The 57,671-nt window shown below is 38.9% G+C and carries 51 protein-coding genes, 1 tRNA gene and 1 other RNA gene (1 of these 53 running past the window's edge); 24 read left to right on the forward strand and 29 right to left on the reverse strand.

Going from position 1 to position 57,671, the window contains the following annotated elements; genetic code table 11:
• Window positions 1–99 precede the first annotated feature (99 nt).
• A complete protein-coding gene (locus EDC17_RS04485) occupies window positions 100–1,491 on the reverse strand; it encodes a type III PLP-dependent enzyme domain-containing protein (RefSeq protein WP_132776953.1) in 1,392 nt (463 codons plus the stop codon).
• Between the two features lie 108 nt (window positions 1,492–1,599).
• Between EDC17_RS04485 and argS the strand changes: the two genes are divergently transcribed.
• The 8 genes from argS (at window position 1,600) to EDC17_RS04525 (ending at window position 12,405) form a co-directional block, all read left to right on the forward strand.
• Window positions 1,600–3,384: an arginine--tRNA ligase gene (argS, locus tag EDC17_RS04490; protein ID WP_132776954.1), complete on the forward strand. Its 1,785-nt coding sequence runs from the start codon at window positions 1,600–1,602 to the stop codon at window positions 3,382–3,384.
• Window positions 3,385–3,498: 114 nt separating this feature from the next.
• Window positions 3,499–4,581, forward strand: coding sequence for a Gfo/Idh/MocA family oxidoreductase (locus tag EDC17_RS04495; RefSeq protein WP_132776955.1), 1,083 nt, complete (start codon window positions 3,499–3,501; stop codon window positions 4,579–4,581).
• A 144-nt stretch (window positions 4,582–4,725) separates the two neighbouring features.
• Window positions 4,726–5,874, forward strand: coding sequence for a BaiN/RdsA family NAD(P)/FAD-dependent oxidoreductase (locus tag EDC17_RS04500; protein ID WP_243646049.1), 1,149 nt, complete (start codon window positions 4,726–4,728; stop codon window positions 5,872–5,874).
• Between the two features lie 872 nt (window positions 5,875–6,746).
• Window positions 6,747–7,154 carry a response regulator gene (locus EDC17_RS04505; protein WP_132776957.1) on the forward strand — a complete coding sequence of 136 codons (408 nt, stop codon included), beginning with the start codon at window positions 6,747–6,749 and terminating at the stop codon, window positions 7,152–7,154.
• Between the two features lie 68 nt (window positions 7,155–7,222).
• On the forward strand, window positions 7,223–8,029 hold the full coding sequence (locus EDC17_RS04510; protein ID WP_132776958.1) for a hypothetical protein: 807 nt from the start codon (window positions 7,223–7,225) through the stop codon (window positions 8,027–8,029).
• 31 nt (window positions 8,030–8,060) lie between these two features.
• On the forward strand, window positions 8,061–9,143 hold the full coding sequence (locus tag EDC17_RS04515; RefSeq protein ID WP_132776959.1) for a ThiF family adenylyltransferase: 1,083 nt from the start codon (window positions 8,061–8,063) through the stop codon (window positions 9,141–9,143).
• A gap of 15 nt (window positions 9,144–9,158) precedes the next feature.
• A complete protein-coding gene (locus EDC17_RS04520) occupies window positions 9,159–11,309 on the forward strand; it encodes a sensor histidine kinase (protein ID WP_165894362.1) in 2,151 nt (716 codons plus the stop codon).
• 13 nt (window positions 11,310–11,322) lie between these two features.
• Window positions 11,323–12,405 carry a hybrid sensor histidine kinase/response regulator gene (locus tag EDC17_RS04525; RefSeq protein ID WP_243646046.1) on the forward strand — a complete coding sequence of 361 codons (1,083 nt, stop codon included), beginning with the start codon at window positions 11,323–11,325 and terminating at the stop codon, window positions 12,403–12,405.
• 3 nt (window positions 12,406–12,408) lie between these two features.
• Here EDC17_RS04525 and EDC17_RS04530 read toward each other — a convergent pair whose 3' ends face one another.
• From EDC17_RS04530 to EDC17_RS04555, 6 genes are all read right to left on the reverse strand, one after another.
• Window positions 12,409–12,867, reverse strand: coding sequence for a response regulator (locus EDC17_RS04530; RefSeq protein WP_132776962.1), 459 nt, complete (start codon window positions 12,865–12,867; stop codon window positions 12,409–12,411).
• 89 nt (window positions 12,868–12,956) lie between these two features.
• Window positions 12,957–13,586 carry an MCP four helix bundle domain-containing protein gene (locus tag EDC17_RS04535; protein WP_132776963.1) on the reverse strand — a complete coding sequence of 210 codons (630 nt, stop codon included), beginning with the start codon at window positions 13,584–13,586 and terminating at the stop codon, window positions 12,957–12,959.
• 105 nt (window positions 13,587–13,691) lie between these two features.
• On the reverse strand, window positions 13,692–14,246 hold the full coding sequence (locus tag EDC17_RS04540) for a DUF4256 domain-containing protein (RefSeq protein WP_132776964.1): 555 nt from the start codon (window positions 14,244–14,246) through the stop codon (window positions 13,692–13,694).
• A gap of 49 nt (window positions 14,247–14,295) precedes the next feature.
• Window positions 14,296–14,679: a DUF423 domain-containing protein gene (locus EDC17_RS04545; protein WP_132776965.1), complete on the reverse strand. Its 384-nt coding sequence runs from the start codon at window positions 14,677–14,679 to the stop codon at window positions 14,296–14,298.
• 1 nt (window position 14,680) lies between these two features.
• Window positions 14,681–15,361 carry a thioredoxin domain-containing protein gene (locus tag EDC17_RS04550; RefSeq protein ID WP_132776966.1) on the reverse strand — a complete coding sequence of 227 codons (681 nt, stop codon included), beginning with the start codon at window positions 15,359–15,361 and terminating at the stop codon, window positions 14,681–14,683.
• Window positions 15,362–15,417: 56 nt separating this feature from the next.
• Entirely contained in the window at window positions 15,418–17,580 is a 2,163-nt protein-coding gene (locus EDC17_RS04555; RefSeq protein WP_132776967.1) for a S46 family peptidase, read from the reverse strand.
• A gap of 129 nt (window positions 17,581–17,709) precedes the next feature.
• Between EDC17_RS04555 and EDC17_RS04560 the strand changes: the two genes are divergently transcribed.
• Together EDC17_RS04560 and EDC17_RS04565 are read left to right on the forward strand one after the other, a co-directional pair.
• Window positions 17,710–18,651 carry a hydrogen peroxide-inducible genes activator gene (locus EDC17_RS04560; protein ID WP_132776968.1) on the forward strand — a complete coding sequence of 314 codons (942 nt, stop codon included), beginning with the start codon at window positions 17,710–17,712 and terminating at the stop codon, window positions 18,649–18,651.
• Between the two features lie 8 nt (window positions 18,652–18,659).
• The gene (locus EDC17_RS04565; RefSeq protein ID WP_132776969.1) at window positions 18,660–20,447 is read left to right on the forward strand and encodes a chloride channel protein; all 1,788 of its coding nucleotides are present in this window, start codon (window positions 18,660–18,662) and stop codon (window positions 20,445–20,447) included.
• A gap of 12 nt (window positions 20,448–20,459) precedes the next feature.
• Here EDC17_RS04565 and EDC17_RS04570 read toward each other — a convergent pair whose 3' ends face one another.
• The 11 genes from EDC17_RS04570 to EDC17_RS04620 form a co-directional block, all read right to left on the reverse strand.
• Complete coding sequence (locus tag EDC17_RS04570; RefSeq protein ID WP_132776970.1) at window positions 20,460–21,050, reverse strand: riboflavin synthase; 591 nt, start codon at window positions 21,048–21,050, stop codon at window positions 20,460–20,462.
• Between the two features lie 693 nt (window positions 21,051–21,743).
• A tRNA-Arg gene (locus tag EDC17_RS04575) sits at window positions 21,744–21,815 on the reverse strand.
• Window positions 21,816–21,866: 51 nt separating this feature from the next.
• Window positions 21,867–22,463 (reverse strand): hypothetical protein, encoded by a 597-nt coding sequence (locus EDC17_RS04580; RefSeq protein WP_132776971.1) that lies wholly within the window; start codon window positions 22,461–22,463, stop codon window positions 21,867–21,869.
• A gap of 14 nt (window positions 22,464–22,477) precedes the next feature.
• Window positions 22,478–24,778 carry a TonB-dependent receptor gene (locus EDC17_RS04585; RefSeq protein ID WP_132776972.1) on the reverse strand — a complete coding sequence of 767 codons (2,301 nt, stop codon included), beginning with the start codon at window positions 24,776–24,778 and terminating at the stop codon, window positions 22,478–22,480.
• 187 nt (window positions 24,779–24,965) lie between these two features.
• Entirely contained in the window at window positions 24,966–26,615 is a 1,650-nt protein-coding gene (locus tag EDC17_RS04590; protein WP_132776973.1) for an ABC1 kinase family protein, read from the reverse strand.
• A gap of 327 nt (window positions 26,616–26,942) precedes the next feature.
• Entirely contained in the window at window positions 26,943–27,953 is a 1,011-nt protein-coding gene (locus EDC17_RS04595; RefSeq protein WP_132776974.1) for a hypothetical protein, read from the reverse strand.
• Window positions 27,954–28,009: 56 nt separating this feature from the next.
• A complete protein-coding gene (gene crcB, locus EDC17_RS04600; RefSeq protein ID WP_165894363.1) occupies window positions 28,010–28,387 on the reverse strand; it encodes a fluoride efflux transporter CrcB in 378 nt (125 codons plus the stop codon).
• Window positions 28,388–28,501: 114 nt separating this feature from the next.
• On the reverse strand, window positions 28,502–29,185 hold the full coding sequence (locus EDC17_RS04605; protein ID WP_132776975.1) for an ATP-binding cassette domain-containing protein: 684 nt from the start codon (window positions 29,183–29,185) through the stop codon (window positions 28,502–28,504).
• Window positions 29,170–29,442 (reverse strand): hypothetical protein, encoded by a 273-nt coding sequence (locus tag EDC17_RS04610; RefSeq protein WP_132776976.1) that lies wholly within the window; start codon window positions 29,440–29,442, stop codon window positions 29,170–29,172. Before EDC17_RS04610 ends, EDC17_RS04605 begins: the two co-directional genes overlap by 16 nt.
• A gap of 115 nt (window positions 29,443–29,557) precedes the next feature.
• On the reverse strand, window positions 29,558–31,396 hold the full coding sequence (locus EDC17_RS04615; protein WP_132776977.1) for a UbiD family decarboxylase: 1,839 nt from the start codon (window positions 31,394–31,396) through the stop codon (window positions 29,558–29,560).
• 63 nt (window positions 31,397–31,459) lie between these two features.
• Entirely contained in the window at window positions 31,460–32,320 is an 861-nt protein-coding gene (locus tag EDC17_RS04620) for a Rossmann-fold NAD(P)-binding domain-containing protein (RefSeq protein ID WP_132776978.1), read from the reverse strand.
• 182 nt (window positions 32,321–32,502) lie between these two features.
• On the opposite strand from EDC17_RS04620, the gene EDC17_RS04625 reads away from it, so the two are divergent.
• The 4 genes from EDC17_RS04625 to EDC17_RS04640 all read left to right on the forward strand — a co-directional run bounded on the left by EDC17_RS04625 (window position 32,503) and on the right by EDC17_RS04640 (window position 38,463).
• On the forward strand, window positions 32,503–33,684 hold the full coding sequence (locus EDC17_RS04625) for a deoxyribodipyrimidine photo-lyase (protein WP_132776979.1): 1,182 nt from the start codon (window positions 32,503–32,505) through the stop codon (window positions 33,682–33,684).
• Between the two features lie 138 nt (window positions 33,685–33,822).
• Window positions 33,823–36,561 (forward strand): 2-oxoglutarate dehydrogenase E1 component, encoded by a 2,739-nt coding sequence (locus tag EDC17_RS04630; RefSeq protein ID WP_132776980.1) that lies wholly within the window; start codon window positions 33,823–33,825, stop codon window positions 36,559–36,561.
• A 64-nt stretch (window positions 36,562–36,625) separates the two neighbouring features.
• Complete coding sequence (odhB, locus tag EDC17_RS04635; protein ID WP_132776981.1) at window positions 36,626–37,864, forward strand: 2-oxoglutarate dehydrogenase complex dihydrolipoyllysine-residue succinyltransferase; 1,239 nt, start codon at window positions 36,626–36,628, stop codon at window positions 37,862–37,864.
• A gap of 227 nt (window positions 37,865–38,091) precedes the next feature.
• Entirely contained in the window at window positions 38,092–38,463 is a 372-nt protein-coding gene (locus EDC17_RS04640; RefSeq protein WP_132776982.1) for a hypothetical protein, read from the forward strand.
• Window positions 38,464–38,504: 41 nt separating this feature from the next.
• Here EDC17_RS04640 and EDC17_RS04645 read toward each other — a convergent pair whose 3' ends face one another.
• A complete protein-coding gene (locus EDC17_RS04645; RefSeq protein ID WP_132776983.1) occupies window positions 38,505–39,029 on the reverse strand; it encodes a GNAT family N-acetyltransferase in 525 nt (174 codons plus the stop codon).
• A 170-nt stretch (window positions 39,030–39,199) separates the two neighbouring features.
• Between EDC17_RS04645 and EDC17_RS04650 the strand changes: the two genes are divergently transcribed.
• A complete protein-coding gene (locus tag EDC17_RS04650; protein WP_132776984.1) occupies window positions 39,200–39,403 on the forward strand; it encodes a hypothetical protein in 204 nt (67 codons plus the stop codon).
• A gap of 67 nt (window positions 39,404–39,470) precedes the next feature.
• On the opposite strand, the gene EDC17_RS04655 is transcribed toward EDC17_RS04650, so the two are convergent.
• From EDC17_RS04655 to ygiD, 5 genes are all read right to left on the reverse strand, one after another.
• Window positions 39,471–40,424: a glycoside hydrolase family 43 protein gene (locus tag EDC17_RS04655; RefSeq protein ID WP_132776985.1), complete on the reverse strand. Its 954-nt coding sequence runs from the start codon at window positions 40,422–40,424 to the stop codon at window positions 39,471–39,473.
• A 107-nt stretch (window positions 40,425–40,531) separates the two neighbouring features.
• Window positions 40,532–40,873, reverse strand: a complete 342-nt coding sequence (locus EDC17_RS04660) for a Rieske (2Fe-2S) protein (RefSeq protein WP_132776986.1) — start codon at window positions 40,871–40,873, stop codon at window positions 40,532–40,534.
• A gap of 722 nt (window positions 40,874–41,595) precedes the next feature.
• Window positions 41,596–41,963: a transfer-messenger RNA gene (ssrA, locus tag EDC17_RS04665) on the reverse strand.
• A 57-nt stretch (window positions 41,964–42,020) separates the two neighbouring features.
• Window positions 42,021–42,734 carry a class I SAM-dependent methyltransferase gene (locus EDC17_RS04670; RefSeq protein WP_132776987.1) on the reverse strand — a complete coding sequence of 238 codons (714 nt, stop codon included), beginning with the start codon at window positions 42,732–42,734 and terminating at the stop codon, window positions 42,021–42,023.
• A gap of 141 nt (window positions 42,735–42,875) precedes the next feature.
• Window positions 42,876–43,769: a 4,5-DOPA-extradiol-dioxygenase gene (gene ygiD / locus EDC17_RS04675; protein ID WP_132776988.1), complete on the reverse strand. Its 894-nt coding sequence runs from the start codon at window positions 43,767–43,769 to the stop codon at window positions 42,876–42,878.
• A 378-nt stretch (window positions 43,770–44,147) separates the two neighbouring features.
• On the opposite strand from ygiD, the gene EDC17_RS04680 reads away from it, so the two are divergent.
• Window positions 44,148–45,467 carry an ammonium transporter gene (locus EDC17_RS04680; protein ID WP_132776989.1) on the forward strand — a complete coding sequence of 440 codons (1,320 nt, stop codon included), beginning with the start codon at window positions 44,148–44,150 and terminating at the stop codon, window positions 45,465–45,467.
• A 148-nt stretch (window positions 45,468–45,615) separates the two neighbouring features.
• Window positions 45,616–47,526, forward strand: coding sequence for an amidophosphoribosyltransferase (locus EDC17_RS04685; protein ID WP_132776990.1), 1,911 nt, complete (start codon window positions 45,616–45,618; stop codon window positions 47,524–47,526).
• Between the two features lie 284 nt (window positions 47,527–47,810).
• Here the strand turns inward: EDC17_RS04685 and EDC17_RS04690 are convergent, their stop codons facing one another.
• Window positions 47,811–48,197, reverse strand: a complete 387-nt coding sequence (locus tag EDC17_RS04690; protein ID WP_132776991.1) for a YchJ family protein — start codon at window positions 48,195–48,197, stop codon at window positions 47,811–47,813.
• 128 nt (window positions 48,198–48,325) lie between these two features.
• Between EDC17_RS04690 and EDC17_RS04695 the strand changes: the two genes are divergently transcribed.
• Window positions 48,326–48,820 (forward strand): lipocalin-like domain-containing protein, encoded by a 495-nt coding sequence (locus tag EDC17_RS04695; RefSeq protein ID WP_132776992.1) that lies wholly within the window; start codon window positions 48,326–48,328, stop codon window positions 48,818–48,820.
• 37 nt (window positions 48,821–48,857) lie between these two features.
• On the opposite strand, the gene lysS is transcribed toward EDC17_RS04695, so the two are convergent.
• Window positions 48,858–50,564: a lysine--tRNA ligase gene (gene lysS, locus EDC17_RS04700; RefSeq protein ID WP_207895676.1), complete on the reverse strand. Its 1,707-nt coding sequence runs from the start codon at window positions 50,562–50,564 to the stop codon at window positions 48,858–48,860.
• Between the two features lie 225 nt (window positions 50,565–50,789).
• Between lysS and EDC17_RS04705 the strand changes: the two genes are divergently transcribed.
• From EDC17_RS04705 to EDC17_RS04730, 6 genes are all read left to right on the forward strand, one after another.
• Window positions 50,790–51,038, forward strand: coding sequence for a type B 50S ribosomal protein L31 (locus EDC17_RS04705; RefSeq protein WP_132776993.1), 249 nt, complete (start codon window positions 50,790–50,792; stop codon window positions 51,036–51,038).
• Window positions 51,039–51,108: 70 nt separating this feature from the next.
• Window positions 51,109–52,311, forward strand: coding sequence for a putative sugar nucleotidyl transferase (locus EDC17_RS04710; RefSeq protein WP_132776994.1), 1,203 nt, complete (start codon window positions 51,109–51,111; stop codon window positions 52,309–52,311).
• A gap of 23 nt (window positions 52,312–52,334) precedes the next feature.
• Window positions 52,335–53,102, forward strand: coding sequence for a triose-phosphate isomerase (gene tpiA, locus EDC17_RS04715; RefSeq protein WP_132776995.1), 768 nt, complete (start codon window positions 52,335–52,337; stop codon window positions 53,100–53,102).
• Window position 53,103: 1 nt separating this feature from the next.
• Window positions 53,104–53,943 carry a 50S ribosomal protein L11 methyltransferase gene (gene prmA, locus EDC17_RS04720; protein ID WP_132776996.1) on the forward strand — a complete coding sequence of 280 codons (840 nt, stop codon included), beginning with the start codon at window positions 53,104–53,106 and terminating at the stop codon, window positions 53,941–53,943.
• Between the two features lie 3 nt (window positions 53,944–53,946).
• A complete protein-coding gene (locus tag EDC17_RS04725) occupies window positions 53,947–55,329 on the forward strand; it encodes a Mur ligase family protein (RefSeq protein ID WP_132776997.1) in 1,383 nt (460 codons plus the stop codon).
• A 66-nt stretch (window positions 55,330–55,395) separates the two neighbouring features.
• Window positions 55,396–55,725 (forward strand): helix-turn-helix domain-containing protein, encoded by a 330-nt coding sequence (locus tag EDC17_RS04730; protein WP_132776998.1) that lies wholly within the window; start codon window positions 55,396–55,398, stop codon window positions 55,723–55,725.
• A gap of 74 nt (window positions 55,726–55,799) precedes the next feature.
• On the opposite strand, the gene EDC17_RS04735 is transcribed toward EDC17_RS04730, so the two are convergent.
• The 3 genes from EDC17_RS04735 to mqnC all read right to left on the reverse strand — a co-directional run.
• Window positions 55,800–55,961 carry a hypothetical protein gene (locus tag EDC17_RS04735; protein WP_207895678.1) on the reverse strand — a complete coding sequence of 54 codons (162 nt, stop codon included), beginning with the start codon at window positions 55,959–55,961 and terminating at the stop codon, window positions 55,800–55,802.
• 133 nt (window positions 55,962–56,094) lie between these two features.
• Window positions 56,095–56,655 carry an SMC-Scp complex subunit ScpB gene (gene scpB, locus EDC17_RS04740; protein WP_132777000.1) on the reverse strand — a complete coding sequence of 187 codons (561 nt, stop codon included), beginning with the start codon at window positions 56,653–56,655 and terminating at the stop codon, window positions 56,095–56,097.
• Window positions 56,656–57,671, reverse strand: partial view of a cyclic dehypoxanthinyl futalosine synthase gene (mqnC, locus tag EDC17_RS04745; RefSeq protein WP_132777001.1) — the 3' portion only. 109 nt of this gene lie beyond the right edge of the window; the window shows 1,016 of its 1,125 coding nt (coding positions 110–1,125); the start codon falls outside the window, past its right edge; its stop codon occupies window positions 56,656–56,658.

Genomic DNA, 57,671 nt, shown 5'->3' on the forward strand with positions numbered 1-57,671 from the left:
ATTATATCAAATTCAGGAAATACTCAGGAAAGAAGCTGACGATTAAAAAATAAAAAGCCGTATCTAACTTTTGATGTTTTGATACGGCCCCTTTTTGTTTTATTGATAACCTAATAGTTTCATTACTTGTTTGGAATTTTGCTCCTCACCAAATACTTCATAATTGAAAGTTTCATCTCGATTGCGACGTATCAATACGTGCTTTGGAGAAGGCAACAAACAGTGGTGAATACCACCGTAACCAGACAATACATCTTGGTATGCTCCCGTGTGGAAGAATCCTAAATATTGAACTTTACGTGTTTTAGGCATGAATACCGAGTTCATATGAGCTTCCTGATTGTAATAATCCTGACCATCACATGTGATACCCCCTAAATTGACACGCTCATATTCCGAATCCCAATTGTTGATCGGTAATAAGATATATTTTTGGTTCAATGCCCAAACATCTGGTAAGTTGGTGATGAATGAACCATCAATCATAAACCATTTTTCACGGTCATTTTGTTGCTTACGACCCAATACTTTGTACAAAATTCCTGAAGCCTCCGCCACGGTGTATTTACCAAATTCTGTAATAATATCCGGTTCCATTACTTCGTGGTGCGCACAGATTTGTTTGATGCGGTTTACGATCTCGTTGACCATGTATTCATAATCGAAATCATGAACCAATGAATCTTTGAAAGGCATACCACCACCAATATCTAATGTATCTAAATCTGGGTTGATTTTCTTGAATTTGCAATAAAGCGTTACATATTTCTCCAACTCATTCCAGTAATAAGGGGTGTCCGAAATACCAGAATTGATAAAGAAGTGCAACAATTTTACCTTGAAGTTCGGGTTGTCTGCAATCTTATTGTTATAGAAATCAATAACATCTTCTTGACGAATACCTAAACGAGAGGTGTAGAACTGCGAATCAGGTTGCTCTTCTGAAGCAATACGAATCCCCAACGCACATGGCTCGTCCAATTCAATTTCGTCATCATACAAGTTGAATTCTTCTTTATTATCCAATACAGGAATGATATTCGTATATCCATCATGAATCATATCGATGATATACTGTTTGTATTGGTAGGTTTTGAAACCATTACAAATTACCGTAATGTCTTTATTAACCGTGCCCTGACGCTCCAATGAATCAATCATCGGCATATCAAATGCAGATGAAGTCTCCAAGTGGATATCATTTTTCAACGCTTCTTCCACGATGTGTTTGAAGTGCGATGACTTGGTACAATAACAATACTTATACGACCCACGGTAATTGTGTTTCAATATTGCGGTTTGAAACAAAATCTTCGCCTGTTGTATTTTTTTACTGACAATAGGTAGGTAGGTAAAACGCAATGGCGTGCCATACGTTTCAATCATTTCCATCAAGTTCAAATCGTGGAAATACAATTCGTCGTCGATGATTTCGAATCCGTCTTGGGGAAAACCAACACTTAAGTCAAGAAATTCCTGATAGCTCTGCATTTTTTATTATTTTTGCAAAGATATACTTTCGTGATGAATACCTAAATACCTTAGGTGTTATTTTTTGACTTCATTATCAGAGAGATAGAATTATTACGCAATATTTACATGGCTAATTCGATACAACACACGCTAGTTGAACAAACTGTTGCTGCTGTCAAGGCACTTTATGGTGCTGATATTCCAGAGACACAAATAGCTCTACAAGAGACTAGAAAAGAATTTGAAGGACAAATTACTATCGTAACATTTCCTGTTACGCGCTTTTCTAAAAAATCACCCGAACAAACCGGTACAGAAATCGGTGGGTACTTACAACAAAACATCGATGCGATTTCGGCATTCAATGTAATCAAAGGATTTTTAAATATTTCGTTGTCGGATTCTTATTGGATCTCCTTGCTTAACGAAACTATTGTGGCTGCTGATTTTGGAAAATTCCCTTCCAATGGTAAGAAGTTGATGGTCGAATATTCTTCGCCCAATACCAATAAGCCACTGCACTTAGGTCATATCCGCAATAATTTATTAGGTTATTCGGTGGCGGAAATATTGAAAGCTTACGGTTACGATATTATCAAAGCTAATTTGGTAAATGACCGTGGTATCCACATCTGCAAGTCGATGTTGGCTTGGCAGAAATTCGGTAATGGCGAGACACCAGAATCTTCCGGATTGAAAGGTGACCATTTGGTAGGAAAATACTACGTTGTATTTGACAAAGAATACAAAAAAGAAATAGAAGCGCTAAAAGCCGAAGGGCAAAGCGAAGATGATGCAAAGAAAAATGCACCTTTGATGAAAGAAGCGCAAGAAATGCTACGTCAATGGGAAGCTGGTGATGAAGCAGTTATTTCTTTGTGGAAAACCATGAATGAATGGGTTTACGCTGGATTTGCAAAGACATACAAGCAATTAGGTGTTGATTTTGATAAATATTATTACGAATCCAATACCTATTTGTTGGGTAAAGATATTATTCAAGAAGGTCTAGACAGTGGTGTGTTCTTCAAAAAAGAAGACAATTCCGTTTGGATAGATTTGACGGATGAGGGCTTAGATCAAAAATTGGTTTTGCGTGGCGATGGTACTTCTGTGTACATCACGCAAGATTTGGGTACAGCACAATTGAAATTCGATGAATTCGGAATGAACGAATCGATATATGTAGTAGGTAACGAACAGGATTACCACTTCAAAGTATTGTTTTCGATCTTAAAGAAATTAGGTAAATCTTGGGCTGAAGGCTTATTCCACCTTTCTTACGGAATGGTTGATTTGCCTTCGGGTAAGATGAAATCTCGCGAGGGAACAGTAGTCGATGCGGATGATTTGATGGCTGAAATGATTGATACCGCACAATCGCGTACGGAAGAATTAGGTAAAACAGATGGTTTCTCGGAAGAGGAAAAATCAGAGCTTTACAATACCATTGGTATGGGAGCTTTGAAATATTTCTTGCTAAAAGTAGATCCGAAAAAACGTTTGTTGTTTGATCCAAGCGAATCGGTAGATTTCCAGGGACATACAGGTCCGTTTATTCAATATACCCACGCACGTATCAAGTCGGTATTGCGTAAAGCGGATTTCAATACTTCTGCCACAGTCGCTATCCCTGCAAGTATTTCTTCTTACGAACGTGATCTGATCCAGACTTTGGGTGAGTTTCCAAATGTGATCGCTGCTTCAGCAAAAGAATTTAGTCCAGCGCAATTGGCTAATTATGTGTATGAAATAGCAAAATTATACAACAAATTTTACCATGAGGAGACCATATTGAAAGCCGAAGATGCCGATGTGAAAACATTCCGTTTACATTTGTCAGCTTCAGCTGCAAAAGTAATTGCCGAATCTATGCGTTTATTAGGTATTCAGGTTCCAGAAAGAATGTAATTTTCAAAAAACCATTTAATATTTGAATAATCTAACCAAGAAATTGGTTAGATTATTTTTTTTTGAGCCGTGTGCTAAGTATATTTAGCCTCTTATAAGCCCTAATAATTGAGTATGAAAAGATACAAAGTAGGATTGATTGGGTTTTCAATAGGAGGACATGTATTTCATGCTCCTTTTATCGCAAGCAATCCAAATTTAGAATTATATAAAGTGACTGCGCGTAAAGCGGATCAGCAAAAAATGTTGGCGGAACGTTATCCTGCTGCAGTCGGTGTATTATCTGCTGATGATATTATCAATGACCCGGAAGTAGATATTGTTGTTGTGGCCACTTCGAATGATGTGCACTATAGTTTGACAAAACAAGCGTTGGAAGCGGGAAAGCATGTGGTGGTAGAAAAGCCATTTACCAATACTACCGCCGAAGCTGACGAGTTAATTGCATTAGCCAAATCAAAAGGTTTACTTTTGTCCGTTCATCACAATGCGAGATTCCATTCGGATTATAAAACTGTAAAACGTGTATTGGCAGAGGGTAGATTGGGACGTGTGGTGAGTTATGAAGCCCGATTCGATCGCTTCCGTAATTTCTTGAGAGAAGGAGCTTGGCGTGAACAGAATTTGCCGGGTTCAGGAATACATTACGATCTGGGAGCGCACTTAATTGATCAAGCTTTGCAGTTATTTGGTCATCCGGACTATGTTTTTGCAGATTTAAGGGCACAGCGTGATGGAGCCTCTGCTGTAGATGATTTCGAGTACATCTTGTCTTATCCACGATTAAAGGTAACCTTGAAAGGACAAATGCTGGCCAAAGAACCGACACCACGCTTTGCGATCTATGGGATGAATGGTTCTTTTGTGAAGAGCGGCGTGGATCCTCAGGAAAACTTGTTGCGTGCGGGCATACGACCAGAAGCCAAGCCCGATTGGGGTGTAGAGTCTGCGGATATTCAAGGGTCGCTTTCTCTGTTAGAAAATGGGGACGATGTGCACGAATATGTTTTGAGTGAGATTGGGACAGGTCAGGATTTTTATAAAAATATAGTCGCTACTTTGCGTGGTGAGGAATCCTTATTCATCAAGCCTGAAGAAGCACGCGATGTGATTCGCATTCTTGAATTGGGAGATATATCGTGGCGGGAGCGGAGAACAGTTCCCGTAGCCGGCGAATTAATTTCAACAAAATATTAATAAAAATCCCGAAGCTGCAAGGTTTCGGGATTTTCATTTATTTAATTTGTCCTATTTAGGAAGAGGACCTATCTTTGGTGATTAATTCAGAAAACATTGGTAAAATACGACGCAATAATTATTGGGGCAGGAGCATGTGGATTGATGTGCGCAGCACAGGCGGGCTTGTTAGGGAAAAAGACATTACTGCTTGAACGCAATGACAAACCTGGCGCTAAGATTCTGATATCAGGAGGAGGCCGTTGTAATTATACCAATATGGGTACGAGCTTAGAGAATTTTGTGTCTGAAAATCCTAAATTTCTGAATGCGGTATTTGCGCAATGGTCAGTAACAGATACCATTGACTTTTTCCAAAATTTTGGAGGAATAAAACCACAAGAAAAAACACTCGGCCAACTTTTTCCCACATCGAATAAAGCTAAAGATATCGTCGCTACCTTCACCAAATTGCTGTTCGACACGGGTCAGGACTTGTGGTTGAATACTTTGGTCAAAGCGGTGCAAAAGATAGATGATGGCTACGAGCTTTCGGTAGAAAGAAATGGGAGAGAAGAAAAATTAAATGCTCCAAAAATCGTATTTGCTTCGGGAGGTCTCCCAGTACACAAATTGGGTGCTTCGGATTTTGCGATTCGGGCAGCTTGCCAATTTGATATGGAAATAATGCAAACCGCACCGGCTTTGGTACCTCTAACTATCACGGGTAAAGATGCGGAATGGTATGCTTCCTTGTCCGGTAATTCTGTTTTTGCGCGCGTGTACAACGATCGTATATCTTTTGAAGAGAACATCCTTTTTACGCATTGGGGATTAAGCGGTCCAGCTATTTTGCAAATCTCATCTTATTGGCGCGCTGGTGAAATATTCACTATGGATTTGCTGCCAAAATTTAGCCTCGAAGATATCATCAAGCACGAGCGAAACAGTGGGGGCAAGCGCTTGGTGGGACAAATTCTCAATGATTATTTTACCAAAAAAATGGTCGATGCCTTGGGCAAATATCTTCCTCTCGATATTAAAATCGCCTCATTGAGCAAAGCTGATGCAAAATTAATAATTGATACCATCCACAAGTTTAAAGTAAAAGCTGCAGGCGATAAAGGCTACGACAAAGCGGAAGTGATGCGCGGAGGTATAGCTACACATGAACTCAATCCCAAAACATTAGAGTCTAAGAAAAATCCTGGCCTATACTTCGGTGGAGAGGCTGTAGACATCACAGGCTGGCTAGGCGGGTACAATTTTCAATGGGCATGGGCAGCAGGATACGCTATCGCGCAAGATTTGTAAGGAAGTTGCTTCTATTCTTTACAACGCTAGCGTACCCTCAAATTTTTCCTTACATCAAGTATTGTTTGGTTAATTATAAATTAATTTCTATTTTTATCGCATAACCATTGGTAAACCAGCCTAATCGAAGAATGTCGTATAATTAGTGATTTAAATATTCAGCAATTATATAAGTTTATATATTTACGGTTACGTTAACGGTTAACCGAATTGCGTAATCTGGGTTAAAGCAAAATTTCCAGTTACATTACTTTTATTCAGAAACCGAAAACGGCATCAAAACACAGATTTGGTGTACCTTGATCGCCCAATTACTATTGCAGGTCTTAAGAGTGAGATCGTAAAGCAAAAAGGCATTCTCCACCATGGCTGCTCTTATTCGAATCCACCTTATCAGCTATCTAGAGCTATTTTGGATGGTGGAAAATTGCAGGAGAACCTATGTCAAAATCCACAAAAAGAAAAAACCTCCCGCTATACAAACCGAATTATTCTAAAATAGGGGGAGGTAGGTTTTTGTAAATTCAAAAATACATACTGATAAACAGTGTGTTATAGATTTTTATTGACTAAAAAAATTTTTACCCGTTTGGTAGTGTTTAAAAATATATTAAAGTGTTTGCCAAACCAAAAGTTTTTGTAAATTGCGAAGGACTAGAAGCCTGTAGCTATGGGTTTGGTCCGACTATTTATGAAAAACATATTTAGATTTTTTTTGATCTAATCTCAAAATCTACAGTCTTTTAAATAGGAGAGATTATATGTAATGCATTATTCCTTTTGCTTTAATTTCTAAAAGGGAGTGATTCGTTTTACAACATAATATAATGCCTCTTAAAGATGGAATGTAGGTTGTAAATCTATCAAATTTTATGCGTGTTGCGCTGGTAGAAGATAATGCAATCTTCTGTTTTTTATTTAAAAGATTTCTAGAGGAGTATCCGGCTAGAAAAATTGAGGTTCAGCTTTTTTCGGATGGCAAGAAGGCATTGGATTATTTTGTTTCAACCAAAGATGAACCAAGTTTTCATCCTAATCTGATTTTTATTGATATAAATATGCCCATTATGAATGGTTGGGAGCTAATTGATAATTTAATGAATTATAAATTTGAATTTATCCATAATAGCCATGTTTACATAGTGAGCTCTTCAAAAAGTCCATTGGATAGATCAAATTATAGAGAGTATAATTTTATAAAGGATTATATAACCAAACCAATAGATAGAGAGGGTATTTATAAGATTTTGGATGAATATATCAGTGATGAGTCCCAATAATCCATTTTAAACCGAATACCTTTGCAAAACGAACATAAATATTTTTTTACATTTAATTGCTTTATAAAGTGGCTTTAGTATTTAAAGATGGTCGACCTGTAGTTCGATTAAGAGCTTTCAGAGCGATAGATGACCCAAAAACGTGTGAAAAATTTATAGAAGGGCACGCTCATGTGCTGACATCTATAGGCGTTAAAAAGGTGACCTCATCCAAAGATGAGTGGATGTACAATCCTGCTGCCTTCGTTTTGATTGTAGAATCTCTCGATGGAGAGTCCGTATATGGAGGTGCTCGGGTGCACGTAGCTGGAGGGTCACAATTATTGCCTATCGAAGAGGCTACGGGCAAAATGGACCCTAAGATTTTTGATCTGGTATGGCAGCATTCGCAAACGGGTACAGGTGAGGTATGTGGCTTATGGAATTCCCGAGAAATCGCTGGATATGGAGTGGGAAGTATCTTTTTGACCCGTGCCGCAGTAGCTATCTCGACACAAATTGGCCTAAATTCCTTGTTTGCGCTGTGTGCGCCGTACACCGTAAAAATGGCTGAATCTGTAGGTTATAGGCTAGAAAATAGCGTGGGCAACAATGGTACATTTTATTATCCCAAATTAGATTTATTAGCGACTTCGATGATTTTAGAAGATGTGAAGAATCTGCCTATTGCTGATCCCGAAGAGCGCGATTCCATATTTAAAATTCGAAATAATCTGGATGTCACTAAAGTCGAAATTCTCCGGAAAAGAGAAATTGAGATCGAGTATAAAGCAGAAATTGAGCATCTGGACAAATGGGATATCAATAAAGTCATTCAAAGCCTGCGGAAACCAACCATCCATAGTGTGTCTCAGGAGGATCTCAGTTTCTTATAGTCTTTCTGCACTGTAATTATAATCTAAATTAATGGAAAATTCTTTTAAAGCTGAAATCCTGCAAATTGGTCAGCCGGAAGATCAAAGGAAAATTGATGTTCTTTTAAACGATAAATCTATTCAGAAGTTTGATACGATATATACCCAACTGGAAGAGTTAATAAAAATTAAATTTCCAGCTGTCAATTTTTCAATAGCGGAAATGAATGAAGCTATTCGAACTCATCTGCAGGGAAGGAATATGGAGGAGTATGGCTTATGGGTTTATTATCCATGGAGCAAGCGTTTGGTACATACACTCTATGAAGAAGAATTTGTGTCGGTAAGGACGAACAGAAATCAGCTAAAGATTACAAAAGAGGAGCAGGACATTCTACGGACTAAGACTGTAGGAATTATTGGGCTGTCCGTGGGGCAATCCATTGCATTAACGATGGCGATGGAACGTATTTGCGGTACCATCAAACTGGCAGATTTTGATACAGCGGAATTAAGTAATTTGAACCGTATACGAACAGGTATACACAATCTTAATATAAATAAAACCGTCATTGCGGCACGAGAAATCGCCGAAATTGATCCTTTTATAGATGTGAAAATTTATCAAGAAGGGTTGACAGATCAAAATATGGAGGACTTTATGTTAGGCACCTCCAAATTGGATGTACTCGTGGAAGTGTGTGACGGTCTAGATATAAAAATAAATAGCCGAATAGCGGCTAAAAAGTTCCGTATTCCTGTAATTATGGAAACGAATGACAAATGTATGTTGGATGTCGAGCGTTATGATATAAATGAAAACTATCCAATCCTTCATGGGTTAATATATGAAGCAGAGGTGCATTCATTAGACAATCTATCAGGAGAAGATCGCATGAATCTGGTAAAGCAAATCGTGAATGTGGAGAATCTATCCGCGAGGATGCTGGATTCTTTTGGGGCTATGGGTAAATCTATACGTTCTTGGCCTCAATTAGCTTCTTCGGTGACCATGGGGGGAGCGGTTACTACTGATGTGACCCGCAAAATATTATTGGGTGAAGATGTAGTTTCGGGTAGATGCTATTTTGATATAGATGAAGTGTTGAGAAACAATTCGATGTATAATAACTAGATTATGCGTTTAAAAATGCGATTTATAGTAAGTTTGATATTTTTTCTTTCCATCACCGCTTTACATGCTACCCAGCCTGTATTAAGGATTGGGAGTATGAGTGGCGATAGGTATGTGGGTTCGTATCTTCATGTTTTTCAAGATTCTTCTAATAATTTAACTTTTGAAGATATTCTTCAAAGTGATTCACTGTTCAAGCAAAGTACAAGTGATGTTCCTAATTTAGGAGTTAATAATTTCAATAATTGGGTGAAATTTCAGTTTGTGAATGAGATACCCCATGATCATTTAATATTAAACATTTCTAATCCATCCATTGACCGGGTTAAGTTATACAAGGTTGTAAACGGGCAGATAGACAGTGTAGAATTTGATATTAACGGTGATCTTAAAGAAAGAGCGGTGGAGCATCAATTTTATACGTTTGATTTGTTTGTTCCACACAAAGATACCGTGACCTGCTATATCAAAGTGAATAGTGTGAAACAATTATTGCTTCCGGTCTCGATTTGTGCAGAAAAACCGATTGTAAGCCAGATACTCACTTATGATTTGAGTTCCGGTTTTTTTATTGGTATCATGTTGATGGTGTTGTTGTACAACCTATTTATCTTTTTAGGTGTAAGGGATAATCACTACCTGGCCTTTGTGCACTACATCTTTTGGGTTGCCGTAGTTCAAGTTGCCATTCTAGGATTTTTTCCACGTCTCATAGGTTCTCCTATATTATCAAATGTCAAATTCGTTGCTTTTGCGGGGGCGATGTCGGGAATTGCTTCTATACTGTTTATTAAATCATTTTTAAATACAAAGAGCCTTCACCGACGCGTGAATTGGTCATTGAATACTATACTCCTCGGCGATCTCATTGCTATAGTACTTTTGATTGCTGGCTTTCCGGGATTGAGCTACGAGATTATAAATTTTGTGGCAGGTTTAGGTTCTATCGTAGTATTGATAATCGGGTTTATTGCGCTCAAAAATGGAAACAAGTCTGCAAAATTATTTTTAATCGCTTGGGGAATATTTTTGGGGAGTGTAATCGTATATGTGTTGAAAGATTACGGCATCTTATCCTATAATAAATTCACATTTCATTCTGTCCAAATAGGGGTATCTATCGAGGCATTATTGTTGTCATTTGCGTTGGCCGACAAAATCAATATCTACCGCAAAGAGAAAGAAGAGTCACAAGCCAAAGCAATGCAAATCTTAATGGAGAATGAACATTTGATACGCATGCAGAATATCGAATTGGAGCGTAATGTGCAGGAGCGAACCAAAGATCTGACGACGGCCAATGATTCCTTAACGGCAGCATTACAACATCTGAAGGACACACAAAGTCAGCTGGTAGAAGCTGAAAAAATGGCTTCTTTAGGACAATTGACAGCCGGGGTAGCTCATGAAATCAATAATCCTATTAATTTCGTGACTGCCAATGTCGCTCCATTGAGAAGAGATATTGACATGATCTGGGAAGCTATTGCCGAATTCGAAAAACTGGCTCTCAATACCGAACTTACTACTGAAGAAAAGATGAAGTGGATCGCTGACTATAAAGGTGATATGGACATTGATTATGTCAAGACGGAAGTGGAATTTTTACTGAAAGGTATGCATGAGGGAGCTAGCCGTACCGCTGAAATTGTAAAAAGTTTACGTGTATTTTCACGAGTGGATGAAGATACCCTAAAATTTGCTGATATCAATGAAGGGGTCGATTCTACAATGGTGATTTTAAATAGCTTGGTTAAAGATAAAATTGATGTACACAAACAGTATGGAGACATCCCTTTAATTGAGTGCTATGCCGGAAAATTAAATCAAGTCTTCTTAAATATACTTTCAAATGCGATTTACGCGATAGATAAAAAATTTGGGGAAAGTATTGGGGGACATTTAGTCATCGAAACAGGTATATTTGAGACGGATTCTTCTATATTTATTAAAATAACCGATAATGGTATTGGAATTCCAGAGCATGTGAAAGACAAAATCTTTGAACCTTTCTTTACGACCAAAGATGTGGGCGAAGGCACGGGATTGGGTATGTCAATAGCATATAAAACTGTAGAAAAACATAATGGCAGGATTTTGGTGGAATCAGAAGTAGGAGTGGGCACTACCTTTAATATCATTATACCTATGAGGCACACTGAATAGAAATTGGATGGATATGGATAAAGTAGAGATTTTGTATGTAGATGATGAATTAAATAATCTTTTGGGATTCAAGGCTAATTTCAGGTTAGATTATACAATTCATACGGCTTCGGATACCATCGAAGCAGAGAAGATATTGGCAGAGAATCCTAATATCAGAATTATTTTTTGTGATCATCGCATGCCCCATGAGCTGGGTGTCGATTTTCTGTCAAGAATTAAGAAGCTATATCCACGTCCTATTCGTATACTTCTGACCGCTTATGCGGATATGAATGTAGTCGTCAATGCCATCAATAAGGGTAACATATTTAAGTTTGTGCGCAAACCGTGGTTGAATGAGGATATTATTTCTTCGATAGAGGAAGCAAATAAATTTTATATAGCCACATCCTTGTTAGATATAAAAAATGAAGAGCTACAGAAAGCCTACGATGAATTGGATAAGTTCGCCTATAGCATCAGTCATGATATGCGTGATCCACTGGCAGGAGTGCTCTCAGCCATTAGCTATGCATTGGGTTACGATCAAGTTAAGCCTATTCATGAACTTCTACTGCTGATGCAGGGATCTGTATTGAAATTGGATCAATACATTGACAGCCTCAAAGATTATTATCTGCTGCGCAGAGGAGAATTACTGTTGAAAGAAATAGACTTCCATGAGGTCGCTGACTCGATTAATGAATTCTATAAAATTTCTATTGAAGAGAATAAGGTGAATCTTAGCATAACGGTAGAACAGAATTCTTTGTTCAAAAGTGATTTATCCTTACTCGAACTTATATTGCACAATTTGCTGAGCAATGCATTTAAATATCAAAAGCTTGACGCAAAAGACAAATACATCAAAGCACAATTCAAAGTAGCCAAGGGTATGGCTACGATCATCGTGGAAGACAATGGGATAGGTATCGCCAATGAATCTGTCGAGGATATTTTTAAATTATTCTACAGGGCCAGCCACCAGGCTCAAGGCATGGGCTTTGGCCTGTATAATGTAAATAGTGCGTTGATAAAAATTAATGGAAAAGTAGAAGTGGAATCCGAATTAGGAAAAGGCACAAAATTTACATTGTACATTCCTAGTAAATAGCATTTACGATAATAATTTCTGTCTTAATAGAAATTCCAATTGCTCATTAGAATCTTCTAAACTTGAAAATTTGTCTAGTGTTGATTTCCTGTCAGCATATATTTCGTAAGCTTTCTGAATGGTCTCATCCAATTCATTTGCATTCCAAGGCTTCGTTAAGTAGTGGAATATTTTCCCTTTATTAACAGCGTCTATGACAGCCGTCATATCGGTATATCCTGTCAATAAAATGCGCATTGGCTCAGGATTAATCTCAATCACTTTTTCTAAAAACTCTACGCCAGTCATCTCGGGCATTCTTTGGTCTGTGATGATGATTTCAATAGGCGTTTTCTTAATAATTTCAATAGCTTCATTTCCACTAATAGCCGTATGAATATTGTATTTCATCCGAAAATTAGCCTTGAAGGAAACTAAATTATTCTCTTCGTCATCTACATATAAAATAGATATTTTACTCATGGTGTTTTTCAATTATGGCAAATGTATGTTGCTAAGATACAAATATGCAGTAATTAATAAAATTATACTAATCCGTTATGTATTAATGCTTAATTCAAATGATGGCTATCTTTGGTTTTTGGGATGACGAGCGGCTTTGTGGAAAGTATTATTTTTTGTATCAATATCGATATAACAATAATAGTCACAATCTCTAGGTAGGAGAGGAAACTTCTCGTATTGGTAATACTCAAGACTTCTTCAAGTTTATTTTTCCCTTCATCAACTTGAATGGAAGATAAAATTTTCAGTATTTTTTGTGCTTCCAAGCTTGTCGCTAATGCTGTTTCGGGCTTGGATTGTTGAATGTCTTTCTTAATGTCTTGACATAGCTCTTTGAATTTTTGAAAATTTATCTGCTCAGTTTCGGTGAGGTAGGTCTTGTCGTACAATGTGGTGAGGGAATCTATTTCCGCAAGTGCTGCTTTGGTAATCTGGGCTTTATTGGGCGCATTCGATTGGAGAACATGAATCACTTCTTCCATATCGTTTGAAAGTGTCAATATGTAATTTCCCACCACTACTCTGTCTTCATAAATAGAAGTGACTGCATTGTTCAGTCGTTTTATGGTCGAGCGCTCTTGGAGATTGGTAAGGAGCATCAAAACAAGAACAGAGAATAATAAAGTCGCAATTTTTATTTTACTAAGAGCCGTTAGGCCCATTTTTTTAAATATCATTATAGGTTCGTTTTTTAGATGTTATGTCAATTTACTGATTCCATTTGAAATACAGTAGTTTTAATACTAACAATCTAAATCCAATAGTGTGGGGATTAATCGTCATTAAATCTTCAAAATCCCTCTAAAACCCCGAACACCGTAATAGGATTCGGCCCCATTGTGGTAGGTAAATACGCGTCCAAAACGACGATCTCCAAATAATGCACCGCCTTTGGCCCGGATAGCAACGGGCGTCTTAATCCAACTGGAAGTTTTTAAATCAAACTCCCCGAGTTGCTGGAACGCATGATACTGTTCTTCATCCATCAATTCAATGCCTATTTCTTCGGCCATATGCACTGCTGAATTTTCGGGTTTGTACTGCTTTCTGGATTCCAATGCCTCGTGGTCATAGCACACACTTCTGCGTCCTTTGGGACTTTCGGCCACGCAATCAGCAAAAATAATTTCTTGCGTAACCTCATCTTTACCAATAACATCAGGTTCACCTCCTGTTTCCTCCATTTTGTAAATCGTGAGTAATTTGGAAGGGTTATTTTGAAGTTTCTCTTTTACGCTTTCCCAATCTATATTTGGATGGCGAGTTGTGAATTTTAAAAATCTCTTTTCCAGTGTATTAATTAATTCTTGAGCTGTTTCTTTAGATAACTGGTTCATAATGATTAGCGAATCGTCTACCTAAAGTTAAGTATTTCATGCTAAAAAATTAAGATGCGTTGAAGAAAGATGTCATAAACGAAGCCCAACCAATAATCATCAGCAATCCGCCTAGGGGAGTGATAGGGCCGATAAACTTCAAATTCTTTTTCCAATAATCGGCAAAAGATAGGAAATAAATGCTGCAGGAGAAAAGTAGAGTGCCTAGTGTGATTGCGTAAATCGCAAGGCGCTCGCTGTAGAGGTCAAAATCCAACTGAAAACCTAAAATGAGTAACGTCAGCGCGGAATACATCTGATAACGAACACCCACTTCAAAAGAAGCTAATTTATCGGCTGAAATTTTCTTTTTGAACAAATGCGCGCCAAATGCACCTAATATTATCGCGGTGATACCAAATATGGAGGCTATGATTAGGGTATACGTATTCATATTAATTGATAGCTTTTTGTAGAGTTTCTAGATCAGTTAGTCCGGTTGTAGTCCACGTTTCTTTTCCAAATTTATAGATCGAAATTTGCGGTATGCCCGAAATGCCCATTTGTTTGACCAGTGTCTTATTCAGATCGGTATTTATTTTAAGGACTTTCACGGTGTCTTTATGTTGTGAAGCCACATCAGCAATGATAGGGGCCATCTCTTTGCAAGGCACACACCAGTCGGCATAAAAATCTACCAGTACTTTTGGGTGGTATTTAATGAAAGCTTTAAATTCTTTGAGAGTCAGATTTGTTAATTCTTCTTCTGTAGTGACCAAAGGCAGATTGGATTTTTGCCAGTCGATGACTCCACCTTGGATGTCGAATACTCGAAATCCTTGTTCGGTAAGATATTTTGCAGCTTTTGCAGAGCGATTGCCGGATTTGCAGTACAAATAAACTGGCTTCTTTTTATTGAGCTTATTGCTGATTTCGGCAAACTGATCCTGCTTGTTCCAATTGATATTTATCGCATTGGGAATATGATTCAGATCGTACTCATTTTCCGTACGAACATCCAGCAGTTGTACGCCTGTTTTCTTGATTTTTTTTAAGGCTTGATCATTTGAAATCTTCGTCTGTGCGAAGGTGGTACATGCTATAAATATGCTGATCGCTGTAAGTAAATGCCTCATGTGTAATTAAGTTTTTTTGTAATATGATAAGAGGTGCGTTGAGCACCTCTTTAATTTTAAATTCCCATTTCTTTGATGATAAACTGTGCGTTGTCGATCTTGTCAGCGATCCACAGTACATAGCGAATATCCACACCTATTGAACGGCTGTAACTTTCGTTCCAAGCGAAGTCATTGATGGTGGCATCATACGAGCGGTCGAAATTCACACCAATCAATTCTCCATAAGCGTTCATAATCGGTGATCCCGAATTACCGCCTGTTGTATCCATATTATAAAGAATGTTTACTGGTACATCATCCGTTCCTTTGCGGGTATAAGGACCAAAGTTTTTGGCTAGCCAAGCTTCCTGAATAGGTTGAGGATATTTAAATTCAGGATCTCCAGAATTACCCTTTTCTAGCAAACCTTTCACGGTAGTGAAAGGAGCCATATACGTAGCATCTGCCGGACTGTATCCTTTGATATTACCATATGTCAGACGCAATGTAGAATTGGCATCAGGAATAAAGTTTTTCGCTTGGAAAACTTCTTTCACTGCTACATAATCACCCATCAGGCGATTAAGGACGCCTTCACGACGCTTTAACTCTTCGCGGTATGTTGTATATTCTTCGTTAAGCTGTAGTTGGATTTTTAATGCTTCATCCGAATAATTCAATAGAGATTTTGCATCTTTCAATACTGAAGCATATAGCCCATCTGCAGAATTTAACTTCGACTCGTTGATCGTTTGCTCAATATAAGAAACCGCTTGTGTAGCATCTGCAAAATTCTTTTTCTGTATCGTTTGGATGCGGTGATGACCTGTCAGTGCCATCGCGTCAGCAAACATACGTGCAGCAATAGCTTTGTCTGCAGTGACATTATAGCTTTCGTAGACAGCGTCCAGCTGTTTTTTGACATTGGCTATATTCAAGTCGAAAAACTGTTGTCTTTCGCTATCGCTTTTATGATTGGCTACAGCTTTTTTGAACGAGTTAATTAGACTGGCTACATGCATAGTACGTATGCCGGTATACAGGTTGTTGAACCAAAGTTCACGCAGAGCATCAGAGAAAACCAATTGATAATGTGCGTCAATATCCTGCATCAAATTGCCATATTTTGATTTGAGCTCTGGCTTGCTAGTGATGAAGTTAGCCAATTCCTGATCTTCTTTTTTCTTCGTGGTAATCAGATCAATATTTCGTAAGCCTTTAAGTTTTCCACGGTAATTTTTCATTACGTTCGCATTTCTTTTGATGCGTGTGGCTAAGGCCAATTCTGTGGCTTTATCGTTCTTTCCGGCTAGAGCCATTTGTTGATTCTGAAAATCATAAAGTTCAGAAACATAAGGTAGCAAAAATTGCTGTTGGTATGCGATGAATTGAGCCGGTCTGTGTCTAAATGTGCGACCCGGATACCCTAGAATAAAAACAAAGTCATTTTCCTCGACACCCTTTGGATTTACTTTTAAATGTTTTTTGGGTTGATAAGGAATATTGTCTTTTGAATATTTGGCAGGTTTGCCGTCCGGCGCTACATAGGCACGTAAGAAGGAGAAGTCACCTGTATGGCGTGGCCATACCCAGTTGTCCGTCTCTCCACCAAATTCGCCAATATCTTGACGAGGGATATATACTAAACGTACATCTTCGATAGTTTTATAGCGGAAAAGAACATAGGACTTACCGATAAACATTTCCGATACTTCTGCTTTTATGCTGGGGTCTTTAGCTTCCGCTTCGCGGGCTATGTCCTGACGCAATTTTGTGATGGTATTAATGCGTTCGATGGGATCTGAAATATTAGCTACTGCATTTAATATGCGCGTGGAAACATCTTCGTATGAATCTGTGATACGAATGGTGAGACCTTTGGCTTCGATTTCTTTTTCTTGCGAACTTGCCACAAAGCCATTTTCTAAATAATTATTAGCAGGCGTAGAAGCCAGTTGCACCGCGCTGAAAGCACAGTGATGGTTGGTAATGATTAGGCCATTGGGCGATACAAAAGAACCCGAACATCCTGATACTTGCACCAAGGCGTCAACTAACCCGATCTGACCTGGATTATAAATGTCTTTTTCATTAATTTTTAGACCCGCTTTCTTCAAGCCTGCACGACTCAATTCGCTCAATGGAAACATACCTTCATCGGGTATGGAGGCCGTGAATACCGAGGCTGAACCCATAAGAAGGGCAATCAAAACTGCTGATTTAAGATTTAATTTCATACTCAATTCGATTTTCTCAAAAATACTAATTCTTTCTAAGCTTTAGGGAGTTTTTGTGTGACATTAATACCCATTCGAGTCCGGTTTTGCTTATATCTTTTCTATCTTTGTATAATAAAAATTTATACGATGACTTTAGTTCAATTGGAATATATTGTCGCAGTGGATACTTATAGAAGTTTTGTTGCTGCTGCGGAGAAGTGTTTTGTAACTCAGCCCACTTTGAGTATGCAGATCCAAAAATTGGAGGAATCTCTAGGGGTTAAAATATTTGATCGAAGTCGTCAACCGGTGGTGCCTACAGAAGTAGGACTTAAAATCATTGAGCAAGCTCGTACGGTATTAATAGAAAGCCAAAAGATCAACGAAATTTTACAAGTAAAAAAAGGAGAGCTAGAGGGAGAACTTCGAGTAGGTGTCATTCCGACGGTCGCACCATATCTGCTGCCGGATGTGATAACGGTGTTTTTAAAAAAATACCCAAAGGTAAAGCTGCAGATTTGGGAATACACAACCGAACGTATCGTGCATGAGTTGAAACAGGGGTCCCTGGACTGTGGGATACTGTCGACGCCTTTGAGCGAATCCAGTATCGTGGAAACTCCGATTTTCTACGAAACCTTTGTGGCTTATGTTTCTGAAAAAAGCGCCCTGTACCAAAAGAAATCTTTGAGCACGGAGGATATTGGTGAAGAAAAATTGTGGCTGCTCAATGAAGGACACTGTATGCGTGGACAGGTATTGAACATCTGCAATTATAAACATAATTATGGTTTAGAAGGCACTTTTGAATACAATACCGGATCAGTGGAAACGCTCAAACGTATGGTCGATATCAATTCTGGTGTGACCATATTGCCCGAGATGAGTATCCGAAATTACAATGAGGACGAAATTGCACATGTTCGTTATTTCAAATCGCCAGAGCCGGTACGTGAAATATCGGTGGTGACCACACAAAATTTCGTGAAAAAACAAGCCGTACATACACTCATAAAAGAAATTTTAGATATCATACCCGAACGTTTCAAGTCTAAGAAAAAGAAGGAAGTAATGGGATTTGATTTATAGGAGATACGATGAAAAGATTTTCAGTTAAGTTACAGCAGTTGAATAAGTGGAGAATGCAGAAAGTTTCGAATCGAAATTTTATCATTATTCTGGCTTTTGTGGTGGGTATCGTAGGTGGCATCGCGGCTTCCTTGCTGAAAGGGCTTACCCATTGGATTGCTTCCTTTTTACAAGACGATATTGATTGGCATTATAAGTATTCGTTGTATTTGATATTTCCCTTGATAGGGATATTGCTTTCAGTGATATATTTAAGAAAAGTATTACGAGGAAAGAAATTTGAGCATGGAATAACACCGATCATCTATGCTATATCGCGTAAATCAAGCCGTATCGAGCCGCATAATGTGTACTCCCAAATTGTGACTTCCGCGCTGACAGTAGGATTTGGTGGTTCCTCCGGACTGGAAGCACCTATAGCGCATAGTGGTGCGGCAATAGGCTCCAACATTGGTCGTTTTTTCGGATTGAGCTATAAAGAAGTAACTATGTTGCTCGCTTGTGGTGCGTCTGCTGGTATATCAGGGGCATTTAATAGCCCAATTGCCGGAATGATCTTTTCCATAGAAATCCTGCTTACTGAGTTTTCTATCCCAGTATTGATTCCATTATTGATATCATCTGCGTTGGCCGCTGTAGTTTCCAAAATATTATACAGCGAGCCACTGTTCTATACGAGTGTCACAGGTTGGGAGGTAAACGCACTCTTATTCTATATTTTATTGGCGGTAATCGTAGGTCTGTACACCATTTATTTTTCGAAATTCAGTCAGTATATCAAGAAATTATATAGCAATATCCATAGCCCTTATATGCGGGTATGGGTGAGTGGCTTATCCTTGGGTGTATTGATATTTATATTTCCAGCACTGTATGGTGAAGGGTATTTGACTATTCAGCAACTGTTAGATGGACAGTTCAATGCGATTGTGAAAAATAGTTTATTTGCGGACTACCGTGATATTGGTTGGGTGATTGTTGCTTATACGGTTCTTACATTATTTGCCAAATCGCTGGCAGCTTTGGTTACCGTGAATAGTGGCGGTAATGGTGGTGTATTTGGTCCAAGTTTGGTGATGGGGGGCTTGCTGGGCTTTGCCTTTGCCTATGGTATTAACATGACAGGATTGATGCAACTTAATGTGCCTAATTTTGTGATGGCTGGTATGGCTGCGGCGTTGAGTGGTATTATGCATGCGCCTTTGACGGGGGTGTTTTTGATTGCTGAGGTAACGGGAAGTTATGCCTTGATGGTGCCGCTGATGATAGTTACTTCTATCTCATACCTGATCAATCGCAATGGTATGCATCATTCTATTTACACCAAGGTACTGGCCGAATCAGGTGATTTAATTTCTTATGAAGATAAGGATCGCTCTGTCTTGAGTATGATGAAGCTGCGCTATGTGATTGAGACCAATTTTATTAAACTTAGCCCGCAAGAAACACCGACAGAGCGTAAAAAAGATATTATACATTCCAAACGTAACATATTTCCGATCGTAGAGGCTGACGGCAAATTTTTGGGAATCATATACAGTGAACGCTTGTTTGCGATATTATTGGGTGAAGAAGAAGGCGCAAACCGAAATTTTGCAACTTTGGCCCAAAAGCCGAACGATATCATAAATGTCAATGAAAATATGGATATCGTGATGAAAAAAATGAATAGGGAGGATGTCTGGATATTGCCAGTTATTGACAATAATGGTAATTATCTTGGGTTTATATCCAAATCAGCTGTATTTAATAAGTATCGTGCGCTGCTGATGCGGCAGGGTAGTTATCTCGAATAAAATTAATGGCTCTTAATTTCTAAGAGCCATTAATTTTGCAATATACTTTCCGACAATATCAAATTCTATATTGACCGTCGTACCTACCTGTACCTGCTGTAGATTGGTATGTTCAATGGTGTACGGAATTATCGCCACAGAAAATCGGTCGTTTTGTGAGTTCACTACGGTCAGGCTGATACCATTGACAGTGATTGATCCTTTTTCTACGGTTATATTATTTTGAGAAGAATCGTATTGAAAAGTGAATAACCAGCTGCCATTTTGATCGATACGCTCGATACATACTGCAGTCTGATCGACGTGCCCTTGTACGATATGACCGTCAAATCTACCATTAGCTTGTGTACAGCGTTCTAAATTGACAATATCTCCAGGATTCAAAGCACCTAGGTTTGTTTTTTGTAATGTCTCGTCGATAGCAGTTACCACATGTTGATTGCCTTGCACATCCACGACAGTCAGACACACGCCATTGTGCGATACACTCTGGTCAATCTTTAGTTCGTTGGAGATTGCCGACTCTATATGAAAATGTATATTAGACTGATCGCGTTGAATCGATTTTACGACGCCCAGTGTTTCGATAATACCTGTAAACATATTTTAGTTTTTTACAAAAATACGCAAAGTAGAGGAGAAGGTCTAGTGCTGGGATGATTTTAAATAGAAGCAAAAAATCAATAATTTTATGATGTAATTAAAATGTTACAATGCAATATAAAAGTGATTATTCCTGCTATTATTGATTGGTCTATTGCGATAGGTTGATAGCTAAAACCATTGAAACTAGCTCATAAAATGAAAAAAAAGCCATTTGCAATTTCATATCTATAGGTGAAATTTTTATGTAAATTTAATTGTTTACAAGTGTGCAATTATCAAAAATATAATAGATGTAATTTTTTTTTCGGAAAGTATTTGTAAAAGTGTATAAAGTACACTATCTTTGTGTCATCATAATTTAGGTTTATAATTGGTTATCGAAGGTTTTCATTCTCCCCGTTTGAAAACCTTTTTTTTCTGCTTAGAAAGTAGCAGTTTATAAACTTATAGGTAATAATTTTATTTGTCGACAAAATAACATTTGGTATATACAATATCAATTACTTACCTTTGCATAAGGTTTAGGTTGATTTACCTCGAAAGAGGTTTTTAGGAGCCTAAGAATTCGCTCGAATTTCTTAGGCTTTCTTATTTAATATAGATTAGCCAAAACGACCTCTTTTCCCACAGTCTATTCAGTTCCTACAAAATTAAAAAAGCCCCCTTAGTTAACTAAGAAGGCTATGTATGTACCCGCGGCGGGAGTCGAACCCACATCGGCAGAACCGGAATCTGATATTCTATCCATTGAACTACGCAGGTGTATCCCGCAAAAATATAATTTTTAAGCGAAACTCAAATTAGTTTTTAATATTAATGTTCGTGATCTTCTTCCACAAGATGCGCATCAAAGCGTAAGTCCAGGTCAACCTCACCTAATTTGATGGAACTGTTGTTCCAATCTGATGCTTTAAGTTGTTGTTTGGCGTTGGAACTCAAATGACGCATAATATAGTTCAATTGCAGCGTGTTGCTTGCTTTTTTAACGGTAATATATGCCGTGATTCCTACATTATTTTCGTCACCGTATTCAAAATCCAATACGCTGTCGTCTGCTCCCAATAAAAAGGCCTGATGATTATCCGCGCGATTCAAAAATGTTTGTTGGGATTCACGACCATAGAAGTCTGTCGTCTTTAACTCTAATTTATATGTCTCACCCACATGCAAGTGTAAATGTGCGCCGACTTCTGGCTTATAAGAAGGACCTTCAAATTTAATACTGCTGGTTTCTTCTCCTACGATAGGTGTGTAGACCGTTTTTCCATCAATTACTTCTTTCTCCACGGGCGTGAAAGTCAATGTTGCCGTGCTTAGTTGCTCCTGATCCACTTCAGGTACTGGATCTTCTTTTGTACATGCCGAAAATGTGAAAACGCTGATAAGTGCTAATAAAATGTAGTTTTTCATGATTATAAATCGTTTTAGAATGTATAGTTAATTTTAAGTGTTGTGTTTCTTCCTATGCTGTGGCTGTAATACCGAAATCTATCCAAATAGTCTTTGTATGCAGTGTCGAATATATTTTCTACGGATAATACGATGCCTAAACTTCTTTCTGCCTTTAATCTCCAATTGCTGCTGGCAATTGCATCAAAAGTATGGTAACTCGGTGGAGGTGGAGCGAAGTCTGAATTCGGCTCATACCGCGTCTGACGTGCTTGATATTGATGCTTCAACTTGATATAAGCTGTATGAGGTGTTTCACTGGCAAACTGATACTTCACAGCATGCTGAAGTCGTTCTGCGGGAATATAGGGCAAATAACTATCTTGTGATACATTTCTGGCGCGAACAAGAGAGAAAGCAATATCATAACTCCATGATGGGTTCAATTGCATGGCAGTTTGCAGATCTACGCCGTAGAATAATGCATTGTCCTGTTGATATTGAAAAATAGGAAAGGTTCCGCGAATAGTCTGACGTACAGAATCGGGGTTGGGCTGGCTGTAAATAAAGTCGGCAATACGTTGGCCGAAAATATCTGCATTGAGATGCAGCCAATTGTTGCTATAAGTGAAGGTATTGACCCATTTCAGCCCTTTTTCACTTTTTAAATTAATATTTCCTATTTCATATGTTCCTGTGCCATGGTGTATTCCATCGCTATACAATTCATTGGCAGAAGGCGCTCTCCAAGCTAAGGATAGGTTGCTTTTCCAGAGCAACTCAGGCGTTAAGCGCCAAGTATTTCCCAGAACGGCAGAAACATTATTGAAGTTCCTTTGATCCTGGAGAAGAAAATGTGGAATCGATCCATCCTCTGCTATTTGGTCATAAGCAAAGCGATATCCGGCTGCGTCAAAATATTTGTAATCATACCGTACTCCCAATTCAATATAGTTGCGGCCATAGGGAACTTTATGGCTAGCGAATACGGCAACATTATGATTGTCAAAATTTGGGATAATAGGTGTTGTGCCCGTTCCCGTTGTATTGTTGTTGACTTGTGTGGATCCGAAGATACCAACTTGAGTATTGGAAGTCTGGTATACAGCCTCCATCTGTTGTGTGGTCAATACCATATCAGCCATGGGTGTATTGTCGGATTCCACCCGGCGAAGATCATATTCACGACGATGGTTTTGCTGTATACTATAGTATGTCTGTATTTTACTGTTGTCATCAATCTGGTACTGATAGGTCAGTTTCGCCAATTGATGGCTCACCCTTTGTTTAGGCGTCAAAATAGAATAGGAGAAATCGTATGTCTCTAATGGTCTTCCATGCGCTATACGTGCAAATATATCCTCTTTTGTAGCTGTATGGGCACCTTGGAATATTCCGAGTTCGGTTCCAAAGTGGCTCGCATAAATGGATATATCATTTTTTTGACGTTGGTATCGGACTAGGACATTACCCTGTAATTCATTCTTACCAGTGTTGCCAATGATATAATCAGGAGTGCGGAGACTACCTGCTTTCAATGCTGTTAGCCCGGAGCGATAAGAAAAATGATTTTTCCTGCCTTGGATTTGGCTGTTTAAATATCCGCCTTTTCCATTGCTATGCGCTCCCATATTTATGGACCCACTAAGGGATTTATTTTGCACTATTGGCGCATCCTCGAGTACGATAAGTCCCGCCAATGCATCAGCACCATATCGAAGTGCTTCGGCATTTTTTAAAATTGAAATTTTCCCATGCCCGAAAGGATCAATTTCCGGAGCATGATCCAAACCCCATTGCTGGCTTTCGTGCCGCGTACCCTGGTTCAATAAAATAATACGATTGCCGTATAATCCATTAATCATGGGCTTGGCGATGGTGTTTCCCGTGCGTAGTACATTAACCCCAGCGATATCAGCCAAAACATCAGCCAGATTTTTGCCCTGTGATTCTATACGGACATCTGCTTGTAAAGTATGTGCCTGATTTGTCGGGCTTATTTTCTCAATATTGACTTCCTCAAGGGAATTGAATTTAGGTATCAAATAGATCTGGACGATGCTGTCTTTGACTAGATCGACGCTGATTTTGTGCGGCTGATAGGCCACATGAGAAATGTCTAAATTCAGCGTTCCTGAAGACAATCCCCGAAATTGAAACTCACCTTTATGATTAGACAACACAGTAACTTGATTGCCTATGCCTATATGCGCATGTGCAACTACTTCTTGGCTAACTGCATTGATGATTTTACCAGTGAGCTGTAGATTGGATTGCGCGTTTGCGGTAATAGCAATCGTAAAAATGTATATAAGTAGAAGTATGTGTCGATTCATATATTCTGTTGCATTGTACTGCGCAACAAAATTATAACAAATGCATCAATGTTGCAAATTAAATGCATCAATGTTGCAAAAAGATTTTTCAAAAAGTTTACTTCTTCGGTTTATTGACTCACAATTGTACTTCTGGGGTAGTAAAAACAAAAGATAGAATCTTCTGAATGAGAATATAAGTTGAATATTAGCTATTCAACTTATATTTCTTCAGTAAGAGTATTATAAACACCAATAGAGCAAGCGTAAATAATATCCATGAAAGCAGTGAGATGCCCCAATAGCTTGTCTGCTCGAGTCTAGTTACAATGCACCCCCCGATAAATAAGGAAGAGGAAACCCAGAGCATACGGTTTAAGGAGTTGTTTCTAAGCTCTTGAGCTCTATATTTTTCAAATTCACGATGCTGCACATCCACCTTAAATTCCCCTTGATTGACCCGGTCAATTATCGAAGAAAAAGGTTGAGGTGCTGAGTGGAGCAATCTGCGTATTTCCCAAAGTGTGCCCACATTATCTTCCAATATTTTCTGAGGAGAGATACGCTGTGTCGCAATTTTACTGATGTAGGGCTTCACTTTATCCACAATATTAATGCTCGGCGATAATTCCCGTCCGATGCCTTCCATCAAAACGACACCTTTGACCAGCAAATACACATGTTCGGGCATAATGATGTTGTTGTCATTTAGCAGATGGGAGAATTTGCTGAAAAGAGCTCTTATATCCAATTCTTCGAGCGAATGAGTATTAATGATGTCCAACATCTCTTGGAAAGCTCGCATGAGCAGCTTTTCATCTTGTATGTCTACGTGCAAAGCCATTTTTTTGAGGGTATTAACCAATCGCTGCGCATCTTTATAAATAAAATAAACGACAAAATCCTCCAGCAAATCTTTGTCATTCGGAGACATTTTGGCTACTGCCCCCAAGTCGATGAATGCAATTTTGCCGGATGGCGTGACAAAGATATTTCCAGGATGTGGGTCGGCATGGAAGAAACCATGCTCCAGCATTTGCTTCAAATACAGATTAAAGCACTTATCCAGGATATCTTCAGGATGCTGCTGCTGCGCGATAATGGCTTCTTTATCATTAATCTTGACCCCATCAATGAAGGATATACAAAGCAGATTGTCATTGCTCAATTCTGGATATACCTGCATGGTTATGATATCGGGATTCTCCCTAAAATTGCGGGCAAAAAGCTGAATGTTTTTTTGCTCATTGATGAAGGAAAGCTCTTCTTGCAAGCTCTTGGCAAAAGCGTCAAACACATGTTTAAGATTGATTTCCCTAACTACAGAATAATAGTTGGTAAGCAACTCTATGATGTCCTTCATCAGAAGGAGGTCCGCATGTACGATATCCTTGATGCCCGAACGTTTGACTTTTAGAATGACCTGTTCGCCCGTCTGCAGTTTAGCTTTGTATGTTTGAGCGATTGAAGCAGACGCAATCGGCGTATTGTCTATTTCGGAGAAATAGTCTGGCACAGAGATTTGTAATTCACTCTCGATGTGCGCTATTAAATCAATCTCTTCCGGCAGCACATTGTCCTGCAACTTTTTGAATTCTTTAATTAAAGCTATAGGAAATAAATCCTCACGGGTAGACAGCGTTTGTCCAAACTTGATGTAGGTCGGTCCCAACTCTTCGATGGCACGCCTTACCCGCTCATAGAAAGCAGTATCTTGAATATGTTTATTGTCGCTGCCTTCAGCATTGTTGTTGTCCAGTTTGGCTTTAAAATCTTCAAATCCATATTTCGTAAGGATCTGCATCAGCTTGGCAGCTCTCTTGATTTTTGCTTTTTGTCTATCTAATATGCCCTCCATTATAGATGCGATTGATTTATACTAAAATACAATAATTCAGACAAGGATTATGTCCTTTTCCCTGATTTCTTCCGTTTAAAAACACGTAGATGGAATTTTTAGTTTTTAAAGATTTTGGGATAAGTATTCTAAAACTCACAGCAACTCCCATACAAACACTTAAAATGTCGCCTCACAAAATTTCACGAAAGAGTAGGTATAGTGATACATTGTTGTGAAATTTTTAAGCGACGATTTTTTGAACACTTTTTTTAAAAAAAGTGTTATGCCTCCGCGGCATAGAGCGGAACAATATAAATATTTGTGCTACTAAAAGAACTTTTTGTATTACTTCTTCCAAAGCGATTGATCAAATCGATAGCGAAGAGTAAAGGCCTGTTGATTATCCACACCACCTTGACGAAAATGGAAAGAAGCGGTAAATTTACCATCAATATGCTTTCCTTTGAAAGGTATCCAGCCCAGATCTAATCGATTGTATTTATCACGGTGATAGAATGAATCGCCATAGGGTAAATTGATTGCATCGCCCAAATAAAGGGTATTGTGCACAAAGAAATTTCTGTAACCAAGATGTATATTGTTAATAAAGGCTTTGCTTTGGTTGCTGTAATCTGTTCGTACACGGTCAAACCCCAATACTGCACCTGCATCCACGGTCAACGAATCCAAGAATGTATTTTCACTAAAATCCAGTCCTAAGCGCAAAACAAGTACCGCATTGTCCTGAATATGCACATCAGGATCTTCAACGCTTGTCAGTGCATTATGGTACAGTGCTCCATCATTCGCTAGATAAGCTTTTCCAAATTTGTAATGCCCGGATATACCGACTATAAATCTTTCCCTATTTGCTGTACCTTGTTTACTCAACCAGTCAATAAAAACCGCTTGATGGAAGGTTTGGCTTTTGTAATTAAAATACATGCCTTCGATATTGGGCCGATCATAGTGTAGGGTATCCGAGAGCACAAGTAAGGGTATGTTTTTTAGTTTTTCGTGTCGCGGAATGAATCCAATGCCAAAATCAATGCGCTCTGTATTGTAATTATAGTAAGCTATGGGGTTAACTTTCTTTTTGTTTTCAGAATTAATTCCAAAATCTTGATTATAATGTATTCCTCCTACAACTTGGTGGGTTTGATCCAGCTTAAGGTAAAGTTGAGGCGAAAGTGTTGTTCCAAAAAACGTTTTATCGATAGTGTGAGGTGCTTTGTACTCTCTATTGTCAGCATATCCAAAGAAATCGATTTTAGTCCCCACTTCTTGGGCAAAAACTTGAGCTGAACAGGAAAATAAAAAAATAAGTATGGTGACTCCGATGTATGATAAATTCATGTTTTATGGTTTTGACAAAAATAGAAAAAGTTCACCTAAAAAATTAATCGTGCTTTTCAGTACCATTTGCAGATATTAAGCCCTAACCACATGGCTAATAGTCCAATAAAAATACTTGCACCGATATATAAAAATGCTGTCAACGTATGGCCCGATTGAAATAAATGTATGTTTTCTGCGGAGAAAGCTGAAAATGTTGTATATCCTCCACAAAAGCCCGTGATGAGCAGGAAATTCAATTGCGGATTCGACAAATACTGTCGTTCAAAAAGTCCTAATATCAACCCTATTAGCAAACATCCCACGATATTAACCACAAATGTGCCTATAGGAAACGTCGATTGAAAATACTTATTCAGAAGAAAGGAAGTAAGGTAGCGACATATACTACCAAGTCCGCCTCCAAGACCCACCAGAATAATTGTTTTTATCATGATTATATTCGTGTTATGAGGTTGCAAATAATCCTTACGAATATAAAAAAACTAAGCAATAGGATGCGATATAATTGTGTGATAGGGTTAATCTGTGAAAGTTCTAGTTATTTCCTACTCATCAAAAGTTCCTTCGGGCACGTAAAACGTTTCTAAATCTTTCTTCGTATGTATGCTTCGGCATCCTCCATTCTGCAGTAGAACAATTCTGCTGGCGATATCCAACACGGAATTGTAATGGTGATCTGATATAATAAATCCTTTGTCTGGGAGATGGGTACGGATGAGCTGCTGTATTTTTTCTTTCATATGCGGAGCTACCCCAGAGAAAGGTTCGTCCAGCAAGTAAAAGTCAGCATCCTGCTGAAGCAGCAGCATGAGTTCCAGATAGCGCTGTTCCCCTACAGAAAGTTCCGCAATTTTTTGATTAATTACTTTTCGGATTATTTCATCTTGTGATAGAGTTTCCCTTTTGCTAGCGTCTTTGATCATTAAGCGAATTACTTGCTTCACATGTAGATAGCTGGGCATAAATTTATGCTGAGGTAGATAGCAGACTTCTTTCGATAGATAACCTTTGGTATAACGCTTGTCGTTAATCTTTATATATCCAAAATTCGGTTTGACGGTGCCAAATATGATTTTCATTAACGTGGATTTGCCGCAACCATTTCTTCCCAGTAAGGCTACAACTTCCCCTGCATGACACTGGATGTAGACACCCGTCAGCACGGGTTCAGAAACATCATAAGAAAACGCGATTGAATCTGCGTACAGTTGTTTTATAGTACCGTCCATAGTATAGCATAGCCTAAGAGTCCAAAGAATAAGTTGATAAAGAAAGTTCCCAATATCATGCTGGACTTGCTGTAACCAATATTAAGGTATAGAATCCAGCTGTTACGATAAAAATATTGATAAAGAAATGCGGTGCAAAAGTATCCAAATGTAGCAAATACAAAAGGGTAGTAGGTTGGATTAGCAATACTCAATACCGCAGAAATAGGGATATTGACAGGTAATAATTGTCGATAGGCAAACCAGTAAATTCTCATAACTTTAGGTGAATGACCTTAAGTTATAAAAATGCATCACGCGATTTTATTTTTTCACAATATTTAACACAAATACAAAGAGCCATCGGGTGAGGATGGCTCTTTGTATAATAAATTATATTATTCCTTGCAGAGAAGCGCCTTTGACGCCTAAGCGTTCAATATTACGCTCCACGGTTTCATCTTTTATTAAGTCAGGTGCATGATGCGGTTTGCGTCGCGCATCGATAATGACCGGACCTTGACATCCCCAATGTTTGAATTGGGTGAATGACTTGATGCCGTAAATATCATATGCAGGATTAGATTTTGTAAATGTTTCCCACACAAAATTGTTTTCATTGGCACTTGCAAAGTCTGCATTGTTGACTAATACAATCAGTTGAATGCCTTCAAAATTTACGTACTTAGCTGCAGAGGTCCAATCTTCCAACACCTTTTCCTCGTTTGCATACGTTGTAAAATCGGCACCTTCTACGACCAAAATTCCCGGTAGGGCCAGTTTGGCTTTGTTGAAAGGTCGCGGTAAGTCGAGGGAGGCAGAAATCTCTTTGGCCAATTCTCTTTTTTTAGCACCCGCAGCAGCTATTACCACCTTCGAACCCGCATTCAACCCATCACCCGTATAGTCTAAGGTATCGATAGTGGTATTGGTTTGAAAATGCAGATCACGGGTCAAATCGATGCGTTCCAATATATGTGTGAAAAATCCTTCTACATCATGAATATCCAATTGCGGATTATCTTCTGCTGCCGCAATAAATAAGTATTTCGCTAGGCTCAATTGATTTTTACCCAATACTTGATTGGCGATGGTAAGGATTTCCTGTGGTCTTTGGACTTGTTGGTAAGGTGTGTATGACTCACGGCCAATAGCAAATAAGAGTGGGTGTACGCCTGCTGCATCGACGGCATGTACGGCTTTTAGGCCATTAATTTCCTGAGGAATAGCAGAACCTGTAATCTCATGTATCAAAGCGCCAAAGCTCGTGTCTTCTTGCGGAGGACGTCCTACAACGGTAAATGACCAGATAGGATACTTTTTATGGTACACATTGTGCACCTTCATTAGTGGGAAATCGTGAACCAAGCTGTAATAACCGATATGATCCCCAAAAGGCCCTTCGGGTTTATTCTCATTTGGATAGACCGTTCCTGTTATCACAAAGTCCGCATCTGCGGAAATACAGAACCCTTCATCATCGTAGAAATAGCGGAAGCGTCTATTACCCAGTGCACCTGCAAAAATCATTTCGGAAAGGCCTTCTGGCAATGGCATCACCGCAGATAATGGATGGGAAGGAGGACCTCCTACGAAAACACTCACTTTTAGCGGTTTGCCTAAGGCATTGGCTTTCTGCTGATGTACACCTATTCCGCGGTGTAACTGATAGTGCAGACCGATCTCTTTATCCTGTACATAGTCATTTCCAGATAACTGTATACGGTACATACCTAGATTGGCTTTCATAATGCCGGGCTTGGAAATGTCTTCGGTGTATACTTGAGGCATCGTGACAAATGCTCCGCCATCCATGGGCCAGTTGACTATCTGAGGTAGTTTACTGATTTGTGTTTTGCCATAGAGAATCGGGGCTCCAGACTTTTTTTTCCAGGGAAGCGCACCTAAAGCTACAGCCGAGGAACCGATATATTGAAAGGGATTTTTAAGTACGGCGGTAGGATCCATTTTCACATCAACCAATTTTTTGATGTGGTCTAGGGTGTCCCGAAACATGAATTTCGAGCGTTCTAAAGTACCAAATAAGTTGGATACAGCTGGAAATTCAGAACCTTTGATGTTCTCAAATAACAAAGCAGGACCTTGGGCATCGTATACACGCATGTGTATGGCTGCCATCTCCAAATGAGGGTCTACTTCTTCTTTGATGCGTACTAAATGACCGTGTTTTTCTAAATCAGCTACACAGGCTGCTAAACTAGGGTATCCCATGATTTTCGTAGTCTTTGTGAACTACAAAAATAGCAGATTATTTGACTTTATCGGTGATAGACGTTAAATGCTTTCTAAGGCTGACCACCTGATAGGCGAAGTAACTTTTTTCCATTTGAAATTATCCAGGTCTTCCCGTTCACACAGTTCGACGATATATTGAGCGTACTGATCGTAGGGGATACCGGATAGATACTTGTTGCACCACTTCACTAGCGGCTTATTATGGATAGGCACGATGGTATGTCTTTTATTATTCCCATACTTCTCCTCATACAACAACATAAGCTCTTCGAGTTCATAGGTTTGATTTCCCGAAAATTCAATGTTAGTATTTATATATTGCACAGACCAATCCGTTTTGCGCAGCCAGTCCATTAGATCGGGTAACTTAACAGGATTAACTTGAATTTTTTTGTGAGGTTTGTAAAGATAGATAAAACGCCTTTGAAGCATTTTGCGCATAAACTCTTCAAAGGAAGTGCCTTGACCGATAGCAATATCTTTCAGCACGATGGTGTAATTAACTTCCGTTTCTTTAAAAAGTTTTTCTACCGCCCTCAGGTATTTACGATCATAGATGGTACCTATATATACGATGCGGTTGCAAGCGTTGCGTTGTGAAAACTGTATAAAATTACGAAGGGACAGCAACTCATAATTGGCACCCACGTGATCATAGAGCTCGGGTGACTGGGTGAAATAGAAAGCCACCTCGCATTGAGGTAGTGTGAAAGTTACTTTATCGGGATTATACCGTATCATATCTAAATTATGCAATTGTGCATTGACCTTGCCTTTGATTTTTTTTGTCAAAAGATGGGCATCCCGCACAATACCGTGGACCAAGTTGTGATCGTCTTGAAGATATATTAAACTCGATTTTCCCAAATAGGAGTTAAGTCCACAAACTAATATATTCATTTCTATTCCCGCACTAATTTCATTTATAATTATAACCTCAGGTTGCCTTATTTTGTTTTTCCAAATATTGTTAGAATTGTGTAAATATTGGATATGTTTTGAATCTTTATCGTTATAAAACAATATCTTTACGAAGTAACAATTCTAGATCTAGATCTAGGGGGACTTCGCAAGATTTTATAATGAGTAGAAAGGTAATATTAGTTTGGTTTCGAAATGATTTGCGTATAGCTGATAATGAAGTTTTGCACAGTGCCGTAGAAAAATCCGCTTTTGTAATTCCTGTTTATATTTTCGATCCCCGCTATTATGTCCAAGGTAGACAGGGTTTTAAGAACACTGGGGAGCTGAGACATGAGTATATCGTACATTCAGTAGCCGCATTAAAAGATAAACTCCAATCGCTGGGAGGTGATTTGTTAACGTATGAAGGCTATCCTGAAGAGATACTTCCCCAATTGGTACAAAAGTACGAGGTGGATGAGGTCTACCACCACCGCGAAGTCGCACAGCGCGAAACGCGCATTTCCGAAATCGTAGAAGAATCATTATGGCAAGTGAAGCGCAATTTGCGTCATTTCATCGGTCATACCTTGTTTCATAAGGAGGATTTACCTTTTCCTATACGCGATATTCCTAACGACTTTAATACATTTAAAAAGAAGGTAGTAAAGGAAAGTTTTGTACGCGCATGTCTACCGGACTTGCAAAGTATTTCCATACCACCACATCTCGAAAAAACGGATTTCCCTTTTCCACTTCAATATGATATTAAGGATTATGGCGAAGGAGCAGCTCAGGAAGCATTAAAAAATGTGCTTTCACATCCCGATAATCGCAAAGACTTGTATACCACATTATCACCGTATTTGGCACTGGGTGTGTTGTCGGCAGCAGAGACCTATCATTTTTTAACCAAACATGAGTCCGTGCAGAACAAAAAGAAAATAGCGCATATTGTGGATGGGTTGTTTTGGCGGGATTATTACAGATTCATGGTCAAGAAATTTTCCAACTGCTATTTCAAAGATGAGAAGGAAGCGGAGAGTAATGAAGCAGTAATTCAATCTTTTGTCCAGGCACAAACAGAAGATGAATATGCGAATACATTGCTTACTAAGCTGCATGATGAAGGGATGCTGACACGTGCCGAACGGGAGTATGTGGCATTGTATTTTGTATACGAACTGAATCAACCCTGGTTGACAGGTGCAGCATATTTTGAGCAGCAGCTCATAGATTATGCGCCCGCTACGATATATGGGTATTGGTCCCACATTGCGGGGCAGGGTACCAGCGTGAAAAACAACCGATCAGAAGAGAATTGGTTAAGAATTAAAAAAGCTAAAAAGCAAGAGGTTTAATGGAAAAATTATCCATAAAAGCCAAAAATATTTCTGCTACCAAACTTTGAATTTTGTAAGGCAAAATCTTCAATTTCAATACGAATAACTGCTTTTTTATTGCTAAATTTGGCAAATTATTTAGACGATAACAAAATAATGGATAAACTTACATATTTGAGTAACGCCGATTCAAGCTACATTGACGGTTTATATCAAGCCTACAAACAAGATCCAAATTCTGTAGACTTTGGATGGCAAAAATTTTTCGAAGGATTTGAATTTGGTCAGAGTTCTGAGGGCGTAGTGGTTGAAGATGAGAATGTTTCAGAACACGCGCTAAAAGAAATCAACGTATTGAATATGATTCACGGTTATAGAGACCGTGGTCACTTATTTACAGATACGAATCCTGTACGTGAGCGTCGCAAGTATTATCCAGGCAAAGAGTTGGAAACATTTGGTTTGTCCGAGTCGGATATGGATACGGTGTTTAATGCAGGTATTGAGATCGGCTTGGGTCCCGCTAAATTGCGTGACATCCGTCAGATGATCGAAGAGACATATTGTCGTTCAATCGGTGCGGAATTTAAATATATTCGTAATCCAGAAAAAATTAAGTGGTTGCAAGACCGCATGGAAGCAGATCGCAACAAACCGAATTATACGGTAGATCAAAAGAAACGCATCTTGCAAAAAATCAATAGAGCTGTCGTTTTTGAAAGCTTCTTGGGTACAAAATTCTTAGGTCAAAAACGTTTCTCTCTAGAAGGAGCAGAGAGCTTAATTCCTGCATTGGATTCTGTTATTGAAAAAGGTGCTGACTTAGGTGTTCAAGAATTTATGATCGGTATGGCGCACCGTGGTCGTTTGAATGTATTGGCAAACATCATGGGCAAACCATACAAAACTATTTTATCTGAATTTGAAGGTAAAATGTACAAGCAAGAAGATTCTGAATTGCAATTTGGTGGTGACGTGAAATACCATTTAGGTTACTCTTCAGATATCAAAACGGATAGCGGTAAAAGTATCCACTTGTCATTAGCACCGAATCCATCTCACTTAGAAACTGTAGGTTCTATCGTGGAAGGTATCGTACGTTCTAAAATAGACATGAAATACGATGGTGACTCTTCTAAAATTGCACCTATCTTAATTCATGGTGACGCGGCTATCGCGGGTCAAGGAATTGTATACGAATTGACACAAATGTCAAAATTGGATGGTTACAAAACAGGTGGTACTATTCACATTGTAATCAACAACCAAGTTGGTTTTACGACCAACTATAAAGATGCCCGCTCAGGTACGTATTGTACAGATGTAGCTAAGATTACATCTTCACCGGTATTCCATGTGAATGGTGATGATGCTGAGGCGGTAGTATATGCGATTAATCTAGCGGTAGAATACCGTCAAAAATACAAAACTGATGTATTCATCGATTTATTGTGTTACCGTCGTTTTGGTCACAATGAAGCGGATGAGCCTAAGTTTACACAACCTCTACTTTACAAATTGATTGAAAAACATGCAAATCCAAAAGATGTGTATGCGAAGAAATTGATAGAAGAGGGGTCAATCGATGCAAATTACGCTAAAGAGGTAGAGAAAGAGTTCAAAAACTATCTACAGACACAATTGGATGCAGCGAAAGCTGTTGAAGTGTTGGAAGATGAGGTGCCAATGTTTGGTGGAGCTTGGAAAGGTTTACGTCCAGCTAAAAAGGCTGATATTTTCAAGGAAGTTGATACCAAAGTTGACGATAACACATTCTTGTCATTAGCAAAAGAAATTACTTCTCTACCTAAAGAGAAAAAATTCTTCCGCAAGATTTCTAAATTGTATGAAGATCGCGCAGCGATGATCGATAAAGATTCTTACGATTGGGCGATGGGCGAGTTGATGGCGTATGCGACTTTATTGAATGAAGGCAAACGCGTACGTATTTCGGGTCAGGATGTGCAACGTGGAACATTCTCGCACCGTCATGCGGTATTGACTTTAGAAGATTCAGAAGAGAAATATGCACCATTAGCACAAATCAAAGGTGGTGACAAATTCAATATTTACAACTCCCTACTTTCGGAATATGGTGTTCTAGGTTTCGAATACGGTTATGCTTTGGCTAATCCACAAGCTTTGACAGTATGGGAAGCACAGTTTGGTGACTTCTACAACGGAGCACAAATTGTTGTCGATCAATATTTGAGTTCGGCAGAGACCAAATGGAAACGTTCGAATGGTCTAGTGATGATGCTTCCTCATGGAATGGAAGGTCAAGGTCCAGAGCACTCTTCAGGCCGTATCGAAAGATTCTTGGAGCTGTCTGCAAATGATAATTTGATCATTGCTAACTGTACTACACCGGCCAACTATTTCCATTTATTGCGTCGTCAATTGGTACGTGATTTCCGTAAGCCATTAGTGGTATTTACACCGAAATCATTGTTGCGTCATCCAAAAGTGGTTTCTAAATTAAATGATTTTACAAACAGCAACTTCCAAGAAGTAATTGATGATGCTGCGGTAAAAGCGGCTTCTGTAAAACGCGTATTGTTCTGTTCAGGTAAGATCTACTACGAATTATTGGATCGTCAACAAGCTGAAAAACGTACAGATGTGGCTATCGTTCGTATCGAACAATTGTATCCATCACCAGTAGAACAATTGAAAGCTATCCGTAAGAAATATAGCAAAGCAAAAGAGTTCATCTGGGTACAGGAAGAGAATGAAAACATGGGTGCATGGCCTCATTTCTGCCGCAAGTTCAGAAGAACAGATATCGAATTTACCGATGTCATCGCTAGAACAGAAAGCGGAAGCCCTGCAACAGGCTACATGAAACAACATGTTGCGCAACAAGAAGCAATTATTAATAAAGCATTTGCATAAACAAAAATAAAAGACTGGCGTTGTAATAAGTAATATTGCAACGTTGGTTTTAACGAATAAACACATGAGCTTAGAAATCAAAGTCCCTACAGTAGGTGAATCAATCACCGAAGTAACATTAGCCCAATGGCTAAAACAAGATGGCGATTACGTCGAAATGGACGAGAACATTGCCGAATTGGAATCAGACAAAGCTACATTTGAATTGCCTGCAGAGAAAGCTGGAATTCTTCGTATCATCGCACAAGAAGGTGATACGTTAGAAATCGGTGCTGTAGTATGTACCATTGAAGATGGTGATGCTCCTGCTGGTGATAAAAAAGCTGACGCTCCTGCAGCTGCAGAATCTGCTGCTCCAGCGGCTAAAGCAGAAGAAGCATCAGAAAATCCTGACTCTTATGCTGCCGGTACAGCTTCACCTGCTGCCGCAAAAATATTAAGAGAAAAAGGAATTGATCCTTCGACAATAAAAGGTACGGGCAAAGAAGGCCGTATCACTAAAGAAGATGCAGAAAAAGCACAAGCTAAACCTGCAGCTCCTAAAGCTGAATCAAAACCAGCAACTTCAGCTCCAGCGGCAGCTCCTACAGCAGTAGCGGGCGCGCGTAATGAGCGTCGTGAGAAAATGAGTTCACTGCGTAAAACTATCGCTAAGCGTTTGGTGTCTGTGAAAAATGAAACGGCTATGTTGACTACATTCAACGAAGTGAACATGCAGCCTATCATGGATCTGAGAGCAAAATACAAAGATATTTTCAAAGAGAAACATGGCGTAGGTCTTGGTTTCATGTCATTCTTCACCAAAGCGGTGACTACAGCATTGAAAGAATGGCCTGCAGTGAATGCACGTATCGAAGAGAATGAAATCGTTTATTCGGACTTCGCAGACGTTTCGATCGCTGTATCAGCACCTAAAGGATTGGTTGTTCCTGTTATCCGTAATGCGGATTCACTTTCATTACAAGGTATTGAAAAAGAAATCATCAATTTAGCGACTAAAGCTCGTGATAATAAATTAACTATCGATGAGATGACAGGCGGTACATTCACTATTACAAATGGTGGTGTGTTCGGTTCGATGATGTCGACGCCAATCATCAATGCGCCTCAATCAGCGATCTTAGGTATGCACAATATTGTACAACGTCCTATCGCTGAGAATGGTCAAGTGGTAATTCGTCCTATGATGTATATCGCATTGTCGTACGATCACCGTATCATTGACGGTCGTGAGTCTGTAAGCTTCTTAGTACGTGTGAAACAATTGCTAGAAGATCCTGCTCGCTTATTATTAGAAGTATAATTCTATCGCATGATAAAGTAAAGCCTAATCAAATTTTGATTGGGCTTTTTTGATGCAATATTTTATTGTAGCTAATGCTAGCTAATTCTTTAAATTCTAGTGAGTTATAATTTGTTTTTCATAAATGATTTATTATATTTAATATATCTATATATGGATAGGGGAGTTATTAACTGCCCAAGCTAACCAAAGTCCATCACATATTATTTTGTGCTAATTTCCGCTTTATGAATAAACTTATTCTTGTAGAAAGTATTGAGTTGGGGAACTTGGTAATTCAAGGTTTTATTGTTGATAAAGGTAATAATGTATTATCCTATTCTATTTTCGTAAGTGGGTTCGAAGAGCCGTTGATTGATATGTCCGTAGATGTAGAAAAGAATGTTCATATATCGGTCAACAAAAATGCCGCTCAATATATTAATTCAAAGAAAACACAGGATAAGAAAAAACGGAAGGAATATTTCAAGCAATTTTATAAGTATATTCTGGAAAGTGAAAAAAGAGCCTCTTATATGGTTTTCAAAAAACAAAAACTCAATTATATCCGAAACTCAGCCGATTTATTAGAAATAAAAAAAATGTACATCAGCGATTAAAGTGCCTTTCGTATCCCTTTAATATAACTAGCTTTATTCTCCTATTCAGTAAACACTTTCTCGAAAGCCATTCGCACATTATCTCCCCTGAAAGTCACTTCACCACAATACGCATACCCTAAGCTTTCGAATATTCTCAACATCGCGAGATTGTCGTAATTCGTATCAGCTTTGATGCTAGTGATCTGCTGCTGCCGCGCTACATCTTCAATACACAACAGCATGTGTTTGGCTAGTCCTTTACCAAGATAATCATCATGTATGGCGACACGGTGAAATACAATAAAGTCACCCTCCGTCAGCCATTCACCCTTTAATCGAGCATACTCGGGCTCATCATTGAGTAGTGCGGCCGTATAGCCAATAACCTTGTTGCCCGCGCACAGTACATATCCCACACCTTTTGCGATATCCTGAGCGATGACCTCCTGATTGGGGTAGCCGTTTTGCCATTGTAAGCTTCCTTCAGCTTTGCGCCGTTGTATAGCTTGTACAATAATTTGCCACACAGATTGCACATCTTCTGATGTTGCTTTCCTAAAATCATATATGTCGTTGTTGCTCATGAGTAGATATGTTTCGCTCTTTTTGATTTATATACCTATAAAATTAATCATCTTGTGTCAAAGTTTTATATGGAGAAAGGTTCGCTTATAGCTAAAATTTATGTATGAGGGTTTCCCGTAAGGATTATACACTTCTTTTTACGAAATTTATACAGTTTTAAAGAGCTACCATGACCAATTTACCGACGAACATTAACTTTGATCTCTCCCAACTGAAGGCTGTCTATCAAGAAGGTAAGCATGTTATCATTGAATTAAACAACATGAAAATTAAAATTTATAATTCCACGTTTACTTCGAGTGAGATATTAGCCCTAATCGCCAAGGATGGCAATTTAAATGTAGAGAATGGATTTAATAGTAACGAATTTTAAAATATATTTCGGCTTTTGTCAAAAAGCCGAAATACTAAAGGTTGAGTAGGAGCGAGGTAAGAAGCCTTTATTTTAACGGATGCTTGACGCCCGTGAACGTCATCTTAACAGGCAATATCTTACCATCTTTGTCGAATTTCATTTCCTCAATACAGGTCACCCGGTCATGTGCACTTGTCTTGCCTAAGGGCCTACGGTGATATACAATGTAGTATTTATCTTCATTAGGTACTTTGATGATGGAATGATGACCAGCACCCGTGGCTACTTCGGGATCTTGCTCTAGAATGGTGTCGATGCGTTCAAATGGCCCCAGAGGATTGTCAGCAATAGCATAAGCCACTTTATACTCTGGACCCGTCCAGCCTCCTTCAGACCACATAAAATAATATTTGCCATTGCGAATAAACATAGTAGGTCCTTCTACATAATCTTTAGGGGTAACTTCCTTGTAGTAGCTTCCATCATCAAACGGAAGGAGTTTCGTGAAATCATCACTCAACTTGACCACGTTACAGTGTTTCCAACCCCCGTAGTACATATAGAAAGTCCCATCTTTATCCCTGAACACATATTGATCAATTGGCTGTGCGCCGTTTATATTATCATTGATGAGCGGTTTGCCCAATAAATCTTTATAAGGACCCTCTGGGCGATCTGCTACCGCCACACCGATGCCACCCAGTTCTCCGGGATGTACATCATTGGCTGCAAAAAAGAAATAATATTTCCCCTTGTTCTCAATAACTGAAGGAGCCCACATTGCACGCTTCGCCCATTTTACTTCTTTATTATCCAGAATATTGGGATGCTTGGTCCATGTCACCAAATCTTTAGACGAAAAGGCGTCAAATTTTATCTGTTCGTCATATGGCGCAGAGTAGGTCGGATAGATCCAATATGTATTGTTATAAATAATGGCTTCCGGATCGGCATAATTGCCACTAAAGACTGGGTTTTGTTGACTAAAAGCATTTAGCGAAAGAATCAAAGCAAATGCCCCTAAAATAGATTTTCTCATAATATTCATGGATTCGTGTTTATCTGGTCTCTTAAAGATACAATCTTAATCGCATTTACCGTATATCCAACGGTAAAATATTATTTACAAGAAGGAAGAAGGGATGCTTACTTCAGCAATGAAAGACATTTCTGCCATAAACTTTGAGGAAGTTGGATGTAAAGTTCGTTGTCTCGCCATTCTAATGGATACACCCGGACGGCATTGTACTGACCAGGTGCGCCCTTGCCTATGGATAGATCAAAATGATGACGATGATAAGGACATACCAACTGCCCTTGTTCGCACCAGCCTTCCCCCAAATTGGCGCCAGCATGCGGGCATTTCGCGGAGGTAGCATACCATTCGCCATGATCATTCACCAAGCAAAAAGCTTTCCCATCTATCCGCAAAAGTTGTATTGCCGCTGATGAGGTTAACGCTGCTGAAGGTATTTTGTGCCATTTCATATGCATAAATATAAGGAAATGAAATAGTCTTGTTTGTGTTTTCTTCTGCATCAGATTGCTTTAATTGAGTATATTTATGTTGTATGAGTACCCAGGAGTAAGGGAATCTATTACTACCTATTGGCGCAGATTGAAGTGTTTTATGTGAATAAAGTTAAGCATAAGACTATATCCAGCATGGTAATGTATCGTCCTATGGAGAATGTGTTCAATTGCAGGATATTCTTTTTATAAATCGGATTATATAGTTTTTGTAAGTTATTGTGCTTAATTGAAATAAAATTTTGTATGAAGATTAGCCTTATATGGTAGTATATAACAAACTGTCGTTAAACTCAAAAAAGATATATGTCCGAAGGGGACCTATATCTATTTAGAGCTCACTGACACAGTTTGCTTTACACTTCCTCGTTTATAGATTTTAATACTTCATTATTATTGTTTTTGGGAGTATTAAAATAAGATACCAAATCGAAATGTATGTTTATCTATCTCTTCAGCTTTTCTATAATCTTTGGTGAGAGATTGAGCGCGATTTCTTTGCTAAAAGAAATTTTACATTTTGTATAAACTAATTTATTTACCTCATTTAAAGTTTCTTCTTCAAAGAGATAATAAAATGGAAGATTTGTTTTATCTGTAATCATATTTAGGGAGAAATTGCTACCTATTAAAAAATAAAAAGGTTAACGTTCTATAAATAAGAAGTTAACCTTTTAAATCTGTGGAGTCGGAGGGATTCGAACCCTCGTCCAAACATAGTATGATTTACGCTTTCTACATGCTTAGCTTCTCTTTGATTGTCGGGAGAGGGAAGGTGAGTCGCTTACCTATACCATTCTCCGTATTTGCTGGGTCTCATCAGTGCTTAGCAAAATCACACTGACCAGTTCTATTGTTCGATGCCCCGAATGTTAAACCAAAGAACAGGATCTAACGGGACAAATAGCTATGTTAAGTCTAACTTAAGCAGCTAAGGCGTAGTTTTCTTCGCCAGTTATAAATGTGAAAGTTCAGATTAAAGTGCTCTACTAACAACGCACTGCATGCTTACATAACCATCGCTATCCTGTCAATTCCGGTCGACCCCTGATAATTATGTGCCTGCAAATTTACACAAAAAAATGCGTCAATCAAAGCTATTGCATTATTTCACGCGACCTACTCTAAAAATTATTGGAAAAATCACTCGTCTTACTTCCGCACTGCCCCAGGCCTTTTGCAAATCCTCGTGTATCAGATCAATGGGATTGGTGTTATTCTTGTCTTTGTAATGCTGAACGGCAGAACAGGTATTAAGGTAGCCCAACAGATGTTCAAACTTCCACAGTTTGATGTTCTGTATTGCCGGGGTTTCCAATTCACGAAAAGGAAAGGCAATATGCTGGTATCTGTTCTCGAGATGTTTGCGTTCGGCATCCCAATATTCACCTATTATATTTTTGTAAAAGTAGCGGATTACTGCGTCAATCTCTAGCGTGATATTATTCAATTCATACCCAATCATGGCGATAATGCTATTGGGTTTGCCTACACGTTTCACTTCTTCATTAAATTTGTCGATGTCAAACCAATGCACCGCCTGTGCTACGGTGATAAGGTCAAAGCTGTTGTCCGGAAAATTGGTTTTTTCGGCGGGTTGAATCGTATAATTGATGTTTTCTGTTGCGAAAGCATGTTCCAGCTGCTGGCTGCTGATGTCCGTGGCTTCTACACGTACAAGCTGTCCATTTCCTGTGCCGCAGTCCCATGCAACTGATTTATCATTCAACAAAGGATAGATAAAATCAAATATCGCTGCAGGGTAATCTGGCCTATACTTGGCATAATGCTCCGGGGAAAATGAAAAGTAGTCCTTCATAAGTCAAACCAATTAGTCTATTAAATTTAACTTATTTTAGTCGTATTCTCAAATGTCCCTTATTTTCTGCCTGTATGATCAGTTACTTAACCCCCAACGGTCTTCTTATCAATCGGTATAAGCACAACAAGCCGATATGGTTTAACCGATCTTGAAAGATGTCATAGTCAATGACCCACCCAATGCTTTATCATTAAAAATTGACAAGTCCTCATCCTTTTCCTGCAAAGCAAGTGTATAAAGCATTGGGAGATAATGCTCCGGAGTCGGGATAGCCAGTTGAAACGCTTTGCCTTGATTATGGTATTCTATCAAAGGATTATGATTTCCGGATCGGAGGTGCTCTTTGATTGTTTCGTCTACCTCGCGTGCCCAGTCGTATGCGTATCCCACACTATTAAGATGCTGCCAGGATACCATGCGGAGATTGTGCACCATATTGCCACTTCCTACGATCAATACACCTTTGTGGCGTAGTAGGGCTAGCTCTTTGGCTAAGGCATAATGGTAAGCCGGGGGCTGTCTGTAGTCAATGCTCATTTGAATGACAGGAACATCAGCCTCAGGGTATAAATGTTTGATAACAGACCAAGCGCCGTGATCCAATCCCCATTTATCATCCAGATGCACATCAGTAGAAGTGATAATTTCTTTGGTCAATTGTGCGAGCTCAGGGCTGCCCGGAGCAGGGTATTGTACGTCAAACAGCTCTTGCGGAAAACCACCGAAATCATGTATTGTAGTAGGCATATCCATGGCTGTGACATAGGTGCCCGGGGTTTCCCAATGCGCCGACACGACCAATATGGCCTTAGGTTTTTCTATATCCTTTCCAATTCGTCTAAATCCTTGCACAAATTCGTTTTCCTCAATGGCATTCATGGGGCTACCGTGTCCTAAGAAAAGTACAGGCATACTGGTGGAATTATCCATATCTAATGAAATGCTATGCAACTTATTTAGTTTGTGTATGCCGCCTTTTAATAGGGAGGTCTGCGCATCTGCTGCGGTTGATGGAGAATTTAGAGGATTCATTTACTATTTAAATTTCTTGTTTTACAAATTTCCATATAAAAAACAATATAGTAAATAGACGAATTTCTGCGGATTGTCATAAAATATGGCTAGTAATTGAGGAGGAAATAACTAATTCGGCTTATAAACCTTATTTATTTTTCGAAAAAGTATAAAAAATGAGTGTTGCACTAGCTCTTTTGGGCTGTTATTTGATTTATTTATGAAATAATTAATCTATTTATTGCTGTTTGTTGGGGTTTTGTTTTGACTTTTGATGTTTAAATTTTATATTTTATAGCATTTTAAAGAGAGTTTTAATAAAATATTAGAATTTACTTGTTTTTGTTGTGAATTTACTTTTATTTTGAGGTATTAAATTAAATCTAACCAAAAAAAATGGAAACTGGTCAAAAAAAATCAATTATTCCACTACTTGTTGTGGTAATTCTTGTGGTTTTGTGTTTATTTAACCCTTCTCTTCCGGATCCTTCAAAAAATATTGAATATAATGGGGCGGATATTGCTTGGATGTTGGCTTCGACGGCACTTGTTCTTATTATGACACCAGGTCTAGCGTACTTTTATGGTGGAATGGTGAAGAAAAAGAATGTAATATCGACCATGCTCCAAAGTTTTATCTGTATGGCGGTAGTTGCAGTGCTATGGGTGGTCTTCGGATTTTCTTTAGTATTTGGTGACTCCATCGGTGGGGTAGTCGGCAATCCGATGACCTATTTCATGTTTGATGGTGTGCTGGATGGAGAGCCTTGGCCTGGTGCGCCTACTATTCCTTTTACGCTATTTGCGATGTATCAATTGAAGTTCGCTATCATCACACCGGCACTGATCACTGGCGCTGTTGCCGAGCGTGTCAAATTTACATCTTACGTATTATTTATTTGTTTGTTTTTCGTTTGTATCTATGCGCCATTAGCACACGCTACTTGGCACCCCGAAGGTCTTTTGTTTAAGCTGGGCGTGCTTGATTTTGCTGGAGGTACAGTAGTGCATATGTCGGCGGGTTTGACAGCTTTGGCGGCCGCATTATATATGAAGCATGGACGAGAATTTAAAGAGCATACCCCTGCACGCATTACCTATGTGCTCTTGGGGACGGGGTTGCTATGGTTCGGTTGGTTTGGTTTTAATGCGGGATCGGCCTTCGGTGCTTCACAATTAGCCGCTACAGCCTTGGCAACGACTTCTACAGCTTCAGGTGCTGCTGCCTTGACATATATATTCTTCGATGCGGCGAAAGGGATTAAGCCTTCAGCCATGGGAGTATGTATTGGAGTTGTTGTGGGGTTAGTTGCTATTACACCTGCTGCCGGATTTGTGAGTGTGCCCCATTCGCTGGTGATAGGAGCAGTAGCGGCCGTAGTGAGTCGATTGTGTATTGAATGGCGTACTAATTCGCAAGTGGACGATACGCTGGATGTCTTTCCAAGTCATGGTGTAGGGGGGATGGTGGGAATGATTATGACGGGGGTGTTTGCGCACAATTCCATCAATAGCGCCGTAGAATCTAATGGGCTTTTTTACGGTGAGACTAGCTTGTTTTATGCCCATATAATAGGTCTGATCGGAGCGAGTGCTTTTACCTTGATCGTTGCTTTTATCTTATTGAAAATAGTAGAACTCATTACGCCATTGCGTGTGAAAGAAGAGGATGAACTTGTCGGATTGGATATATCGCAACATGGTGAAAAATTATAATATACATTAAAAAAATCCCTCCTCAATACTATCTAAATTATGATTTACTCGGCTAAAGTAATAGCCGAGTAATTTTTTTGCGATAAAAATGACCTGTGTAGCTACAGTAGTTTTTAATTTTCGTAACTTTGCAGCATCAATTCAAACTATGAGTGACGCTATAAAACACGAGTGTGGTATCGCACTAATCAGACTACTTAAACCCCTCTCATATTATCAGGAAAAATATGGTACGCCTTACTACGGGATTAATAAGTTGTATCTTCTTATGGAGAAACAGCATAATCGTGGTCAAGACGGAGCGGGTATTGCTACTATCAAATTTGACGTAAAACCTGGTAACAGATATATAAGCCGCTATAGAGCCATGGGTTCTACGGCTGTAGCTGATATCTTTGAGTACGTTCAAAAGAAATTTGCTGCCGTTCAGAAGGCTCATCCAGTAGAATCAAAAGATACACAATGGTTGAAAGACAATGTTAGTTTTACAGGTGAGGTATTATTGGGGCACTTGCGCTATGGTACACACGGCAAAAATAGCATTGAAAGTTGTCACCCTTTCCTACGTCAAAACAACTGGATGACCAGAAATTTGGTGTTGGCAGGTAATTTCAATATGACCAATGTGGACGAGTTGTTACAACAACTTTATGATCTTGGTCAACATCCAAAGGAGCAGGCGGATACGGTAACGGTTCTTGAAAAAATTGGTCATTTCTTGGATGATGAAAATCAAGAGTTATTTGATCAATTCAAAAAAGAAGGCTACTCCAACATCGAAATTTCAGCTCAAATTGGCAAAAACCTTGATGTCGCTAAGATTCTTACTCGTTCGGCCAAAACTTGGGATGGTGGTTACACCATAGCTGGTATCATGGGCCATGGTGATGCTTTTGTGATGCGTGACCCTTCGGGTATCCGTCCTGCATTTTATTACCAAGATGAGGAAGTATTGGTGGTGGCGTCTGAGCGTCCGGTGATCCAAACGGCATTTAATATTCCATTACAAGCTGTTAAAGAGATTAAGCCAGGGCATGCGCTGATTGCCAAAAAAGATGGTACTATTACGGAGGAAATGTTCAGACAGCCGGTAGAGCAAAAGTCATGTTCGTTTGAGCGTATCTATTTCTCACGTGGTTCGGATGCTGATATTTACCAAGAACGCAAGAAATTGGGTAAATTATTGTGTTCACAAGTGTTGAAATCTATTAATAACGATATTAAAAACACGGTTTTCTCTTTTATCCCGAATACGGCAGAAGTTTCGTACTACGGTATGATGGAAGGGATGAACAAATATGTGCGCGATTACCAAAAAGAAGTGCTTCTAAATCGTGATGAGAAAATTTCGGACGAGGAGTTGAATGAAATATTGAGTTTACATCCTCGTTTTGAAAAATTAAATATCAAGGATGCCAAGTTACGTACTTTCATTACGCAAGATGCAGACCGCCAGGATATGGTACAGCACGTGTATGACACGACGTACGGTATCGTGCGTGACCATGAAGATACTATTGTGGCGATCGACGATTCTATCGTGCGAGGTACTACGTTGAAACAGTCTATTCTGACTATTTTGGATCGTCTTCACCCTAAAAAAATAGTTATTGTGTCTTCAGCGCCGCAGATTCGATTCCCGGATTGCTACGGGATTGATATGTCACGTATGGGAGAATTCGTTGCATTCGAGGCTGCTATCAACTTGTTGAAGCGTAATGGCATGTCACACATTATTGATGAAGTATACCAAAAATGTCTGGCCTCTATCACACTGCCTAAAGATCAGGTAGAAAATTATGTGAAAGCTATTTACGAGCCATTTACGGACGAGGAAATTTCAGAAGAGATCGCTGCTATCGTAAGACCTCACGACTTGAAAGCTGATTTGCAGATTATTTTCCAAACATTGGAAAATCTTCATGTAGCTTGTCCTGATCACAAAGGAGATTGGTATTTTTCAGGAGATTATCCTACACCGGGAGGTAATAAAACTGCTAACAGAGCGTTTATGAACTGGGTAGAGGGTAAAAACGTAAGAGCTTACTTCAGCACTTAATAATCCTATATATATTAAAATTAAAAGCTAATCGAAATAAACGATTAGCTTTTTTTATGTAAAGGGAAAAATGTGTTAAATTTTTAAGACAGCGTTTCTAAAACCACTGTCGCTGGATTAATCCTCCATTTGTACCAGATCATCGCCATCATAAATCCATTCCCATGGACCTATCGTCGTTTCTGGTCTTTTGATTACATCATCTTTAATCATACTATTTATTTTAATTATTCAAATGTAATAGTCCCAGATTAGGATAATGTTATTCCGATATTAAATTTACGTTACTGCATAATCTTGCCATCGACATAGTACCAGTAATTTTGCTGTTGTTTGAAAGTTGATTTTTCGTGATGTATCTGTACTTGGCCATCCATATCCAAGAAGTGCGCTTTGAATTCTACAGTGTGGGTGGAGGATTGTACGATTTCCAGTTGCATCCATTTATTTTCTTGTGCCCATATGGCAATATCCTTCTTGTTTTGAAAACGTCGTGTCGTAGGGTGAAAAGTATTGTAAATAAAGTCTATTTCCTGTCGTACAAAGGCGCTGTATCGGGCGCGCATTAGTTGCTCGGCTGAGGCAGTGTTCTTCGGATCTTGATGGATTTTTCCACAGCATTCGGAATATTCTTTCTGGCTATTGCATGGGCATTGTTGGGGTGCTGTCATATGTGTTTTGTTAAGTTTACAAACTTAATTTTTTCTTTTTAGATGTGTATGAATCACTTGAGGGATTATAATAAAAATGTGACAAACTATTTCTGCAAAAATAGCGTTCTACTATAAAATATCAGACTATGGCTATATTAAAGAATGAAATTATTGGCGCTTGGAAGTTGCTTTCCTATATAGAGGTGCCAGTAGGAGGAGAGGAGTATCTATTTCCTTTGGGGACTAACCCAAAAGGAGTTTTGATTTTCAACCCTGATGGGTATATGTCTGTACAATTAAGCGTAAAAAATCCGGTGAAATATAATTCCGAGGATCGATTTGCGGATACGGATGAAAAAATGGCCACACGCGCTAAAGAATACATTGCTTTCACGGGCAAATATACCGTCAACGATATGCTGGCGCAGGTGAATTACCATATCGAGACATCCCTAAACCCTAACTGGGAGGGGGTTACGCAGGTGCGAAAGTTGGATTTTGAAGGTGATATCTTGTATCAAAAATCACTTGAACCCATAGCTTCCAATGGACAGATGGTATACGCCTATATGACTTGGCAAAAAATAACCAAGTCGATAGATGAAGAAAAGATGAGTGCGGAAATAGAAGAATTATATTAAACAAAAAAGGTTGGAAATTTTTCCAACCTTTTTTGTTTTATGCTGTGGTGATGTATTTGTTGTCACCTTCTACAATTATTTGAATTAAGTCTTTCTGGCGTAAGCTTTTCGTTGCTGTGTCCCATTTCTTTCCTGAGAGACCAGACTTATCTTTGGCTTCCGCCAATGTTTGTCTTTCTTCGGATAGAATAGCTAATACAATTTTCTCATCATCTGTAAGCTCTACCACTGGCTCGTTTTTCTCAGGGCGCATTTGCGGGAAGAACAACACTTCTTGAATCGAAGCATTATTGGTCAAGAACATGATCAGTCTGTCCATACCAATACCCAAGCCCGAAGTAGGAGGCATACCATATTCCAACGCTCTTAAGAAGTCTTGGTCAATAAACATGGCCTCGTCATCACCTTTTTCAGACAGTTTGAGTTGATCTTCAAAACGCTCGCGTTGATCGATAGGATCATTTAATTCTGAATAGGCATTGGCGATTTCTTTACCACATACCATCAATTCAAAACGCTCCGTCAATTCCGGATTATCGCGGTGTTTTTTGGTCAATGGAGACATTTCAATCGGATAGTCAGTAATAAATGTAGGCTGTATAAAATTGCCTTCACATTTCTCACCGAAAATCTCATCGATTAACTTCCCTTTACCCATAGTTTCGTTCACCTCGATACCCATGCCTTTTGCAGCAGCGCGAATTTCGTCTTCTGTTTTGCCTGAAATATCAAATCCCGTGAATTGTTTGATGGCAGCAGCCATCGTAACACGTGGGTAAGGTGCTCTGAAGTCGATTTTGTGCTCCCCAAAAGTAGCTTCTGTAGTGCCATTTACGGCAGTAGCACAATGTTCTAATAAGCGTTCTGTAAAGTCCATCATCCAGTTGTAGTCTTTGTAGGCTACGTAAATTTCCATCGCTGTAAATTCTGGATTGTGCGTACGGTCCATACCTTCATTACGGAAGTTTTTCGAAAACTCATATACACCGTCAAAACCACCTACGATCAGACGTTTTAGATACAACTCATTCGCAATACGCAAATACAAAGGAATATCCAAAGCATTGTGGTGTGTAATAAACGGGCGTGCTGCAGCGCCACCTGGTATGGCTTGCAATACAGGCGTTTCTACTTCCATGTAACCTGCATCATTAAAGAATTGACGCATCGCGTTAAACAACTTGTTACGCTTTACAAAGATCTCACGATTTTGCGCATTTACAATCAAATCCACGTAACGCATTCTATAGCGTTGCTCTGGATCCGTAAACGCATCAAACGTTTTTCCATCTGCTTCTTTTACGATAGGAAGTGGGCGTAAAGACTTCGTCAGAATGGTTAATTTTTCTGTATGAATAGAGATTTCGCCGGTTTGTGTCGTAAACACATACCCTTCTACACCTACAATATCACCGATATCCAACAATTTTTTGAAGACAGTATTATAGAAAGTTTTGTCTTCCGTAGGACATAGATCGTCGCGCTTTACATATACTTGTATACGACCAGTAGAATCTTGAAGCTCAATAAATGAAGCATTACCCATGATTCTACGGCTCATTATACGGCCAGCAAAACGAATGTTTTTATAGTTGATTTTATCTCTTTCGTAATTAGCTAGTATATCTGCCGCAGTGACATTCACCTTGTATTCATCAGCTGGATAAGGGTTTATGCCTAGATTGATGATGCTTTGTAGGTTTTGTCTACGTTGTAGTTCCTGTTCGGATAGTGAAATACTCATGTTTTAATCTAAATTTGAAATAATGAGCAAAAGTAACAAAAAGACTAGATAAAAGTGTTTTTTATACGTATATTATGCTAAAATAATGTAACTTTGTGCGTCTCCACTTAGCAGGAGGCAGGTGAAAAAATAAGGTTGTGTTGATAAATATTATTTTGGATTTAATTTTAAAATAGATTATCTTTGCACCTCAAATGTTAGCATATATAGTAATCATAAGATAAAATGAAAAAAGATTTACATCCATCAAACTACAGATTAGTTGTATTCAAAGATATGTCAAATGACTATGCTTTCTTAACTAAATCATGCGTAGATACTAAAGAGTCAATTACTTGGGAAGATGGTAACGAATATCCATTAGTGAAATTAGAGATCTCTCACACTTCACACCCATTCTATACTGGTAAAATGAAATTGGTTGATACAGCAGGTCGTATCGATAAATTCCGTACCCGTTACAACAAGAAATAATTATAATTTAAGTAATTATATAATCAAAAATCCCGATATGAAATTATCGGGATTTTTGTATTTTTAAGGAATGGGTTTATCACTTGTTTTATGGGATTGTACAGAGGATAGGAAGAGTCTGTTGCCGCTGGTGGCGACCCGTCCTGTTGGCAATCTTCGTGTAGGCGCATTCACGCTAGATCAAAAATGGTCTTCAGTCTTTCAGTCCGATGTATCTTATCTGACTGTAGATCACCTCTCTACAAAATTTCCTTTAGCTCCTCTGCAGTATGAAGTGCTGGTTATTCAAGCGGCTATTCTACCAGATGCAGAATTAGTTGCGGCGCTAGCGCGACTTCAATCCCTCGAGCGCCTGATAGATACTGAAGGAAATTGGATCGCTTTTAAGACCTATTCTACAAGTAAAGAAGATATAATCCGGGATTGCACAAGCAGCTCATTTGAATTGGTAAAATATTCAGGCGTGCTGAAGGCGTTGCATCATTTGGAAGATATATTCATCCACAATGCGGCGCAAATTGACTTTGATGCTGCTTATATAACATTTGAACCCATTAGTCCCACAAATTCTCATGTTTCCGTTATAGGAAATAGGCATCATATCGCTGCCTCGGCACAGCTAGCTAGTTGTACGTTGCATACCGATAAGGGATCGATTATCATCGAAGAAAATGCCATCGTGGAAGCGGGCTGTGTAATTCATGGGCCTGCCGTCATCGGCAAAAATTCGAGAGTGAAGGCTGGGACAGTGATTTATCACAACGTCACGGTGGGTGACAATTCAACGGTGTGTGGCGAATTAAATAATACAGTAATCTGGGGCAATTCGGCTAAGGGGCATTATGGTTACCTGGGCTGTGCGGTACTTGGAGAAGGCTGCAATCTGGGCGCCGGCACAAGCAATTCGAATCTCAAAAATGACTGGAGTCCCGTGAAACTATATTCCTACAAACACAATAATTACCGAGATACGGGGTTATTAAAATGTGGGGTCTTCATCGGCGATCATAGTATGTTGGCAATAGCTTCCAAAATCACTACTGGAAGTGTAATAGGAGTGGGCACTCAAATAGCAATGTCAAATTTTATTCCGAATTTTGTGCAGGATTTTTCTTGGCTGACGGATGCGAAAGCCGAAAAATACATCTTTACTAAATTCGTAGATATGATGGAACGGAAGGCACAAGCCAAAGGGGAAATCTTTACTGCTGAAGACAAAGAAATATTGTACTATATTTATACAGAGAATAGGGATAATAAGAAATTGAATTAATCAACCTTAATATATTAAAAACTATGCGTAAGAAAATCGTTGCTGGTAACTGGAAAATGAATTTGAATTTTGAAGAAGGCGTAAGTCTTTTTTCAGAGATTGTTAATATGGTGAAAGATGAGGTCGTGGGCAACCAAGAAGTTATCGTTTGTTCGCCTTTCATTCATTTATCTACCGTAGCAAAATTAGCAGAAAACGTAAAAAATGTAAATATTGGTTCGCAGAACATTCATCAAGCTGAATCTGGCGCTTATACCGGTGAAGTATCTGCCGCACAGGTGAAGTCGGTAGGAGTAGAGTATGTGATCTTAGGTCACTCTGAGCGTAGAGCTTATTTTGGTGAATCCGATTCTTTATTGGCTGAAAAAGTAAATAGCGCTTTGAAACATGATCTAAAGCCTATTTTCTGTATTGGTGAGACACAAGGAGAGCGTGAATCCGGAAAATACTTTGATATTATCAAAACTCAATTGACTGCTGGAGTGTTCCATCTTTCTAAGGAAGAATTTGCGAAGGTTGTATTGGCATATGAGCCGGTATGGGCTATCGGAACGGGCTTAACAGCTAGTCCTGAGCAAGCACAAGAGGTTCATGCATTTATCCGTGAGACTGTGGCGAATCACTACGATGCAGAGACAGCAGAAGCTACAACAATTCTTTATGGCGGAAGCTGTAATCCTTCTAATGCGCCGACATTGTTTGCACAGCAAGATATTGATGGTGGATTGATCGGTGGTGCTTCTTTGAAATCAAGAGATTTCTTAGAAATTGTAAAAGTATTTAACGCTTAATATGAAATATACTGCGGTTAACTTTGTGAGTTTGGATATCCAGGATTGGCAGAAGGATTTGTTAATAGCTGAGCTAGGTGATATTGGGTTCGATACATTTGAGGACAAGGATAAGGGTTTTTCGGCCTATGTGCCGAGTGCTAATCTTGACTTGCAAGCATTAGTGACAGTACTATTATCCAATGCTGTCGACTATACCATAGATTACGAAGTCCAAGATATAGAAAATCAAAATTGGAACAAACTGTGGGAAAGCAATTTCAATCCTATAGTCGTGGATGATCTGTGCTATGTACGTGCTACATTTCATGAGAGTAAGCCAGATTTTCCATATGAAATAGTGATCGATCCGAAAATGTCTTTTGGTACAGGTCATCACCAAACCACTTCCATGATGCTATCTTACATCCTAGAAAATGATTTCTTGGACAAGGAAGTATTGGATATGGGCTGTGGTACAGGTATATTGGCGATTCTTGCTTCCAAAAGAGGAGCAAACACTGTCCTGGCTGTAGACTATGACGATATATGTGTCGATAGTGTGATCGAGAACTCCCAGCTAAATGCGCTCAACAATATTGAAGCCTTATTGGGATCGAAAGAAGTCATAGCTGGCAAATCTTTTGATATCATCTTGGCAAATATTAACCGTAATATCCTATTGGATCAAATGTCAACCTATGCCGATGATTTGCGTGTGGGTGGTGAATTGTATCTAAGTGGTTTTTATGAAGAGGAAGATTTACCTATCCTCAGACAATGTTGTGATGATTTGTCCCTTGATTACGTAAGTCACAAGGTAATGGACAAATGGTGTGCAGCAAGATTTATTAAAAAGTAAAATATGCGCATTCACTTTATTGCCATAGGAGGTAGTGTCATGAGTAATTTAGCCATCAGTTTGGCTAGATTAGGTCACCAGATTTCAGGATCTGATGATCAGATCGTTGAACCTTCTAAATCAAAATTAATTGGGGCAGGACTGTATCCATCGACGATAGGCTGGGATGTAGATCGGATTACGGAAGAGCTGGATGCCATTATTCTGGGCAAACATGCTGAGGCCGACAATCCCGAGCTGCGCAAAGCACAGGAAATGGGTATTAAAATATACTCATTTCCTGAATTTATCTATGAGCAGTCCAAAAATAAGACCCGTGTAGTCATAGCTGGAACTTTTGGAAAGACGACGATTATCAGCATGATTATGCATGTGCTTAAGAAATTAGGTCATGATTTTGATTATGTGATCGGCGCCAAACTCGAAGGTTTTGATTCCCTCATAAAATTAACGTCCCAAGCGCCTATTATTCTGGTAGAAGGAGATGAATACTATGCCTCGTCTATCGATGATCATTCGAAATTCCATTATTACCAGCCCAATATTGCTATGATTAGTAATATACATTGGGATCCTTATAATATGGAAATCACCGAGGAGGCTTATTACCGTCAGTTTGAGGAATTTATTGATACTATCGTGCCTAAAGGCACTTTAGTGTATAATAAAGAGGACGCGAATGTCGTGAAAATAGTGGGTGAAACCAAAGATTGCAAGATCAACAGGCATGGGTACAAAATGCCAAATTATACCATCAATAAAGGGGTGACCTATATTGAGGTCGGTGATATACAGATTCCACTTCAAGTCATAGGCAAGCAGAATCTATCCAATATTGCCGGAGCATATACCGTATGTGAGTGGTTGGGCATCAAGCGACAGGAGTTCTATGAAAGTATAAGCGATTTCAGAAGCTCGATTCGGTATCTTGAATTTGTAAAAAGCGAGCATGGATCTGTAGTGTATCAAGACTTTGCGCATACTCCGACAAAACTGAAATCGAGTATCCATGCGGTCAAAGAGCAATTTTCAAATACGAAACTTCTGACCGTAATTGAACTGAATCCTTATGATGTAATGAATTTCGATAAGATAGAATTATATCGTGACAGTATGGTTGAGTCGGATGAAGCGGTTGTTTTTGTAAATAAAAATAGCATTAAAGAAAAAAATATAATTTTAAGTAATGTTGTCGATAAAATTATAAGTAATTTCAACCATCCCAAGCTCTCCGTGTTCACAGATATACACGAAGTCTATGAATTTCTTGAGTTCTTTAATAGTCAAGGGATTAATTTGTTGGTGATGGGATCAAATAGTAATTCGGTTGTGAATATTATGACGTTTGCCGATAAATTTCTTATTCAAAAAAGTCAAAAATTTTGACCGTTCATTTTTAATTTAATAATTTATTATTTAACTTGCACGTTAAATAAAAGAAACATTTACCAAATGAATACTTTAGGGAAAAAAATTAGATTATTAAGACACCAAAAGGGTTGGAGTCAGGAGGATGTCGCAAAGCGATTAGACATTTCAATCCCCGCATTTTCAAAAATTGAGACAGGAATCACGGATGTAAATCTTTCTCGTCTTAATCAAATTGCGAAATTATTCAATTTATCATTAGTTCAATTATTATCTACTTCGGATGCCAACGAAGAAAAAGAGAAATTTGAAGAAATTAATGAATTGAACCACAGACTTCAAGCACGCGAAGCAGAAGTGATCGACTTACAAAAAAAGGTAATTGACCTATATGAGCAGTTGCATAAAAAATAAGCCAAAAGAATAAGGGCAACTTTCCGAAAAGTTGCCCTTATTCTTTTGGCTACACTGATATTAGTTACTCCTTCTTAGAATTCGTCGTCATCGTCATCTAAGTCATCATACCCGCCAATGGGATCGATCTCGATATCAAAGTTATCATCATCGAAATCATCATCATCGTCATCAGGCCCGTTGAAACTGATAAATTTCTCATCAATATCCAACTTTTCGATAGTTTCATTCATCATAGCAATACTTACTTTCAATTGATTATTATATCGTAAAATTATAGAACAAAAGCTAAACTAAAAATTTTTTTTAAAAAATATCTATTTGATTGTCAGGGTTTTAATTTTAAAAAATATACTGAAATCTAAATAATTATTCTATGATTTCGCCAATGCTATTCTCTTCATTGATGATGTCCTTTAATTGCGGCAGATCTTTCACCGAATTAATACCAAAGTGATTCATAAAGGAGTCACTCGTGGCATACAATAGGGGTTTACCAATAGATTCTGCTTTACCTACTATTTTTATCAGATCTTTCTCCAACAGGCGTTGTATCGAATAGTCACAGTTTACACCACGTATTTGTTCCACTTCCAATTTGGTGATGGGCTGACGATAAGCGATGATGGCTAATGTTTCCAATCCCGCCTGACTTAATTTTTTACGATCACGATGTGCTTGCAGTTGGTTCAGGACGTCATGATAACTTTCCTTGGTCAGGAACTGGTACTTATTATTGAAAGTATGCAGCGCAAATACATAGTCCTCACTTGCATACTTTGCTTTCAGCTGATCCAAGAAGGTAAGTACTTCATCTTTATTGATGGTAATCATCAATCCATCCTGCAATATTTGCTTGATCTCCATAGCGGTCAACCCTTCTTCAGAGGCAAATATCAACGCTTCGATATTAAGTAGTATATCTTTCACTTAGTAATCAATTACTTGTTCGACCATAGATTGTGGCATTTCTCGCCATTGATAAGTCTGTGTGCGCAATTGTGGCTCAAAACCAGCTTCTGCAATTGCTTCCTGAATGGATTTGGAGGTGAATCGGTGTGGTGCGCCTGCGGCAGATACCACATTTTCTTCAATCATGATAGATCCAAAGTCGTTTGCTCCACTGTGCAAACATATTTGGGCTACTGATTTACCTACTGTCAGCCACGAAGCCTGAATATTTTTAATATTTGGAAGCATGATACGGCTTAAAGCTATCATGCGAATGTATTCGTCGCTCGTCACATTATTGGATATACCGCGAAGACGTTTCAGCAAAGTGCCATCATCTTGGAATGGCCAAGGTATAAATGCAATAAAGCCATAATGTTCTTCTGGTTTTTCAGATTGTACTTCTCTAATCCATACCAAATGTTCAAAACGCTCTTCGATGGTCTCGATATGTCCAAACATCATAGTAGCCGAAGTAGGAAGATTAATCTGATGCGCAGCACGCATGACATCCAGCCATTCTTGACCACCGCATTTCCCTTTGGAAATCAGACGGCGTACACGGTCGTTCAATATTTCTGCTCCTGCACCCGGTAAAGAATCCAATCCAGCTTCCTTTAATTTTGTCAAGACTTCAAGATGGCTCATGCCTTCCAGCTTCGCCACGTGTGCGATTTCGGGCGGCCCTAGGGAATGCAACTTAAGGGTAGGGTAGAGTTCTTTGAGCTGACGAAATAGGTTGGCGTAAAAATCTAATCCTAAATCCGGATGATGACCGCCCTGCAAGAGCAATTGGTCACCGCCGTACTTAAATGTTTCTTCGATTTTTTGTTTGTACGTCTCTATATCGGTTATATAACTCTCTTCGTGTCCCGGTCTTCGGAAAAAATTACAAAACTTACAGTTGGCAATACATACGTTGGTGGTATTGACATTACGGTCAATCTGCCAAGTGACTTTGCCATGTGGAACTTGTATCTTTCTTAATTCATTAG

This window comes from Sphingobacterium alimentarium (genome assembly GCF_004342685.1).
Lineage (GTDB): Bacteria > Bacteroidota > Bacteroidia > Sphingobacteriales > Sphingobacteriaceae > Sphingobacterium > Sphingobacterium alimentarium.

Coding starts and splice junctions, on each gene's coding strand:
- EDC17_RS04485 (WP_132776953.1), bottom strand. CDS start 1,491: ATGCAGAGCTATCAGGAATTTCTTGACTTAAGTGTTGGTTTTCCCCAA.
- argS (WP_132776954.1), top strand. CDS start 1,600: ATGGCTAATTCGATACAACACACGCTAGTTGAACAAACTGTTGCTGCT.
- EDC17_RS04495 (WP_132776955.1), top strand. CDS start 3,499: ATGAAAAGATACAAAGTAGGATTGATTGGGTTTTCAATAGGAGGACAT.
- EDC17_RS04500 (WP_243646049.1), top strand. CDS start 4,726: ATGTGCGCAGCACAGGCGGGCTTGTTAGGGAAAAAGACATTACTGCTT.
- EDC17_RS04505 (WP_132776957.1), top strand. CDS start 6,747: ATGCGTGTTGCGCTGGTAGAAGATAATGCAATCTTCTGTTTTTTATTT.
- EDC17_RS04515 (WP_132776959.1), top strand. CDS start 8,061: ATGGAAAATTCTTTTAAAGCTGAAATCCTGCAAATTGGTCAGCCGGAA.
- EDC17_RS04520 (WP_165894362.1), top strand. CDS start 9,159: ATGCGATTTATAGTAAGTTTGATATTTTTTCTTTCCATCACCGCTTTA.
- EDC17_RS04525 (WP_243646046.1), top strand. CDS start 11,323: ATGGATAAAGTAGAGATTTTGTATGTAGATGATGAATTAAATAATCTT.
- EDC17_RS04530 (WP_132776962.1), bottom strand. CDS start 12,867: ATGAGTAAAATATCTATTTTATATGTAGATGACGAAGAGAATAATTTA.
- EDC17_RS04535 (WP_132776963.1), bottom strand. CDS start 13,586: ATGATATTTAAAAAAATGGGCCTAACGGCTCTTAGTAAAATAAAAATT.
- EDC17_RS04540 (WP_132776964.1), bottom strand. CDS start 14,246: ATGAACCAGTTATCTAAAGAAACAGCTCAAGAATTAATTAATACACTG.
- EDC17_RS04545 (WP_132776965.1), bottom strand. CDS start 14,679: ATGAATACGTATACCCTAATCATAGCCTCCATATTTGGTATCACCGCG.
- EDC17_RS04550 (WP_132776966.1), bottom strand. CDS start 15,361: ATGAGGCATTTACTTACAGCGATCAGCATATTTATAGCATGTACCACC.
- EDC17_RS04555 (WP_132776967.1), bottom strand. CDS start 17,580: ATGAAATTAAATCTTAAATCAGCAGTTTTGATTGCCCTTCTTATGGGT.
- EDC17_RS04560 (WP_132776968.1), top strand. CDS start 17,710: ATGACTTTAGTTCAATTGGAATATATTGTCGCAGTGGATACTTATAGA.
- EDC17_RS04565 (WP_132776969.1), top strand. CDS start 18,660: ATGAAAAGATTTTCAGTTAAGTTACAGCAGTTGAATAAGTGGAGAATG.
- EDC17_RS04570 (WP_132776970.1), bottom strand. CDS start 21,050: ATGTTTACAGGTATTATCGAAACACTGGGCGTCGTAAAATCGATTCAA.
- EDC17_RS04580 (WP_132776971.1), bottom strand. CDS start 22,463: ATGAAAAACTACATTTTATTAGCACTTATCAGCGTTTTCACATTTTCG.
- EDC17_RS04585 (WP_132776972.1), bottom strand. CDS start 24,778: ATGAATCGACACATACTTCTACTTATATACATTTTTACGATTGCTATT.
- EDC17_RS04590 (WP_132776973.1), bottom strand. CDS start 26,615: ATGGAGGGCATATTAGATAGACAAAAAGCAAAAATCAAGAGAGCTGCC.
- EDC17_RS04595 (WP_132776974.1), bottom strand. CDS start 27,953: ATGAATTTATCATACATCGGAGTCACCATACTTATTTTTTTATTTTCC.
- crcB (WP_165894363.1), bottom strand. CDS start 28,387: ATGATAAAAACAATTATTCTGGTGGGTCTTGGAGGCGGACTTGGTAGT.
- EDC17_RS04605 (WP_132776975.1), bottom strand. CDS start 29,185: ATGGACGGTACTATAAAACAACTGTACGCAGATTCAATCGCGTTTTCT.
- EDC17_RS04610 (WP_132776976.1), bottom strand. CDS start 29,442: ATGAGAATTTACTGGTTTGCCTATCGACAATTATTACCTGTCAATATC.
- EDC17_RS04615 (WP_132776977.1), bottom strand. CDS start 31,396: ATGGGATACCCTAGTTTAGCAGCCTGTGTAGCTGATTTAGAAAAACAC.
- EDC17_RS04620 (WP_132776978.1), bottom strand. CDS start 32,320: ATGAATATATTAGTTTGTGGACTTAACTCCTATTTGGGAAAATCGAGT.
- EDC17_RS04625 (WP_132776979.1), top strand. CDS start 32,503: ATGAGTAGAAAGGTAATATTAGTTTGGTTTCGAAATGATTTGCGTATA.
- EDC17_RS04630 (WP_132776980.1), top strand. CDS start 33,823: ATGGATAAACTTACATATTTGAGTAACGCCGATTCAAGCTACATTGAC.
- odhB (WP_132776981.1), top strand. CDS start 36,626: ATGAGCTTAGAAATCAAAGTCCCTACAGTAGGTGAATCAATCACCGAA.
- EDC17_RS04640 (WP_132776982.1), top strand. CDS start 38,092: ATGAATAAACTTATTCTTGTAGAAAGTATTGAGTTGGGGAACTTGGTA.
- EDC17_RS04645 (WP_132776983.1), bottom strand. CDS start 39,029: ATGAGCAACAACGACATATATGATTTTAGGAAAGCAACATCAGAAGAT.
- EDC17_RS04650 (WP_132776984.1), top strand. CDS start 39,200: ATGACCAATTTACCGACGAACATTAACTTTGATCTCTCCCAACTGAAG.
- EDC17_RS04655 (WP_132776985.1), bottom strand. CDS start 40,424: ATGAGAAAATCTATTTTAGGGGCATTTGCTTTGATTCTTTCGCTAAAT.
- EDC17_RS04660 (WP_132776986.1), bottom strand. CDS start 40,873: ATGAAATGGCACAAAATACCTTCAGCAGCGTTAACCTCATCAGCGGCA.
- EDC17_RS04670 (WP_132776987.1), bottom strand. CDS start 42,734: ATGAAGGACTACTTTTCATTTTCCCCGGAGCATTATGCCAAGTATAGG.
- ygiD (WP_132776988.1), bottom strand. CDS start 43,769: ATGAATCCTCTAAATTCTCCATCAACCGCAGCAGATGCGCAGACCTCC.
- EDC17_RS04680 (WP_132776989.1), top strand. CDS start 44,148: ATGGAAACTGGTCAAAAAAAATCAATTATTCCACTACTTGTTGTGGTA.
- EDC17_RS04685 (WP_132776990.1), top strand. CDS start 45,616: ATGAGTGACGCTATAAAACACGAGTGTGGTATCGCACTAATCAGACTA.
- EDC17_RS04690 (WP_132776991.1), bottom strand. CDS start 48,197: ATGACAGCACCCCAACAATGCCCATGCAATAGCCAGAAAGAATATTCC.
- EDC17_RS04695 (WP_132776992.1), top strand. CDS start 48,326: ATGGCTATATTAAAGAATGAAATTATTGGCGCTTGGAAGTTGCTTTCC.
- lysS (WP_207895676.1), bottom strand. CDS start 50,564: ATGAGTATTTCACTATCCGAACAGGAACTACAACGTAGACAAAACCTA.
- EDC17_RS04705 (WP_132776993.1), top strand. CDS start 50,790: ATGAAAAAAGATTTACATCCATCAAACTACAGATTAGTTGTATTCAAA.
- EDC17_RS04710 (WP_132776994.1), top strand. CDS start 51,109: ATGGGTTTATCACTTGTTTTATGGGATTGTACAGAGGATAGGAAGAGT.
- tpiA (WP_132776995.1), top strand. CDS start 52,335: ATGCGTAAGAAAATCGTTGCTGGTAACTGGAAAATGAATTTGAATTTT.
- prmA (WP_132776996.1), top strand. CDS start 53,104: ATGAAATATACTGCGGTTAACTTTGTGAGTTTGGATATCCAGGATTGG.
- EDC17_RS04725 (WP_132776997.1), top strand. CDS start 53,947: ATGCGCATTCACTTTATTGCCATAGGAGGTAGTGTCATGAGTAATTTA.
- EDC17_RS04730 (WP_132776998.1), top strand. CDS start 55,396: ATGAATACTTTAGGGAAAAAAATTAGATTATTAAGACACCAAAAGGGT.
- EDC17_RS04735 (WP_207895678.1), bottom strand. CDS start 55,961: ATGATGAATGAAACTATCGAAAAGTTGGATATTGATGAGAAATTTATC.